Here is a 57,671-nt window from a genome sequence, read left to right as displayed (position 1 = left end):
TCCGGCCCAGCCGCTGGTGTCGGCGTACACGAGCGCGGGATGGGCGGCGGACAAGTGCTCGTGGTCCAGGCCCAGTTCGGCGGCCTTGCCGGGTGCCCAGTTGTGCAGGAAGACATCGGCCCGCGCCGCCATCGCGCGCAGCCGCTCACGGTCCGCCGGGGACTTGATGTCCACCTCGACGGCCTTCTTGCCGCGGTTGAGCGCGAGCCAGCGTGCCGAGACCCCCGAGCAGGTGGGCGGCATGCCGCGCAGCGGATCCCCGCCGGGCGGCTCGATCCGCACCACCTCCGCGCCGAGCAGGCCCAGCAGATGCGCGGTCAGCGGCGCCTGGATCCGGCGGCCGGCCTCCAGGACGGTCAGGCCGGCCAGCGGAGCGTCGACCTCTTCCGCCGCCCGGCCGGAGTACGACGCGTCGCGCGGGGTCAGTTCCCACGGCGGGGCCCCGTCGTGCTCCGCGGCCCGCTCGGCAAGCGAACGCAGCCGGCACACCTCGGCACCGGAGGACCGGGCCGCACCCCGGATCAGCTCCCAGGTGACGGCCCTGGCGGTGTCGTACAGCGGCCGGGGCAGGGGCGCGCAGGCCGTGGCGTAACGGAACTGAAAGGGCTGCCAGCCGCGCCGTACCGCGTCCCCGGGAGCGTCCAGCGCACGCCAGAAGGCGGCCCACGCGCCCGGGTCCAGCGTCTCCAGTTCGAAGACGACCCCGTCGGCGGAGGTGAACGGTGGCCCGCCCGGGGCGACTTCGGCGACCTCGCCGTCCTCCGCACCCGCCGCGGCCAGATACTGCGAGACGGCGAGCAGCCCGGCCCGCTCGGCGCTGACCTCCGCCTCCGTGAGCCGTCCGCCGCGCGCCTGGGCGAGCAGCCCGGCCAGCAGTGCCTGGACGGCGAGGACGCCGGTGGCGGTGGCGGCGTAGTCGACGGCCAGGCCGCGCGGGGTGCCGTCGCGCCGGCCGTGCACGGCCATGACGCCGGTGGCCGCCTGCACGGTCGCCTCGTCGACGGCTTCGTCGCCCCAACTCGTGCGGGTGGTGATCCCGCCGAACTCCGCTCCGGAGAGCCTGACATGGCCACCGGGGTGTCCGGCGCACTCCGCGCCGAGCAGCCGCAGGTGCTCCGCGACGAGTCCGTCCGCCGGTCCCGGCGGGCCCGAGGCGTCCAGGCGCAGCCCGTCGAGCGGCCGGGCCGTCGTCTGCGCGCCGGCCCGTGTGGCTGGTGATGCCATGGCTCTCCTTTCCTGACGCACGGGAACCCGGGAGCGGCCGCCCCCGACCAGTTCCACGAACAGATGGTCGGACCGGCAGGAGCCGGAGTTCCCGAAGGGGTGAGGGACCGGTGTGGGACGTGACGCTCGGTGATCCGCAATGTCCACCGGAAATACAGGAGTTGAGAGACCGGGTGGCGGATTTCGTCCGTGCCCGGGTCGTGCCCTGCGAGCCGGTCCTGGACGGCGGCGGTCCGGACGCGGCGGCGGCGTTGCGACGGCTGCGCAAGGACGCCGAGGCCGCGGGGCTGTGGGCGCTGCCCCTCCCGGCGGAACTGGGCGGCCAGGGGCTGCCGTTGTCGTCGTACGCCCATGTCGCGGAGGCCGAGGGCGAGAGTGACCACGGCCCGGCGGCACTCGGCTCGGCCTCACTCCTGGACGCGCTCATGCTGTGGCGGCACGGCAGCCGACGCGTCCGTGAGCGCCAACTCGCACCGCTGGTCGCCGGGGACCTGCGAGCCTGCTACGCGATGACCGAGCCGGACGTCCCCGGCACCGACCCCTTCCTCACCACCACCCGCGCCGATGCGAGTGAGGGCGGCGGCTGGCACGTGACCGGGCGCAAATGGTTCGTCAGCGGGGCCGCCGACGCCGATCTCGTCACGGTCCTCGCCCGCACGGACGGCCGGGCCGGTGACCGGGAGGGCCTGTCTCTGCTTCTGGTCCCCGCTGCCGCCCCCGGCTTCCGGGTGGTGCGCGAGCTGACCGTACTCGGCGCGGCCGGCCAGGCGGAGATCCAACTCGACGGTGTCGAAGTGGACGGCGACCACCTGATCGGCGAACGCGGCAAGGCTCTCGCCGTGGCCGCCGAACGGCTCCAACTCGGCCGTACCCTGCGCAGCCTGCGCTGGCTCGGTCAGGCCGGCCGTGCCTTCGAGCTGATGCGGGAGCGAGCCGTCACCCGCACCCGCTCCCGTGGCCCGCTCGGCGACCTGCAACTCGTCCAGCGTCACGTCTTCGAGTCCTTGCTCGCCCTGCGGACGGCCCGGCCCCTGGTCCACCAGGCTGTGGCCCGGCTGGACGCGGGCGCCGATGCCCATGTGGAGGTCGGCCTGGCGAAGGTGGCCGCCTCGCGCACGCTCAGCCTGGTGGCGGACGCGGCGATCCAGGTCCACGGCGCGGCGGGCCTCGGCCCGGACACCGCGCTCCCCGCCCTCTTCCGCACGGGCCGCGCCGCCCGCGTCCTCGACGGCCCGGACGAGCTGCACATCACGTCGGTGGCGCGGCGGGTGCTGCGGACGGATCCGGCCTAGCGCACGGGGTTCACGGCCGTGAGGCCGGTGAGCACGGCGAGGGCGTACGCCAGGAAGAAGTCGCCCCAGATCAGTTCCTGCCGCACGGCTGTTCCGGCCGTCAGGTCGTAACAGCCGTCCAGGAGGCGGCCATCGCCGGTCAGGTGGCCTTCGACCAGAGCCTCCAGGACGGTGAGGGCACGGTCCCGGTGGCCGAGGCCGAGCAGTGCCAGCGCGGTGATGGCGGCGGCCGAGGTGTCGCGAGGGCCGTCGGGGTGGGCGGCGTCAGCGGGCGGCACCAGGTGTGGTGCCCGCAACGCGGCGGCGTGAACGGAGAATTCGTCGCCGTCCGTCAGGTGCGCTGCCTCGGCGAGGGCGAGCAGCAGCCACGCCGGGCCCCGGCTCCAGCCCGGTGACGGATCGGTGCACGCGGTCCAGCCCGTGCCCGGGTCGTGCCGCCACGACCAGCGGGGCGGCCACGCCCCGAGGCACAGTTCGGCATGTCGTCGCAGATGGGAGCGAGCTGCCTCCGAGTCGACAGTTGCCAGCAACGGCACCATCCCGGGCACACCGTCCACGCGAGCCGTCAGCGGCGGCCCGCCGAACGCCGAACCCCACGGCACCAGGCCCAGTTCGGGGTCGAAGGCGTCCAGGCAGGCCCGCGCGGCCCGCTCCCGCAGGCCCAGGTCGTCGTCCGCGAATGCGGTGCCGTACCAGAAGATCAGTCCACGGGCCGCGGTGTCCGTCTCGGCCCAGTCGGCCAGGCGGGCCGTGCAGGCCCGCGCGGCCGCACGGTCGGCGTCGTCGCCGGTGGACCGGGCGCGGAGCCACAGCAGCCCCGCCCAGAAACCACCGGTCCAGGAGCCGCGCGCGGTCGTCCGCCACGTGCCGGTGTCCGGGTCCGCGTACAGCGGGAAACGGTCGCCGACTTCGGCACGGGTGACGGCGACCCGGGCCAGGACGGAGGCGAGGGCCGGGGCGGCCCAGGCGGGAGCGGTCACCGGGGCCCGGGGTGCCTGCCGGTCCTCCGGCGAGGGCGTGACCTCATCCGTGCGTGCCCTCATGACCGTACGCCCGTCCCACGCTCCCGCACGGCCCACAGCAACGCCACCGCCCCGGCTCCCGCGAACTCGGCGGCCACCAGCAGCCAACCGCCCCCGTACCGGCCGGCCTCCACCAGCACCCCGAACAGCGGTGGCCCGGCCGCGAATCCGGCGAAGAAGCCCGCCGAGACCAACGCCGAGTCCTGTCCCGCCCGGCCGGGCGCGGCGCGCTGCATCACCAGGACCATCGACACCGCGTTCGCCGCCACGGCGAAGACGCCCACCGCCGCGGCCGCCACCCACGCCAACGGGTGGAAGGAGGACGAGCAGGCAAGCAGCAGGGCCGCGGCCACCGCGCCCACGGCCAGGGAACCCGGGAGCCAGGGTGCCCGTTCGGGCCGCCCCGCGACCTTCGACCAGCCCACCCGCCCCGCGATCCCGGCCACTCCCAGCACGGCCACCAGCGCACCCGCCGTGGTGGGCCCGAGACCGAGCCGCTCGGTGCCGTACAACGCCAGGTAGGTGTTCACCGAGGCGATGCCGCAGCCGAGCAGCAGCGAGAACACCAGCAGCCACGCGATCATGCCGCGCGGCACCAGGACCGCCGGTGTGGACTTCGCCGGCGGGTCGGCGGGCAACGCCCACGCCGCCCACACCGCCGCCGCCACCGCGGCGCCCGCCGCCGTCCACACGGCACCCCGCCATCCGGCGAGCCCGGCCAGCGCCGCGAGCGGCAGTCCGGCCGCGAACGCCCCGAGCTGCACCCCCGACTGCTTCATCCCCGTCACCGAACCGCGCCGTGCGGGCGGTACGGCGGCGAGGATCGCCTTGTTCGTGGCCGGGTTGGCCAGCGCCTGCGGCAGCCCGCCGAGCGCGACGGCCGCCAGCAGGAAGCCGGCACCCGGCGCCGACCCGATCAGGGCCAGCGCCACCGCCGCCATCGCCAGGAGCGCGACCAGACAACGCCTCGGCCCCACCCGGTCCACCACCCGGCCTCCGAGCGGAGAGAGCACGGCCGCCGTACTGAACCCCACGGTGGTCGTCAGCCCCAGCACGGTCGGCGAGACGCCCAACTCGGCCACGAGCCGCGGGCCGAGCGCGCCGAGCAGGAAGAGCTGCAGCATCGAGAAGGCCATGGCACACGTCAGCAGCGCGGTCAGGGCACCCGGTGCCCCTGCCCCCGCCTCCCCGGCCGTCCGCGGGGTCCCACCCTGTCCGGCCCGTCCCGCCTGTTCCGTCGTCACAGACGCACCTCCCGGGACAGCAGTCGGATCCAACTCTTCCTGAGTTCCCGCCCTTTACGGTGACCTGAATTACGGAGACAGTGTTGAGTGTGGGGCCGGGGGAGATCTCGTACCGTCCCGTGACGGCAGAGCCAGCGATGCGAGGATGAGCCGCCATGACGGTCGGGTGGTGTTTGCGCACGGTACGAGCCGCGGTGTTCGCGGCCGTCTGCGTGCTGCTCGCCACCTTGGGGCACGCCCTGATGTCGGACACCGCGGTGCCCTGGTGGGCCCTCGCCGCGGCGGTGGTGGTGACCGGTGGTACGGCGTTATGCCTGGCAGGCCGGGAGCGCGGACTCCTTCTCGTTCTCTCCGTCGCGGTGACCGTCCAGGCGGCACTGCACGTGTGGTTCTCGTACGCGCAGGAACTGTCCACGCCGTCCGCGCCCCCGATGCCGTCCATGCCCATGGACTCCATGGCGATGGACGGCACGGGTGACGGCACTCCCTTCATGGACTACATGGTCTCGATGGCTCATATGGGCCACGCGACGGACCGCATGACCCGGGTGGGCTCCGCCACGGAGTCGCTGAGCGTCCCGCACTGCATGACGGGAACAGGTCACGCCATGGGGGGGACGGCCGCCACCGGAATGCTCGCCGCCCACCTGCTCGCCGCGTTGATGTGCGGCCTGTGGCTCGCCTACGGGGAACGCGCCGCCTTCCGCATTCTGCGCGCCGTGGCCGGATGGCTGGCCGCACCCCTGCGGCTGCCCCTCACCCTGCCCGCACCACCGCACCGACCGAACATCCACGTTCGCCGCGGCCGCTCCGCCCGTCCGCCGCGTGGGCTGCTCGTTGCTCACGCGATCACTTCTCGGGGTCCGCCCATGGGGACCGCTGTCGTCTGAGACAGCCGGTTCCCCGGGCCATCCGTGTGTGCCACGCCCGAACGGGCCCGGGCAACGGGCGTGCGCGGCCATGCGCGCGTACGCCCGCCACACTCCCACGCCATCACCGGATCGGCCGCGCCCAGGGCCGGGCGATCCGGATACCGGATTTTCCGGATTTCCGAGAAGGACATCAGGTGATCAGTCCTGCCCTGCCCGCCGCATCCGACAAGACGCCGTCCAGGACGAGGGCGCATGACCAGAACGCGGCCACCGACGAGTCGATAACGGCCTGGGCGCTCGCCGCTCGCGGCGGTGACCCCGAGGCCGTCGAGAACTTCGTCCGCGCCCTGCACAGAGACGTCCGCCACTACGTCACCTTCCTGAGTGCCGACCCCCAGGCCGCCGACGACCTGGCCCAGGACACCTTTCTGCGCGCTCTGGGCAGCCTGCACCGCTTCGAGGGCCGTTCCTCCGCGCGTACCTGGCTGCTGTCCATCGCCCGCCGCGCGGTGATCGACAGCTTTCGGTACAACTCGGCGCGGCCTCGCCTGTCCGACACCGAGGACTGGCAGACAGCCGCCGAGCGTGCCCAGCCGCGTGGCCTGCCGAGCTTCGACGACGGCATCGCCCTCACCGAACTGCTCGACATGCTGCCCGACGAGCGCCGGGAGGCTTTCGTCCTGACGCAACTCCTCGGCCTGCCCTACGCCGAGGCGGCCCAGCTCAGCGACTGCCCGATCGGTACGGTCCGCTCACGCGTGGCCCGCGCCCGCTCCTCGCTGATCCGTTCCCTGCGCGATGCTGAGTGATGACGTCACCTCGTGGGACGGCTCGCCGCCCCACGAGGGCGGCGAGCCGTCGAGGTGAGGGGCCGAAGGAATTCGCCGGGGGCCCCGCACCGGATCGTGGGAGTTCCCGGGGGACCCCGTAGGACGTGGGGTGCCGTTGGACCCGTCACCCGCGAGGGGCGGTGGTGAGCGGGAATCCTCCGTGGCCGCCGCCCCGGATGTCCTCCATGTCGGGCGGGTTCGCGTCGGCCCGGACGGCGTGGACGGCGAACCCTCCCCGGCCCGCGGGGGCGTCCTTGGCGGCGCTGATCCGGTACTCCACGGTGCGGGTGCCGTGGGCGGGCAGGTCCCGCGCACCGGAAGCGCCGGTCAGCGGCTGGTAGTCGTTGGCCACGACCAGTTCGACGGGGTGCCAGTCGCCCTCGGGGGCCTCGCGCCGCTCCACCGTCAGCTTGGGCGCCCGCTCGCCCGCGTAGTCCGACTCGACCTGCGCGGAGAGCGCGATGTCGCGGAGTGCCTTGCCGGTGGTGTTGCAGAGCTTGACGAGGACCGTCCGCGGTTCGCCGCCGGGGTGGACGGTGACGCCTTCGCGAGGGCCGGCGGCCGTGGTGATCAGGTGGCCGTTGGTCCTGTCGGCGGCGGTGAGCTTCGGACAGGGCTTGCCCTGGAAGGCCGCGAAGCCGGGGTTGCCCTTGTCCCCGTCCGCCGAGGCCGGCGTTCCCTCGCAGGCGGTGGTGAAGAGAACCACCGCTCCTGTGGCGGCGACGGCGGATCTGGCCCAGCGTCTGTCCGCGTGCATGGACGCCCTCTCTCGTGGCTCTCCCCCCGGTTGATGATCATGATGCCTGAGGGCTCTCCGTGGTTGCGCCGCGGGGAAGGTGCTGTGACCGTCGCCTACGCCTACGCCTTCGGCCCGCTGCCCACGGTGTCCGCACCGGAGTCGTCCTGCGGCTCCGCGGGCTCCACGATCGGGACGGCGCCCGTAGCGGTCACGATCGGCGGCGTGAGCACCGAGGCGTAGTCGCGCTCGGCGGAGTAGGTGAGGAAGCCGAGGTGCGCCTCGTAGCGGTCCAGGACGTCGTCGATCACCTGCTGGCGGGACAGGCCCATGAGGTCGTAGCCCTCGGAGCCGGTCTGGGTGAACACCTCGACCCGGTAGTAGACGTCGGTCTGGCGGGACATGCGTCCGCCGAACATCGGCACCGGGGCCTCGACGGCCTGCACCTGGTAGTGGAAGTCGCGGTGCTCGGGGATCGCGACCACCAGCGCGTGGCCGGGGATTCCGGCGTGCTCGTTCGGGACCAGGTCCAGCGTGGCCTGGTAGCCCTGCTTCTCGAATTCGCGGACCACGTCGGCCAGCGCCGGCTGCACGAACACTTCCATGAACTGGGCCACCTGCTTCTTCGAGGGGTAGGAGCGCATCCGCTCCAGCCGCTGGCGCCAGGTGCGCTCGGGCACGTGACCGCCGTGCGCCGCCGTCGACTGCCGGCGCAGGATCCGGCCCTCGCGCTCGGCCCGCTCCATGCGCAGGACCTTGGAGAAGGAGGCCATCACCAGCCAGGCGATGACCGTCACCGGCAGGGCGAAGATGAGCGTCGCGTACTCCATGGTGGTGACCCCGCCGGCCACCAGCATCGCGATGGTCAGCACCGCGGTGAGCACCGCCCAGAAGACACGCAGCCACTTCGCCCCGTCCTGCGACGGGTTGGGGATCGAGGAGGAGAAGTTGGACATCACCATGGCGCCGGAGTTGGCGCTGGTGAGGTAGAACAGCAGTCCGGACAGCGTGCCGAGGCCGATGAGGAAGCTGGCACCGGGAAACATCTTGAGCAGCGCGTACCAGCCCTCCTCCGGGCTGTGCACGGCCAGCTGGGCGAACTTCGTGTTCCCGTGCATGACCTGGTACATGGCGCTGTTGCCGAAGATGCTCACGATCAGGAAGTCGCAGAGCACCGGGGCGGTGATGGCGGCGATGACGAACTCACGCAGCGTCCGGCCGCGGGAGATGCGGGCGAGGAACAGGCCCACGAACGGGCCCCAGGCCAGCCAGAACGCCCAGAAGAACAGGGTCCAGCCGGCCATCCACTTGGAGCCTCCGTCCTGGTAGGCGAAGGTCTGCAGGGTCCGGTCAGGCAGCGAGAAGACGAACCGGCCGATGTTCTCCACCAGTGCGTTGAGCAGGAACGCCGACTTTCCGGTCACCAGGATGTAGAGCACCATGGCCGCCGCGCTCCAGATGTTCAGCTCGGAGATCAGCCGGATCCCCTTGTTCACACCCGAGGTGCAGGCGGCGACGGTCATGATCACGGCCACGACCACCAGCGCGATCTGCAGGGACAGGCCCTGCCGCAGGCCGAACAGCGAGGCGAAGCCGACGTCCAGCAGCACGACGCCGATGCCCATGGAGGTGGCGACGCCGAAGACGGTGCCGACCAGGGTGACGATGTCGATCGTGTCGCCGATCCCGCCGCGGACGCGCTTGCCGAGCAGGGGGTACAGGGCGGCCCGGATGGACAGGGGCATGCCCCAGCGGTAGGCGAAGTAGCCCATGGCCATGCCGAGCAGCGAGTACATGGACCAGCCGGCCACGCCGTAATGGAACATGGTCCAGACCACGGCGTCCTGGGCGGCCGCGCCTGTCCGGCCCGCGCCCGTCGGTGGCGCCATGTACTGGCTGATGGGCCCGGTGACGGAGTAGAAGAGCATGTCGATGCCCACGCCGGCGGCGAACAGCATGGCCACCCAGGTGAAGAGCTTGTACTGCGGCCGGGAGTGGTCGGGGCCGAGCCGGACGGAGCCCTCCTTGGACAGCGCGACCCAGAGGACGAACACGATCACCACGGTGACGGTCAGGACGTAGAACCAGCCGAGGTTCTCCGCGATCCAGCCCACCATGGTCTGCATGGTGCCGGCGGCGTGCGCGGGCACGAGCATCGCCCAGAGGGAGAAGGCGACGATGACGGCCGAGGCGATGACGAAGACGCGCCAGTTGACCCTGGGGCCGGGTTCCTCGATGAGTTCCGCGGGGGCCTTGCTGAGTTCCTGACTGGAGACGGGAGGACGGTTCTCCGCCTCCTGGCCGTGGCGCCGCCGTTCGGTGCCGCCGAGGTGGCGGCGTTCGATCGGGGCCTTCGGCGCCTCGCCCCCGGGGTGGGACGTTTCTGCGGCTTCGGGCATACGGTCCTCCTTCTGTCGGAGACGAGTTCGAGCGGGCGTCGGCGTGGGCAGTCGCCCGCGGCCTCGATCCGAAGAGGTGGGAGAGGCCGTGCACAGTGGGCGCCCTGTCGTGGGGCCTATCCAGAAATGTTAGGACACCTAACAAAACGATCTCCGTGAACCGCCCTCGGGTTCGTAGAGATCTCAGATGGCTGTGACCTGGGCATTCGTGGTGCTGGTCGGCTTCGTGCCGGCGGGCGGGGTGTGCCCTTTCTCACCGCGGAGCCGGGCGTGGTGGGTGCTCGCGGGCCGCCGGGCCAACACGCCCGCACGTTCTCCTGCTGGACCTCGGCGGTTACCGGGCGGCCGGGACTCGCTGCCTCGATCGCTGCGAGTGGCGATCCGAAAGAAAGAGCGGACGACGTCGGCAACCACTCCACCGGGTGGGGGCAGCAGTCGGCCCAAATCGGCTTGTCCCGTCAAACCGAATCACCCTAGGGTGAGATCACTTCGACGAGACGTTCCCCAGAAGCACGCCGCAGAGCGGGAACGTCCCACCTCGCTGAGGTGCCGGAGGAGCGGCAGCAGTCTTTGTCGACCCTTCCCTTCGGAGGTCTCCTTCATGAACGTCGGTATCGGCCTGCCCATCGCCGACCCCGCCACCTTGCTCACCTGGGCCCAGCGCGCCGACGACGGGCCCTTCAGCACCCTCGGCCTGCTCGACCGGCTCGTCTACCACAACCCCGAACCCCTGGTCGCCCTCGCCGTTCTCGCGGGCGCCACGTCCCGCATTCGCGTGCAGACCGAGGTGCTGCTCGCTCCTCTGCGCGACACCGCTCTCCTCGCCAAGCAGACCGCCACCTTGGACCGGATGACCGGTGGCCGCCTGGTCCTCGGCCTGGGCATCGGTGGCCGGGACGACGACCACCAGGCCGCAGGCACCGACAAGCGCACCCGAGGCCGACGCCTCGACGAGCAGATGGCGGTAATGCGCCGTCTGTGGTCCGGCGAGCCGTATGGAGACGGCGTCGGCCCGATCGGTCCTGCGCCCGCCCGTCCCGGCGGCCCCGAGGTGCTCTTCGGCGGCTTCAAGCCCGCCGCAATCGAACGCGTCGCACGCTGGGGTGACGGCTTCCTCGCTGCCGCGGCGCCCTCCTGGGCAGGCAGCCTGTTCGACACCGCCCGCAGATTCTGGAAGGAGTACGACCGCGACGGCGAACCGCGCATCGTCGCGCAGGTCAACGTCGCGCTCGGTCCTGAGGACGTGGTCCACGACGCCCAGGCCAACATGCACGCGTACTACGCGTTCACCGGCATGGCCGACCGGATGGTGGCCGGAATGCTCACCACGCCGACCGAGATCCGCCATGCGATCACCGACTTCGCGAACCTCGGCGCCGACGAGGTCATGCTCTACTGCTACGGCCTTGACCCGAACCAGGTGGGCCGCCTCGCCGATGTCTTGTGACAAACATCCTTCAGAACACGATCAAGTGCCGTTCGACCTGCAGGTCCCCAGTTCGGCTTGCCGCCGGGTAGACCCCGATCTCCGTTCTGCCCCATGAGCATCTGTCCATCGCGGACAGGGCCGTGCCGGCATCGAACGTCCGCAGCAGCACGATGGTATGGCCGCTCAGGGCGCCCAGCAGGAAGGCGCCGTGGCCGCTGGTGTGCGTCACCAGCGTGCATATCAGCAGCGCGCCTTCAGCCGAGGCGTCGGCGGCGTACGCGCTCGAAGCCTGCACATAGAGGTCGTAGTAGCCGCTGCGGTGGACGACGAACTTGGGCAGTCCGGTGGTACCGCCTGTGTAGAGCAGCGTCGCGATGTGGCGGCCGTCGGCAGCCTCGCCGAGCGAGCAGCCTGTGGTGCCGGACGCCGCCACAAGGAAGTCGGTCGCACTCGAGGATGCGCCGACACTGAACACATTCGGAATGTCGATCCGGCCGGCGATCCACTGGGTCCGCTCCTCGAAGACCGGGTCGAACAGGAGCAACTTGACGTCGGCGCGCTGGATCAACGCTTCAAGTTCGCCGTTGCCGGGCTCCGGCGGGACGAAGACCAGTCGACAGCCTGAGAAGTGAACGGCCAGCTGGAGCAGCAGCGCTTCCGGAGTGTTCTCCACGAACAGCGCGACTCCGTCTCCCTCCACCAGACCGCTGCCCCGTAAGGCCGCGAAGAAGCGCAGGACCGTGCTGACGGCCTCGTCGCCGCTGATCCGCCACTTCCCCGCGACGATCGCGTCACGATCGCCTCTCTCCGAGAGCCGTTGCAAGACCGAGACGGTGTAGTTCTCGCCGGCAGTGACCGTGTTCATGAGCCTTCTTCGTGCTTGAGTCTGTCTCCCGGGGGGCGACCCCAGGCGCCTTCTGATTACGCATAGTCAACGATGCGGGGGCGGTGAAAGGTTCACCCCTGGTACGGCCGGCACATCTCCACGTGCTCCCCGGTCTCCGTCGTGCTGCCGGCGGGCCGTGGCCGGATGCCTGCGCAGTGGATCCGCGTGACTCGCTCGGTCAACGGCCGTCTGGAAGAGGTGCCAGCTGTCGGCTGAGCTTGAGCACGGCGGCTACGGTCCGGGGGTCGGTGCTTGCGCGGAACGCGGGAACGGGGCGGGCCTGAGGACCGATGATCAGACCGGTCTGCCCGTCGAGTGCGGGGTCGGTGGCCGCGACGATGGACGGCTTGGCGGCCTCGGACGCGGGGCCGGTGGTGGAGCGTTCGAAGGTGCGGCGGACCAGCGGCCACAGCAGCCGCAAGGGCGGGGAGACGATCCGGGGTGAGGTCATGGTGCCGTTGGTCATGTCGGTCGCGGCACCGCCGGGGTCGGCGGCGAAGACGGTGACGCCGCTGCCGCGCAAGCGCTCGGCCAGGTCCAGGGTGTAGGCGAGGTTGGCGAGCTTGGCCCGGCCGTACCAGTGGAAGCCGTAGTAGCCGCCCGGCGGCTCGACCGCGTCGAAGGAGCGTTTGGCGACGCGGATCGCACCGGAGCTGACGTTCACGATCCGGCTCGGAGCGCCGGCTCGGAGCCGGTCGAGCAGCAGCTCGGTCAGCAGATACGGCGAGAGGTGGTTGACCGCGAACGACGCCTCGATCCCGTCGACGGTCTGCCGCCGCTGCGCGAACATCGCGCCGACGTTGTTGACGAGGACCTTCAGCGGCCCCTCGGCTGCCAGTCGGGCAGCGAGCGACCGGACGTCGTCCAGCGATGCGAGGTCGCCTGCCATGAACCGCGGCCTGCCTCCGGTGGTGACCGCGGCGATCCGCTCGACCGCGCGGGCACCCCGCTCGGCATCGCGGCCGACCACGGTGACGGCGAACCCGCGCTCCGCCAGCCCCAACGCGGTCTCCAGGCCGATGCCTCCCGTCCCTGCCGTCACAACTGCCCGCTGCTCCATGGCGTCCGCCCTCCACTGTCTCGCCGGCATGAAACGGATAGATATCCGATTTGATGGGGGCACGCTAACACAACCGGATGGTCATCCGGTTGATGGGAAGGTGGCGAGTGGCGACCAGAGCCCCTCGTGCCGATTGCCGAGCGGCAGTCAGCGCGGCGGACGCAGGCCCTCCATGAGGACATCGAGGTAGACCTCGGTGCGTGCGGGATCGCTGTCACAGGCACGCACGGCGTGCTCGATGCCGCAGAGCAGGCGACGCACGTCATCGGCCTCGACGTCGCGCCGGATGGCGCCCGTCACGCGGGCACGGTCGAGCAGGTGAGCGACAGCCTGGTCGAGTTCGGCCTTCAGCTCCGAGGTGTGGGCCTCGGCGTCGGCGGCGGATTCGAGAACGGCGGCGAACCCGGTGTCCTCCAACGTGCACGCGAGGGTGAACCGCAGCAGCTGGTGCAGGCCCGCGAGGGCGTCTTCGGCGTCCGCCGCGGCCTGTGCCTCGCCGACCAGTTCCCTGAACCGCTCGGCCGACAGCGCCTCCCGCAGCGCATGCTGATTGGGGAAATGCCGGTACACGGTACCCACACCTACGCCGGCCAGCCGGGCGATGGCGTTCAACTGGAGCGAGTCATCACCGGCAGCCAGTTGCTCGCGGGCGACCTGCAACACCCGGGCGCGGTTGCGAGCCGCGTCCGCCCGCAGTCTCGGCCCCTGATCGGCTTTCGGTGTCACGGGCCCCAGCATACGACCACGGCCATCAGACGGACGGCGGCGGAAAGGCGTAGCGCGAGGCCGGGCCCGCCGCGCCAGCAACCGGAACGCCATTGCGGGGAGAGCCCCGCCCGCTGGGCCGACGTTACTCACCGTCCGTGGCCGGTGTTCACCCGGCGCCCGCGGCCGGGCAGATATCTGTCCGAGCGCCTATCCAGCATGTCGTCCGGAGAGCGGTGGGGTCAATTGCCTACCAGGTGATCGCTACTCTCAGTTCGCCCGCGTCGACCGGCCCGGACGGAGGGGAATCGGCGGGTGTGCTCAGCCGGTTACCAAGCCCGGATCAGCATCGCATCAGATTTCCCATGTCGTCAGATTGATTGTTTTTCCGAAGGGTCCGCAAGATGAAACTCGGGAAAGCGCTCCACGGCTATGGGCTGTTTATCGGGGGAAAGACGTCGAGGGTGATGGCTGGATTTACACCATGAGCGCCGAATTGCACCTTGAGGATGTCTTCACCAGCGTCAGCCTCAAGCGCACCATGGAGCGACGCCTGCGGCTCGGCACCCTCTTCCGCGAGGAACTCCTGTGCCGCAAGGAGGAGTTCGTGGAGACAGCAGTGTCCGGTTCTCGCCAGTCCGCGGTAAATGCCTGGACTGAGAACCGCCCGGGGCGGGAGACTTCCGACCTCCGAACCTCCGGGAGTGCGATGGGGACAGAAGAGACGCGAGGGCCGACACCGGGCAGGAGCGCGGTCGTTCTGGTACTTCGCCGCTACGTCCGGGAACTGCTGCGACTACGACTGCTGGCCCTGCCCGCGCTGCTGTTGCCGGCCGTGGGCAACATCGGCATCCGCTACGTCGCCCCGCTGCTGATCGCCAAACTGGCGGGACAGGCCGCCGCCGACGACGGTCTCACCCTCGGCTCGGCGCTGCCGTACGTGCTGGGTTTCGGGGTGACGCTGCTGCTCGCCGAGGTCGTGTGGCGGGTCGGGCAGCACTGCCTGAACCGGGTGGAAGCCTTCGGCATGGAACACCTGTACGTGAGCGGCATGGACGAACTCCTCGCCAAGGACGCGGCGTTCTTCCACGACAACTTCGCCGGCTCCCTGACCAAACGGGTACTCAGCTTCGGCAAGCGCTTCGAGGACTTCGTCGACACCTTGACGTACCGGATCGTGGGCAGTCTCGTCCCCCTGGTGTTCGGTGCCGTGGTGCTGTGGAGCTACGAACCGATGCTGGTCGCCGGGCTGTTTGTGATGATCGGACTGACCGTGGTGGCCGCGACGCCCCTGATTCGTCGCCGGCAGAGGATGGTCAACGACCGTGAGGCGGCGGTCGCCCTGGTCTCCGGCCACGTCGCCGACAGTCTCATGAACATGGAGACCATCCGGGCGTTCGCGGCCGAGAGGCGGGAGGCCGAGGAACACCGCAGTCGTGTCGCGGACTCCCGGCGTCTGACGCTGAGGTCGTGGGACTACGGCAATCTGCGGGTCGACACCCTGGTAGCCCCCATGTCCGTGCTGACCAACGTGCTGGGTCTGGCGGTCGCCATCGCCTTCGGTGGCTCGGGCCAGGGAGTGGAGGAGATCGTCGTCGCCTTCACCTACTACTCCAACGCCACGCAGATCATGTTCGAGTTCAACCAGATCTACCGGCGCCTGGAAAGCTCCATGACCGAGGCCGCGCAGTTCACGGAGTTGCTGCTGGATCCGCCCACCGTGCTCGACCCGACGAGCCCCGAACCGCTCTCACCGCGGGACACCGGCATCCGCTTCGAGACGGTGACCTTCGCCCACAGGGCCGCGAAGCCGATTTTCCAGGGACTCGACCTGGACGTGCCCGCAGGCGCGCGGATCGGTCTGGTCGGCAGGTCCGGCGGCGGCAAGACCACGCTCACCCGGCTCCTGCTGCGGATGTCGGACATCGACGACGGACGCATCCTGATCGGTGGTCAGGACATCTGCCGGTTACGCCAGACCGATCTGCGCTCACTGATCGCCTACGTCCCGCAGGAACCCGCCATGTTCCACCGCAGTCTGCGGGACAACATCGCCTTCGCCCGGCCCGGCGCCACCGACGAGGAGGTTCACGCGGCGGCCGCGGCCGCGCACGTCACGGAGTTCGCCGACCAACTCCCCGACGGCTTCGCCACTCTGGTGGGGGAGCGGGGAGTCAAACTCTCGGGCGGCCAGCGCCAGCGCGTCGCCCTCGCCAGAGCCATCCTGCGCGACGCCCCGATCCTGCTGCTCGACGAGGCGACCAGTGCGCTGGACTCGGAGAGCGAACTCCTCGTCCAGGACGCCCTGTGGCGGTTGATGGACGGACGTACGGCCCTCGTGGTCGCCCACCGCCTGAGCACCGTCGCCGGCATGGACCGTCTCGTCGTCCTCGACCGCGGAAGCGTCGTCGAGCAGGGCACCCACGAGGAACTGCTCGCGGCGGCCGGTGCCTACGCCAAGCTGTGGCGGCACCAGTCGGGCGGCTTCCTCGGCGAGAGCACCGAGTCGTCCCTCGGACATCCGGCGCCGGAAGCCGGTCCCGGCGGGCTCCCCGGACCGGCCGACCCGGCGCCGAACGGGGACCGCACCACGTCGTCGCACGCTCGTACGAGCACAGGGTCCGCATGACCCAGCCGGTTCCCGGACATCCTCGACCGTGATCTCCCACCTGGGCTGCGCCCAGAGAGAATGGCTGATCCTCAGCGGCAGCCATCGCGGGACGATCTGGTCCGACTGCCGGGTGGACGACGTAGACCTCGCCCCGCTGCTCGGCGACGACGGTACGCCGGTGACGTTCGTACGCTGGTACACCGACTGGCTGGAGAGAGCGGAGCGCACAGCCCTGTCGGCACCGTAGACCCGTCGGTCAGTGCTGCACCGTCGCCGCTATCCGTCCTGGACACGACGGGTCACCCTGGCCATGCTCGCTCTCGCACCAGTCATTACCGGCGACAAGCCGCATCCCAGACATGAGGATCGCGGTCTACAGATGGAGTGTTAGGGGTACACCTAGACTCTTATTCCAGTACTTCTCCCCGACGCATTTCTCCGTTTACGGTTTTGGCCTAGCCGGGCTGTATGGAATGGATGGGTGCCATGGGTAATGATCAGAACGGTTGCGAAATGTCCCAGCCGGTCGGTGGCTGGGTTCCCAGCTCGGTTCAGGCCAAAATCCTGGAGGGCGTTGCGGCCGGCTTCTCCAGCGGGCGACTTTCGCGAGAGTTGTACCTCAGCTCGAAGACCATCGACTATCACGTCCGCGTCATGTCCGAAAAGCTGCAGGCGCCGAATCGCGTCGCGTTAGTTTCGAGGGCGTTCGTCCTCCAGATTCTGCGAACAGATTCGTGGCCCCCGCGCATTGCCTGCGAAGCTGTGGATTAATGCTTGGAGGTTCGCGAGAACCCAGTGGTCTCAGTCACGCCGAGGTGCAGCGGGCAGTCGCTCCGACCGCTTGCGCTACGCCTCGAACATCACCACCGGGTCGTGGTGCTTCACCCTCCGATCCGGATCGGGATCCCCGCGTCCTCGGCCGCACGGGCGATCGCGCCGGGTGGTCGTCAATGTTCCTCCCCCGAGCGAACCGGCCAGGTGCCGGGGTCGTCGATGTCCGCCGGCGCCGGTGCGGCGTCGAGGCCGGTCAGCAGCTCCACCACGACCCTGGTGATGTTCTGCGCGGTCAGCCCGCAGGCGGCGAGCACCTCGGCCCTGGAGCCGTGGCTGAGGAACCGCCTCGGAATGCCGAACTCGCGCAGCGGGGTGTGCACGTCGGCGTCCCGCAGCGCCTGCGCGATCGCGGAACCGATTCCACCCGCACGGCTGTTGTCCTCGACCGTGAACGCGAGCCGGTGGCGGCGGACCAGGTCGGCCAGCGCGGGGTTGACCGGGGTGACCCACCTCGGGTCCACCACCGTCACCCCGATGCCCTGGGCCCGCACACCGTCGGCGACGGCGAGCGCGAGCCCGGCCAGCGAACCCACCGCGATGATCAGCACGTCCAACCGGCCGGAACGGCGCAGCACGTCGATCCCGTTGAACGTGGCGGTGGCGGGCAGGTCATCGCCGGCGGGGCCTTTGGGGAACCGCAGCAGTGTCGGACCTTCGTGCCACGCCACCGCCTCGGCCAGCAGTTCGGCCAGCCGGGTGCCGTCCCGCGGCGCCGCGATCCGCAGCCCCGGCACCACCTGAAGCACCGACAGGTCCCACATGCCGTTGTGGCTCGGCCCGTCGTCGCCGGTCACCCCGGACCGGTCGAGGACGAACGTCACCGGGCGGCGGTGCAGCGCGACGTCCATGAGCAGTTGGTCGAGCGCGCGGTTGACGAACGTGGAGTAGATGGCCACCACCGGGTGCACGCCGCCCATGGACAACCCGGCGGCCATCGTGACCGCGTGCTGTTCGGCGATGCCGACGTCGATCACCCGGTGCGGAAACCTGCGCTGCAGCGGCAGGAGCCCGGTCGGCTCGGTCATCGCGGCCGTGATCGCCACGAGGTCGTCGCGCTGCTCGGCCAGTTCGACCAGCTTCTCGCCGAACACCGACGTGAACGACGGGGGCGACGCCTTCAGCGCCTGCCCGGTGTGCGGGTCCATCGGCTTGACGGCATGGCCGAGGTCGAGGTCGTTGCTCTCGGTGTGCCGGTATCCCTTGCCCTTGGCGGTGATCACATGCACCACCACCGGCCCGCCCAGTGCGACCGCGTGGCGCAGGGAGTCCTGGACGGCGCGGAGGTCGTGACCGTCGACGGGGCCGACGTAACAGAGCCCCAGTTGGTCGAACACGCTCGGCCCGCGCCCGGCGCGTAGGTCGGCCAGGTGCTCGGCCAGCCCGCCGACGGTCGGCGCGTAGGAGCGTTGGTTGTCGTTGAGCACGATGACGAGCGGCCGCTCCGGCCCGCCCGCGATGTTGTTGAGCGCCTCCCAGGCCATGCCGCCGGTCATCGCGCCGTCGCCGATGACCGCGACGGTCGCCCGGTCGCGTCGGCCGAGGTGGGCGTCCGCCCTGGCCAGCCCGTCCGCATAGGACAGCGCGGTGGACGCGTGCGAGTTCTCCACCAGGTCGTGCTCGGACTCCTCCCGGCTCGGGTAGCCGGAGACCCCGCCCGACTTGCGCAGCCGGTCGAACCCGGCCTGACGGCCCGTGAGGATCTTGTGCACGTAGGACTGGTGCCCGGTGTCCCACAGCAATCGGTCCCGCGGGGACTCGAACACCGTGTGCAACGCGAGGGTCAGCTCGACCACACCGAGGTTGGGCCCGAGGTGTCCCCCGGTCGCGGAGACCCGCTCGATCAGGAACGCGCGGATCTCCCCGGCGAGGTCACGGAGCTCCCCGGCGGTCAGCTCACGCAGCCGCGCCGGGTGGCGCACGGTTTCCAGCAGCGCCATGTCGGACAGTGCTCCTCACTGGGTGTGGTGGGCGGCCGCGGCCGGCCTCTCGGTCACTTCGGGCCGACTGCCCTACGCGGTCGCTCGGTCTCGATCGGTCACGGCACGTCCGCCACTCCGGTCAGCCGCGTGGGCGGGGAGAACACGATGTCCTCGGTCGCCACCCGCTCCACGGACGTGTCCGCGTAACCCAGTTCGGCGAGCCGGTCGAGCAGCTGGTCGACGAGGATCTCCGGCGCGCTCGCCCCGGCGCTCACGCCGACCGTGCTCACGCCGGCCAGCCACATGGGGTCGAAGTGGGTCACGTCCGGCACCAGTTCGGCCCTGCCGCCGAGCCTGCGCGCCACCTCGACCATCCGGATCGAGTTGCTGGAGTTGGTCGAACCGACCACCAGCACCAGGTCGCACCGGTCCACAATGGCCCTGATGCCGTCCTGCCGGTTCTGGCTGGCGTAGCAGATGTCGTCGGTGGCGGGCCCGCGCAGGTCGGTGAACCTGCGCTGGAGCACGGCGATGATGTCCCTGGTCTCGTCCACCGAGAGCGTGGTCTGGGTGAGGTAGGCGAGAGGTGCGTCGGAGGGAAGGTCCAGTGCCTCCGCCTCGGCAACCGTCTCGACGATGACGGTCCGGTCGGGGGCGTGTCCGTAGGTGCCCTCGACCTCCTCGTGGTCCGCGTGCCCGACCAGCAGCAACGTCCGTCCGTCGCGGGCGAACCGGAGGGCTTCCTGGTGCACCTTGGCCACCAGGGGGCAGGTCGCGTCGAGCACGTCCAGTCCGCGTGCGTCCGCGTTCTGCCGCACCTGCGGGGAGACGCCGTGCGCGGAGAAGACACACACCGCGCCCTCCGGTACCTCCTGCTCGGAGTCGACGAACCGGACACCCCGGCGCTGGAACTCGCGCACCACATAGTGGTTGTGCACGATCTCCTTGCGGACGTAGATCGGCGCGCCGTGCTGTTCCAGCGCGAGGTCGATGATGGCTATCGCCCGGCGTACACCGGCACAAAAACTGCGTGGCTCGGCCAGCAGGACCTGCTTACCGCCACTCATTCCCACTCCGTTCCGTGCCATGACGTCCGCGTCGGAGCGCCTGGCTTGCGTTGCCGAACAGGGCATCCACATCGGTCGGTAGAAACCGAGCCCTTCTCAGGAAGTCTTGTCTGCCGTTGGGTGCCGGCTTGATAACCGGACTCGAAGTGCGGCCTTGGGTGCCGCCCAGCAGCTACCGTTCCGCAGGATAGTCCAATCCAGGCCCTACGCCGTCTTCTTTGGGGTTTTTCCTAAAGTCGAAGACGGTCACGCTGTGTCGTTGACACGACCAGGGTTGCCCTCCAGGATGGAATCCAATAGCTGCCACTCAATTTCGGGACGACTCAAGATTCCGGATCGTGAGGGCGGCTCTGCATTTCGAACGAGGCGCTGCTCGAACCGCAAACCACTTCTCCATGGAATCCGGTCCAGCGATCCTTGTTGAATGCCATTCGCCAACGTCGTCGGCATCCGAGCTCTGGAGGAGTGGCCGTGTCAAATCTGGATGAACTTTCAAGTTCGCCTCAAGCAGTGCTGGAGCCTCAGGACGAGGTGAGAATAGTTGGCCAGTACTACGACGACAAAACAGCCAGGCTCGTTCGCAAATACGGGCCTGGACCCAGGATTCACTACCATGTAGGTCACTACCCCTCCTCTGAAGCGCCGCTGCACCCTCACGACGCGACGCCGGATGCCATTCGCCACAGCATTCGGAGTCATCAAGAGGGTCTGCTGCGGTACGGGGCCAAGATCTGGGGCGCCGAACACCGGCTGTCGGGGAGGATCCTGGACGTCGGCTGCGGTCTTGGCGGCGGCTCGCTCTTCTGGGCACAGGAGTACGGCGCCGACGTCACGGCGGTCACCAACGCGCAGGAACACGCGCCGATCATCGACGGGTTCGCCCGGGAATGCGGCGTGGACGGGAAGGTCCGAACGCTGGTCTGCGATGCCATGCATCTCCCCCTGGACGGCCCCTACGACGCGGCAGTGGCAATCGAGAGCAGCGGGTACTTCAACCGTCCCCAGTGGTTCGAGCGTCTGGCGCGCGTGCTTCGTCCCGGCGGGAGTGTGTGCATCGAGGAAGTGTTCCTCACGCGCCCTCACGGGGCCGATGTGTGGGCCGAATACTTCTACACGAAGCCGGCCACGGTGCTCGACTACGCGGAAGCTGCGAAGGCTGCGGGTTTCGAGTTGGTCGATGACGTCGACGCCACGTCAGAAACCTTGCCGTTCTGGGAGGAGAGTACCGCCTGGACGAAGGCGGTACTGGACAGTGACAGCAGCCTTTCGCCGGTCGACCGCAGGAATCTGCGGATATCCCTGATGGCGAACCAGGCGCTCGGCGCCGAATGGCAGGCAGGGGGCTTGAAGCTGGGCTTCTTGCGCTTCGAGCTGAAGAAGTAGCGAGGAAACGGGATCACGCAGGCGCTGGGCTGGGACTGCCCAGCCCAGCGCAGCGGGTTTCCGGCCGCATTTCACCCCTTCAGCTGCCAAGGTCCCAAGGGCTACGTCAGCTGTATCCACGTCACCCCCTTCGCAACGATATGGAATTCCTCATGACGCTCGAAAAGGCTCCCGATCACGGCGACGTCCGCAACGTGTACGACGGGTTCGGCCGGATCTACGGTTCCGCGTGGGGCCGCAATATCCACTACGGCTACTGGGAGAACGACGCCGACGACAGCTCCGTCGAGGTGGCCACCGACCGCCTGACCGACCTGATGATCTCGGGTCTCGCCGCGAAGGCCGGCCAGCGGGTCCTGGACATCGGCTGCGGCGTCGGTCATCCCGCGCGGCGACTCGTCCGCGCTTCCGACGTGAACGTGGTCGGCATCACCGTCAGCCACATCCAGGTGGCAGAGGCCACGGAACTCACGGCCGAGGCCGGGCTCGCGGACCGGGCCACGTTCCAGTTCGCGGACGCGATGGACCTGCCCTTCCCCGACGGCTCGTTCGACGCGGCCTGGGCGTTCGAGTCGATGTGGCACATGCCCGACCGCGGCCAGGTGCTCTCCGAGGCCGCCCGCGTCCTGCGTCCCGGCGGCCGCCTCGTCGTCGCCGACGTCATCCAGCGCGGCCCGGTCAGCCCTGAGGGACGCGTGGTCCTGGACCACATCTGCGAGAACTACGCGGTGCGTTCCTTGGGCACCGTGGACGAATACCGGACGGCGTTGGCCGCCAACGGCTTCGTCGACGTGGAGATCCGCGACATCACCGACAACGTCATCCGCACCCTCGGGCTCATGGCCGACGCCTTCGAGACCGTCCGCGACAAGCTGTCCGATCTGGTCGGCAAGGAACAGGCCGACTCGCTCATCGACTTCGTGCGCAGGTTCGGGTCCATCCCGGAGAGCGGCTACCTCTACCTGACCGCGGTCCGCGCATGACGGCAGGTGCCGTCCCCGGTTTCCAACTCGGCGTCTGACGGCACCCGCACGAAGGTATCGATCCGCTCGCCGCGCAACCGCAACACTCGGTCCGCTGCGCGCCACTGGGCGAGGCCGGCGAGCCCGGTGAGCGGTTGCCGACGGTCCCGCCGACAACCGCTCACCGGAAAACAGCCGTATCCCCAGCTCAATCCGCCAATTCGCGGACTACGAAGCCGGCATACTGATCCGCGGAACCCGGGGGCTCGCCCCGGCCCCCGCCCGGATGCCCGTCCTCACTGCCGTACCCGCAACTCGGTCAACGCCCGAAGCGGAAACACCGGCCGGTGATGCGGCGGCCGCCCTGGCGCCAGAGTCAGTCCCGGCATCCCGGTGGCGAGGGCCTCTACCGCGATCTCCAGTTCCGCGCGGGCGAATCCGGCTCCGAGGCAGAAATGGATGCCGTGCCCGAACGCGAGATGCGTTGCGGATTGGCTGTTCGGACTGAACGCGGCCGGACATGCGTGAGCGCGACTGTCCCGGCCGGCCGCCCCGTACAGCAGAAGTAGCCGGCTCCCCGCGGCCAGGTGGACGTCACCGACCACCACGTCACGGACCGCGGTCCGGTACATGCCCGCCAGCGGGCTGTCGAACCGCAACCCCTCCTCGACGAGGTCCCGTGTGGCGACTGTTCCGTCGACGACCTCGGCCCAGCCGCCGGGTGACCGGAGCTGCTGGTAGAGGATCGTGCCGAGCGCCTCGGCGCAGGTCATGTGTCCCGCGAAGATCAGTGTGGGGACCTGGACGGAAACCTCGTCGGCGGTGAGCGTGCGGCCCGCCTTGCCGTCGTGGAGCAGCTCACTGATCAGGTCGTCCTGCGGTGACGCCAACCGCTCCTGCACGAGTGAACGGGCGAACGCTCCGAAGTCCATCAGCCCGCGGGCGTATTCACGCAGCTGTTCAGGATCGGCGTTGCGCTGCGACATCATGAGTTCGATGCGTTGCTCGGACCAGGTGCGGCAGCGGTCGACGTACTCGTCCGGGACCCCGAGGCGCCGGCAGATCACCTCGAGGGCGTACGGAACGGCGAACGCCGAGATGAAATCGAACTCCGTCAAGTCCGCGGTGCGTTCGACGAGATCGGTGGCGATCGCACGGATCGTGGGTTCGAACGCCCTGACCCTGGCCGGCGTGAACCCGGCGTTGAGCACTTCCCTGACCCTGGCGTGCTCGGGCGGGTCGAGTGAGCCGACGGCCACCGCGTCGGCGCCGCGCCAGGTGCGGAACATCCGACTCACGTCCTCGGGCAGAGCGACCGCGGGACGAGGGTTGTGGTCACGCGCCGAGAAGCTTCGGTCGTCCCGCAGCACCGCGATCATGTCCTCGCGTCGGGTGACGCACCACGCGTCTAGCAGAGGGGCGTAGAAGACCGGCTCCGCATCTCCGACGTCGGCCAGAAAGGAATACGGGTCGTCGCGATGTGCGCCATACGGGTCGAACGACCTGTCTTCATGTAATTGAGCAGAACCAACTGACATAGCCATTCCGTCTCTCAAGCTTTCAGTAAACCATTCCCGGTAATGATCAGTGACGTTGTGTGATACTGCTCGGCAGTCGCGGGTGATCCGGCGGGCTTCCTGGTGCACCTTGGCCACCAGGGGGCAGGTCGCGTCGAGCGCCGAACAGGGCATCCGCGCCGTCGGTGGAAACCGAGTCCTTCACCGGAAGGGTAGTCTAATCCAGGTCTTACGCCGTCTTCTTTGGGGTTTTTCCTAAAGTCGAAGATGCTCCCGCCGCATCGTTGACACGGCGGGAGGGGTCGTTCAGGATGGCGGCTGGAACGATCACGAAAATTCCGGTGCATCACTCCAGTTCAGATTGCGCGTAGACGCGGGAGCAACTGCCTATCGACAGTTCACCGGGATTTACGCAGCACATCCAGCACAGTGATTTTCGGTGGTGCAATTCGCGAACCCCATGCGCGCAGGTTCTGACCAGGAATTGGAAAGGCGCGCGACCGGAGGAGAATCCCGATGAGCGCACTCGACACCTCGTCGACCGGGCTCCAGGCCTTCCTGTCGCCGAGGATGGTGCAGTCCACGGTATTGCCCGTTGTGCGGCAGCAGGTTTCCGCACTGGAGCCGACCCTGGCCCGGATCTGCTCCTACCACCTCGGCTTCGTCGGCGAACACGGTGACCCCAGCAGTGCGGAGGGCGGCAAGCTGACCCGCGCCGCCCTCATGATGGCGGCGGCCGATGGAGTCGGCCTGCGGCCGGAGGACGTGCGATGCCAGGCGGCGGCACTGGAGTTGCTGCACAACTCGACGCTGATCCACGACGACATCATCGACGCGGACGAGCTGCGTCGCGGCCGCCCCGCCGCGTGGAAGGTGTTCGGCGCCGGTCCGGCCATCCTGGCCGGGGACGCGTTGCAGGCTCTTGCGCTGCGGATGGTCGTCGACGACCCCGGCCCCGGCCGTGCGGAAATCTCCAGCGTGTTCGCCGAAGCCCTCGGTCTGGTTCTCGCGGGCCAGGCCCGCGAGCTCACCGTCCGGCTGGGTTCGGACACCGGCATCGCGGAGTACGACCGGATCGTGGAGGAGAAGACGTCCGCGCTGCTGGAGTGCGCACTGGTGACGCCCGCGCTGCGGGCGGGTGGACCGGAGTACGTCCTGGCTGCCCTGCGCGGCGCAGGCAGGCATCTGGGCCTCGCTTTCCAGATCTTCAACGATGTCGAGGACATCTGGGGCGACCCCGCAGTGACCGGCAAGCCCGTCCGGAGCGACATCCTGCGGCGCAACCCGAGTTTCCCGGTGCTGGCGGCCCTGTCCGTCGACAGCCCGGCCGGCGAACGACTGCGCCGGCTGTGGCACTCCGACGGCACCACGGCAGCGCACCTGCAGGAGATGGCCGACCTCGTCGAGGAATCCGGCGGTCGGCACACGGCCGAGCGACTGTCCCGCAGCCATCTGGACTCGGCTCTGGAGCACCTCGGACGAGCGGAGCTGTCGCCGGCCGCGTCCACCGAACTGATCGCCTTGTTCGACCGCATCGTCAATCGCACGCCATGACCCACAACTCCCGACAGGGACGGCATCTGGATCGGATCACATGATCACGGCTGGCACCCACGACGGCCCGGCCCCGCCCGTCAGGCGCGGCGAGTTCGGGCACTGGGAGCAGACCCACCATCCGAACCTAGATTCCGGCGGAGGCCGTCAGTGAGTACCCCAGCTCAATTGCCTTTCGAGCAGACGAACGTGCTGCAACTCGCGCCAAGGCTGCGCACACTCCAGTCCCAGGGCCCGGTCCATCGGGTTCGTACCGCCGAGGGCGACGAGGCGTGGCTGGTCACCGGTCATGCCCAGGTGGCGCGGTTGCTCGACGACGACCGGCTCGGCCGCTCGAATCCCGATCCGGAGGCCGCGGCGAAGGACGGCGGGTCGGCGCTTCTCGCCGGCCTGCTGGGCGACTTCGCCACCGACCACGCTCGGTTGCGTGCGCTGCTGGAGCCGCACTTCTCGCCCGAGCGGATGCTGGCGCTGCGGCCCTACGTCGAAAAACTGACCGGGCGGCTCCTGGACGGACTGGCCGGGCAGAAGCCGCCGGTGGACCTGCGCCAGGCGCTGGCACTGCCGCTGCCGATTCGGGTGATGTGCGAGTGGTTGGGCGTGCCCCAGGAGGACAAGGACCGGTTCGGCAGCTGGACCCAGGACGCCGCCAACGTCGGGGACCCGGTCAGGTCCAAGCAGGGACTGGGCGAGTTGTTCGGCTACTGCAGGCAACTCGTCGCGGACAAGCGGCGGAATCCGGGCGATGACGTGATCTCCAGGATCTGCGCGACCGAGGGGATCAACGACAACGAGGTCCTCGGGCTGACGGCGTTGCTGCTGTTCGGTGGCTATGAGACCACGGTGGCCCGGATCGGCACCTGTGTGTCGCTGTTGTTGGCCGACCCCGAGCAGTGGCAGGCGTTGCTCGACGACCCGGGCCTCGTCCCCGGAGCGGTCGAGGAAACCCTGCGGATGTCGATGCCGAACCCGCACAACGGCGGCATGCCCCGTTATGCGCTGACGGACTTCGAGATCGACGGAGTCACCATCCGGACCGGCGACTTCGTGCTGCTGAACATCATCGCGGCCAACCACGACGAGACGGTCTTCGCCGACCCCGGCCGGATCGATGTCGCTCGCGACACCACGGGCAGCCTCGTGTTCGGGCGCGGCGCGTACTCCTGCGTCGGCGCGATGCTGGCCCGGATGCAGCTGCAGGTGGTGCTCACCCAGCTCGTCGCGCGCTTCCCCACCATGCGTCTGGCTGTCGGGGTGGAGGAGCTGGGGCTGCGCCACAACACGCTGATCGGCGGGTTGATCCAACTTCCGGTGACATGGTGATCAGATCCTGATGCTGCACAAGATATCTACAGACGTAGTCGCGAAGAGTCCGGATTCGGCCCGCGCGTATCTCCTGTTGATGCGACTGGACAGGCCTACGGGGTACGTGCTCTACCTGCTTCCAGGGCTGTGGGCCGTCATCCTCGCCTCCGGGCAACGACCGGACCTGCCGGCGGTGGTGGTTGTCGCAATCGCCGCGGTGCTGGTGCGCGGCGCGGCCTGCGCGGTCAACGATGTGGTCGACAGGGACGTCGACGCCCGAGTCGCCCGCACCGTGACCCGTCCTGTCGCGTCGGGGGCGATCAGCGTCGGGAACGCACTCCTGTTCGCCACCGCACAGGCCGTGGTCGCACTGCTGGTCCTGGCGGTGGCGAACGTGGAGACAGCCCTGGTCGCCGGGGCCTCGTATCCGTTGATCGTCGCGTACCCCTTCATGAAGCGCATCTTCTTCTGGCCCTCGGCGTTCCTGGCGCTGGTGATGAGCGTCTATGTGCTGATCGGCTGGACGGCGGTGACCGGGAGCTTCCACTACCCGCTCGCGGTGTACGGCCTGTACGCCTGCGGGGCCTTCTGGACCCTGATTCACGACGCGATCTACTCCCATCAGGACAAGGAGTACGACCGGAACATCGGTGTCAGGTCCTCCGCTCTGCTGTTCGGCAAGGCCACCAAGGCGTGGCTGGCGATGTTCGTCGCGATCAGCGTCGCCGGCGTGCTGTGGGCCGGCTCCCGGACGTCGATGGGGTGGGCGTTCTACCTGATCGTCGTGCTCGCGGGGATCTTCTTGTCCTATCTGCTCGCACGCGTGGACCTTGATGATCCGAAATCGTGCTGGGACGCCTTCGTCGCCAACACCTACTTCGGCTGGATCATTCTCGCGGCCGTGATCGCCGGGCAGTTCACATGAAGGATGAGCTACGGGTGACAGATTCGATGTGGCAGGGCAGCGGCGTCGACCTGGACGCCTACCTGACCCGCGTGGGCTACGAGGGCGACGTGGCTCCGGACCTCTCCACACTGCGCGGCCTGCACGCCGCCCATGTCGACGCGATCGCCTTCGACAACCTCGACGCGGTGCTCGGGCGCACGGCGGTGCCGCTGGACCTGGACAGCGTCCAGGAGAAGATCGTGCGACAGGGCCGCGGCGGCTGGTGCCTGGAACAGGTCGTCCTGGTGGCGGCAGTGCTGGACCGGATCGGCTTCACGTTCTCTGCGTTCGCGGGCAGAACACGGATCCGCACCGGGAACAAATTCGGTCCCGCACTCCACGTCGCCCTGTGCGTGCAGCTCGACGACGAACGCTGGCTCTTCGACGTGAGTTTCGGTGCGTACGGGCCGCACGTCCCCATCCGCCTCGCCGAGAACTCGCGGCTGGACGGCGATTGGCCCTTCGACCTGGTGCGGGAACCGAATGGTGAACACGTACTGCGGTTCCTGCGACCCGAGGGCCCGGCAGAGCTCTACGGTTTCACCACGGACGTGCGCTATCCGTCGGACTTCGAGCTCCTCAACCATTTCTGCCTGACTCACCCGCGCTCGCCGTTCAACCACCGGATGGTCCTGCAGCGCACACAGCCCGAAGTGAGGCACCTCCTCGCCGGCAGCACTCTCACGGAAATACGTCCCGCGGAGCCGGCGACCTTCCGGGAACTCGACAAGGACGAGATGCTCTCCGCTCCCGAGGAGATCTTCGGGATCACCTTGGCACCGGGTGACGTCCAGGCGCTCCGGAAAATCTTGGACGGTCCGTGATGCGTACCTTGCTACTGGACAACTACGACTCGTACACCTTCAACCTGTACCAGTTGATCGCCGAAATCAACGGCCAGGAGCCCGTCGTCATGGTCAACGACGATCCGATGTTGTCCAGCCTGCGGCTGGAGGACTTCGACAACATCGTCGTCTCACCCGGCCCCGGACGGCCGCAGAACCCCCGCGACGTCGGCCTCGTCAGCGACCTGCTGCGCCGCACCACGCTGCCCGTGCTGGGCGTCTGCCTCGGCCATCAGATGATCGCGCACCTGGCCGGAGCGTCGGTGGTCGCCGCGCCCGAACCGAAACATGGGCACCTCGCCAAGGTTTCCCACGACGGAGATCCGCTGTTCGCCGGCATTCCGCGTGAATTCGTCGCGGTCCGCTACCACTCGCTGTGCGTGCAGGAGCCTCTGCCCGAGGAACTCGTCGCCACCGCGTGGGCGGACGACGGTGTGCTCATGGCGCTGCGTCACCGCGATCTGCCGCAGTGGGGCGTGCAGTTCCACCCCGAGTCGATCGCTTCTCAGCACGGGCGTGAGATCCTGCAGAACTTCGCCGAACTGACCCGCCGGACGCAGCACGGACAACGGCCGTCCGTCACCGACACCACCGCCGTCACCGCACGGTCCGACGACACGCCCGGCGCGGTCGAAGGACTGGGAATCATCAGCACGGTCGTGTCGACCGCTGCCGATTCCGAGGCCGTCTTTCTCAAGTTCTTCGACAACATCCCGTACTGCTTCTGGCTGGACAGCAGCCGGGTGGAGAAAGGCCTGTCCCGGTTCTCGTTCCTCGGCGACACGTCAGGTCCGCTCAGCGAGGTCCTGACCTACCGCACCGGCAGCGGGACAGTGGAAGTGCGCGATGCGAACGGCGTCCGCCTCGTCACCGGCAACCTGTTCGACATCCTCGAGCAGCGGCTGTGTGAACGGCGCATCCCCGACTCGGACCTGCCGTTCGACCTGACCGGCGGCTACGTCGGCTACTTCGGCTACGAACTCAAGGCCGAATGCGGGGCCACGGCCCGCCACACCGCCGAAACGCCGGACGCCGTCTGGATGTTCGCCGATCGTGTCATCGCGGTCGACCACCAGGAGGGACTGACCTACCTGGTGGCCGTCCACGACGAGAAGACCCGGCGCGACGCGCGGGAGTGGGTGGAACGTACGTCCGCACTCCTGATGGGCCTGAGCCCGACCGCCGCCGAGCCGCCCCGCGAACCTGCCGCCGGCCCGCCCCCGAATGCCGAGGAGTACCTCGGCCGCGGCCGGAGCCAGTACCTGGCGGACATCACGGAGAGCCGACGGCAACTGAACCGGGGCGAGAGCTACGAGATCTGCCTGACCAACACATTGCACATGCCGTTCCACGACGACGACACGTCCTTCTACCTGAGGCTGCGCCGGGCGAATCCGGCACCGTACGCCGCGCTCCTGCGCCTCGGCGACGTCACGGTCTTCAGCTCCTCGCCGGAGCGGTTCCTGCGCATCGAGAGAGACCGCACGGTCACCAGCAAGCCGATCAAGGGCACAGCGCCCCGCGACGCCGACCCGGTGCGCGACGCCGAACTGGCCGCCACCCTCGCCTCCAGCGCCAAGACCCAGGCCGAGAACCTGATGATCGTCGACCTGTTGCGCAACGACCTGGGCCGGGTGTGTGAGGTGGGCAGCATCGAGGTCGACCCGTACCTGGCCGTCGAGAGCTACGAGACCGTGCACCAACTGGTCTCCACTGTTCGTGGACGGCTCAATGACGGGGTCAGCGCGATGGACTGCGTCCGGCAGTGCTTCCCGGGCGGGTCGATGACCGGGGCGCCGAAGCTGCGCACCATGGAGATCATCGACCGCTTGGAGACGGAGGCCCGGGGTGTCTACTCCGGCGCCCTCGGCTACTTCGGCCTCTCCGGCGGCACGGACCTGAACATCGTGATCCGCACCGCGGTCCGCGTCGGTGACCGGTTGACCATCGGAGCCGGCGGGGCGATCGTGCTCGACTCCGACCCGCATGAAGAGTACGAGGAAATGCTCCTCAAGGCGGCGGCGTCGCTCCGCGCCTGGCGTGCGCCGACGGTGTCGGACGTGGGCGGCTCCGCACGATGAACACAGCGATGAACACAGCGATGAACACAGCGAGGGACCAGGGCGTCCGCCGGTGGTGGGACGCCGATGGCGGATGGTTGACGGCCGACGCCGCCGGGACGGTGCGGGTCATCGACTCCTGGCTCGTGGACGAGGGGCGGGTGCGGGGACTCGACCGGCACGCCGAGCGCTTCGGAACGGCCTGCGACCAGCTCTCCGGACCGGGAGCGGAACAGACGAACCGGTTCATGCGGGCGGTCGCCGAGTCGCTGCCCGCGCGAGGCCGATGGTTTCCTCGCGTCGAACTCGTGGAGATCGGGTCGGAAACGCGGCTGCGGATGTGGCTGCGCCCCGCGCCGCCACGCACCGCGACCGTCCGGTTGTGGACCGCGGCGGGACCCGACCGCCGGCGAGTGCCGGCCGTCAAGGGCGCCGACCTGGACCACCTGGTTTCCCTGCGCGCTGCCGCGGCTGCGGCGGGAGCCGACGAGGCGCTGTTGGTCTCGCCGGAGGGGCACGTGCTCGAAGGGGCGTCCACGAGCATCGTCTGGTGGCGGGGCGACACGCTGTGCGGGCCACCACCCGGCCCCGGCCTGCTTTCCGGGGTCACCCGCGCCCTGCTCGGTGAGCTCGCCGATACGGCGGGGCACCAGGTCGTCACCGAACAGGCCACCGCGCCGGATCTCGCCGACGTACCCGTCTGGACGCTGAACGCCCTGCACGGCATCCGGCCGGTCACCGAGGGGCTGGGCCGGTTCCAGGACACGGACGCCGCAGCGGCCGAGCGCTGGCAGTCGCGCCTGGCTGCGCTCGCCGTTGCGGTCGGCGCCTCCCCGATTCCCGTGGAGAACCCATGAAGGAGGTCTCCCGATGACCGCGGCACGCGAAGAGCCCGAGTACGAGCGCGACTTGCTGGTGCAGCTGACGCGACGCTGGGGGAAGCGAGTGGCCGTCAAGAAGGACGAGCTCGACCTCGACGGTCACTTCGACACGGCGATGCCGGACTTCCCCGAACACCTCGTCCCGGTGCTGGGACTTCCGGGTGCCGACCGGCTCGACCGGGACGCTCGCGAGCGCATCCTGTCCGCGGCGTGGATCGCCTACAACGCCAAGACCGCGGCCATCGAGATCGAGATCATCCTGCCGGCCTGCCGGTTGATGCTCCAGGAACGGATCCCCGTCCGCCGCGACGACGTCGCCGTCGACGCGCTGCACCAGACGATCATCGATGAGCACTACCACATCCTGATGTGCCACAACGCCGTCGGCGTCACCCGCAGGCGGCGCGACCTGACGGACGTGCGGTTCGCGCCGGGCGTCTGGTCGGTCGTCCAGGAACTGGAGGCGACCCGCGCCGGGCTGTCCGGGTTCGACCGCGACATCGTCGACATCGCGTTCTCCCTGGCCGCCGAGACGACGATCAGCGGGTTCCTCTCCGCACTCGCCACCGCCCAGGAGATCCAGCCGATGAACCGGATCACCACCGATCTGCACCGGCGGGACGAGAGCGGACACGCGGTGGTGTTCCGCGAGTTGTGCGGCTCGCTCTACCGGAACCTGGACGGCGCACTGCAGCGGACGTTCCGCGAAGCGCTCGTCACCGGGCTGACCGCGTTCCGTTCCGCGGACCTGGACCCCTGGGTGACCGTGGCGGCCCAGGGCGGCTTCGAGATCGACACCGGTCAGCTGAGCGAGTGGGCCGCGTCCCGTCCCGTGCCCGCGCGGGACACCGGACCGTTGCAGTTGCTGCTCGACGACCTGGGCATCAGCCACGATCTCGTCGAGATGGTCCACCGCCGACCGCCCCGCGCCGTAGAGCCATGAGAAGCGGACGGAGATCCCGTTGACCCTCACCGGCGAAGCCTCCGCGCACTGGCGGACACTCGTCGCCCATCAGCGGCCGGAGTGGCCCAGCCCGGCCGAGCTCGGCGACGTGACGGAACGCCTGGCAGCCCTGCCCCCGTTGGTCACGCCACAGGAGTGCGACACGCTCGCCGCGCAACTCGCCAAGGCGGCAGAGGGCAAGGCGTTCCTGCTGCAGGGTGGCGACTGCGCCGAACGTTTCGACCTCCTCTCGACGCGGGCGATTCACGGCAAACTGCGCCTCCTGCAGCAGATGGCCGTGATCCTGACGTACGCGTCGGCGGTGCCGGTGGTCAAGGTGGGCCGGATGGCCGGGCAGTACGCGAAGCCCCGATCCCGGCCGACCGAGACCGTCGACGGGCGCACCCTGCCGGTCTACCGGGGCGACGCGGTGAACGGCATCGGCTTCAGCCAGGCCGAACGACGGCCGGACCCGGCCCGGCTGCTTCGGATGTACGACGCTTCGCGCAAAACCCTGGACGTCATGCGCGCATTCGCCCGCGGCGGCACCGACCTGCGCCAACTGCACAAGGAGAACCAGGACTTCGTCTCACGCTCGCCCGCCGGTGAACGCTACGGCGAACTCGCCGGTCGAATCGACCGGGCACTGTCCTTCAGGGACGCGTGCGGCGACGGTCCGTTGCACACCACGGAGTTGTTCGCCAGCCACGAGGGACTGCTGCTCGACTACGAGGCCGCGCTGACCCGCCACGACCCGCGTTCCGGCCGAAGGTATGCGGGCAGCGGCCACATGCTGTGGATCGGTGACCGCACCAGACAGCTCGACGGCGCCCACGTCGCCTACTTCGCGAGCATCGACAACCCGATCGCGGTGAAGCTGGGCCCTGCCACCACGCCCGCGCAGGCGCTGGCCCTGATCGACCGCCTCGACCCCGACCGGCGGCCGGGCCGGCTGACGTTCATCGTGCGCATGGGGGCACACCGCGTGCGGTACCTGCTCCCGGAGCTAGTGGAGAAGGTCACGGCTTCCGGCGCGCCGGTGGTGTGGGTGTGCGATCCGATGCACGGCAACACCTTCGAGGCGCCCAGCGGGCACAAGACCAGGCGGTTCGACGACATCCTCGCCGAGGTCGCCGGCTTCTTCGAGGTGCACCAGGCGCTCGGCACCCACGCCGGCGGACTGCACGTGGAGCTGACCGGCGAGGACGTGACCGAGTGCGTCGGCGGCAGCGCCGATCTGGGTTTCGACGACCTGCACCGCAGATACGAGTCGGCATGCGACCCACGCCTCAACGGAGACCAGGCACTTGACCTGGCCTTCCTGGTAGCCGAGCTGTTCAACGCGAGAGTAACCGGCGTTGCTGCGCCGGACGCAGCGGCGAATACCGCGGCCCGGGGCGCAAGCGCCTAGACGAAGCCGAGCTTCTTCGGGGAGTACGACACCAGGAGGTTCTTCGTCTGCTGGTGGTACAGCGGTCGCACCGATCCTGACCATCGAAAACGGCAGTTGGTGCGGCTTCTGCGGCCTCCAACGGATCCTGGATGGCCTCGAGACTCGCATCCCTCCACGTCTGACACCGCCCTGTGCCCGGCCATGATCGGCCGGACTCGACCTGGTCTAGTACTGCAACGGTGCTTGCCCTGACTGCTGACCAGGTCAGGGGCTGTGTCCGCGGCGTTTGTAGTGGCTGGTGCGGGCCCGGTGTTGTCGTCGTCGGCGCCAGGTCGACCAGTGCAGGATGTGCTCGACGGGTGTGGGGCGGCGGTCGGTGACCGGACCCGGCCAGTAGCCTGACCGCCCGCCTCACTGCACGGATTCCGAAGAGCTGAGCGCCCTTACGCTCCCAGTAGCTACATACGGTGACAGCGAGCCCTCACAGGCTGAGGAATACGCGACTCTCGATTATGCGAGGTCACCAGTTTCACACCCCCAACTCCTGGCCAACGAGCGGCCGCGGGGGTTTCTGCGTGGGTGATCTCGAGATACTGCCCGCGCAGCGGGGCGTCGCTGGGCCTCTAGGCTGTGGCGGTGCGGTAGAACTCGGCTGCCGTGACGGTGGCGGGGACATCGAGTTCGGCGGCGACCTCGATGATCGCGCTGTCGCCGACCGCGAGGTCGGCTTGGCCGTCGGTGGTGAAGTATGGCGCGATGAACGTCTCGTAGTGGGCTCGGACTTCGTCCTCGGTCTGTCCGCCCAGGAACGTCCGCATGTGCCGCACGGTGGTGTCGGGTTCGTTGTGGATCACCTGCAGGGCGCGCCGGTGGGCTCGTACGACGGCCTGGACCGCGGGGTCGTCCGGGTCGATGTAGGTGGGGTCGACGGCCACACCCACGGTAGGGATCTGGAAGTGGTCGCCAACCCAGGCCGGCACCTGCCAGCCCTGTTCGGCGGCGACTGCCTCGGGCGCCATGGTGCTGCCGACGTAGGCGGCGTCGATCTTGCCCTCGCGGAGTCGGCGCAGGTCCATGCCGTAGTTGCCGGGGGAGCGGACGACGGTGTCGACGTCGCGGTCGGGGTCGAGGCCGGCCTTGCGCAGCACGATCCGGGCGAAGCACCCGGGAGGGGTGTGGGGGGCGTGTACCGCCAGTCGTTGGCCGGCCAGGTCGGTCAGGGAGGTCAGGCCGGGGCGGGCGAGGAACCAGAACAGCGGGTGGTGGGTGTTGACGTTGAGGGCGACCCACGGGATGCCGTCGGTCAGGCGGGAGAGCAGTGCCCGGCCCAGTCCGATGGTGGCGCAGCGGCGCAGCCGTTCGATGTCCCAGGTGCAGCCGTCGCGCAGTGCGACGTGGACGCCCTCGTCGGCGTAGTAGTCCTGCTGGTCGGCGATGTAGGCGGCCAGTTCCTCGTGCAGGCCCCGCCCGACGTAGGCGAGATCGATCCTGTACATGAAGCTGTTCCTCGATCCTGTCATCGCCGCGCCGTCCTGTACGGGCGCGGGACGGCGCGGCGTATGGTGCTGAGGTGACGGTGCGGCGGATATGGGTCGGGCCTGTCAGTCCATCGACATTCCGCCGTCGACCGCGGCTGTGGTGCCGGTCATGAAGGAGTTGTCCTCGTCGGCGTAGAAGGCGACCGCCTGGGCGACGTCGGCCGGGCGTGCCAGGCGGCCCACAGGGGTGAGGGCCATTTGCCGCTGCTTGATCTCCTCGTCGAGCGCGGACCCCATGCGGGTGTCCTCCACCGGGCCGCCTGCGACGATATTGACCGTGATGCCCTGCGGGCCCAGTTCCTGGGCGAGGTAACGGGCGAACTGCTCCAGGGCGGCCTTGGCCGCGCCCAGCGCGATCATGCCCGCCCGGGGTCGGCGGCTGAGGCCGGTGCTGATGTAGACGATGCGTCCCCAGCCCTGTTCGCTCATGGCGGGCAGGACGGCCTTGGTGACCGCGAACGCCGCGTGCATTTCGGCGTCGATCTTGCCGCCCAGCTCCTCCCACGTCATGTCCTGGAACGACTTGACCGCATACGGGATCAGCGCGTTGTGCACGAGCACGTCGATGCCGCCCCATGCCGCCTGGACTTGTTCGATCATGCTCTCGACGGCCGCTGCCTCGCGCACGTCGGCCTGCACGGCCATGGCCTGCCCGCCTGCGGCCTCGATGTCGGCCACGACCTCGTCGGCCGCCTTGGTGTTGCGCAGGTAGTTGACCACCACGCGCATCCCTCGCGCGGCAAGGAGACCCGCGGTGGCCGCACCGATTCCGCTGCTGGCCCCTGTCACCAATGCCACCCGGCCGTCTGCCTCAGTCACGAGCCCACCTCCTGATCATCATCGTGACCGTCGGAATGACCGCCCGGAGTCCTGCGCCGCCGGTGCCGGGGTCGGCAGAGCGGATCGCCCCGTAGCACGGTGTCGACGGTCGCCCGCAGCAGATCCACTGCAGGTCGCCCCTCGCGGCGTAGGGGCTCCAGGACATCCTCGGCGAACCGGAGTGTGGCGGCCTCCTCACACCCACCGACCGGCGCGGCCTGACCCCGCTCTTCTGGTCCCTGGTGCACCCATACGGGGAGGTCAACCTCGGTATGGACGCCGGCCTTGACCTTGCAGCGGTCAAAATTCCAGGCCCCTGGGCGCCGACGGACGCCGTCACCAGCTGGCCGGGCGCGCGTGAGGCATTGCCGACGCCTGTCGGAGCGGTGGCAGAGGGGATGCAACCAGATGCTTCCCGCTTCTCCGTAATCGTTATGTCGTGAGATTCGCACTGGCCGGCTGAACGGCTTCCTCGGATTGCCGATCCTGGGCGTGCCGCTCACCCGCGCGGTCCATCTCGCGCCATTCCGGCCGCAGCCCAGTCAGGTTCGTGGTGAGGAAGTACGCAGCCCCGCCGGCGAGCAGCGCGGGCGCAAGTCCGACGGAGGCCACCCGGCCCCAGCGATCAGGCCGCCGAGAGGGATACCGGCCCAGGCCAGAGAGGCACCGAGCGCGCTGACTCGGCCCAGCATCCGGCGCGGCACTCGCTCGAAGAGTACGGCCCCCAGCACCGGGTTCAGGAATCCCGCCCCGAATCCACTGACGGCGAACACGGCCAATACCGCTCCCATCGGCGCACCGGAGGCGAGAATCAGGAATCTCGGCGCCCCAGCCAGCAGGAATCCGGTGAAGAAAACCACCCGGCGTCGCAGCCGGTGTGCAGCAAACGCAGCAACCAGACTCCCCGCGACCGCCGCGGCTCCCAGCGCGCTGCCCATCAGGCCGATCACAGCCGGACCGTTGCCGGATTCTTGGGCCCAGACGGGCATGAGCACCGTGGTGAACCCCGCATCCAGCAGGTTGGTGATCCCGACCATGACGATGACGGTCAGCAACAACAGTTCGCCACGCAGGAAGGTGAAGCCCTCGCCGAATCGTCGCCAGTAACCCGCTCCCGTCTCCCCGGCCTGGGAGGGGGTTTCTTCGGCTGCACGCCCCATCCCGCGAGGCAGCGCCAGTCCGATGATTACTGATCCGAGAGCGAAGCAACCTGCGTTTACGACAAGCCCCGTCAGGGGGCCGAGCAACGCGACCAGCGCGCCGCCGGCCGCTGGGCCAATGGTGGATGCGAGCCGCTCGGTTACACCGGACAGACCGGCGGCCCTCTCCAACGGCACGCCGCCGCGCTCGGCCGCCTCCGGGACCATGACCTCTTTGGCCAGGTCGCCGGGGCCGCGCACAGCGCCGATCAGCGCGACCAGGGCCAGCAGAAGTGGAAGGGACAGTAGATCCAAGGCGTGAAACAGGGGGACTGCAGCCGCGGCGGTTGCGCTGGCCAGATCAGTGGTCCAGGAAACGGCCCGCGGGCCGATCCGGTCTACCAGCGGCCCGGTGAACGCCTTGACCGTCACGTAGGGGGCCATCTCGCAGAAGGCGACCAGTCCGGTCTGGGTGGCGCTGCCGGTCGTGACGAGCACGAACCAGGGCAGCGCGACGGCAGAGACCCGAGTACCGGTCAGCGACACGGCCATAGCCGCCAAGACGTCGCTCAGTGGTCGTGAGGACCGTTGGCCGGGTATGCCGTCGGCGCCAGCGACGTCTTCCGTCATGACGTCTCCGTCCCTGTCGCTTTCCGAGGGCCGGAAGGAGCCGCCGACGTGGCGGGCACATCCAGCTCAGGCAGAACGTGCGTGATAACGCCGACCCGCTCAGCTCCCTTGGGGGCACTTGCTGCCGCCTCCGGGGTATCCGGCCGGCAGCGGGCGACGACGTCCCTCAAATCCTGGTGCAGGGCGGCCGTCTCCTCGGGCGTGAGCCGCAGAGCCCAGTCGTTCATGTCGAGGCTGTCCCGCCACGTGCCGGGCATCGTCTGAAGCTCATTGAGCGTCTGCTGCACGCGAAGTGTGTAGGTGGCGGCGACCGAGTGCAGGTAGGCCAGCGCGGCCTCGGGTTCCTGGAGGGCCAGATCCGGGTCGTTGAACCACGTCGATTGATGCAACGAACGCCACCAGCGCTCTTGCGCGTTGCCGCGTTTGGTGCGCCTCCTCGGCCTCCGACCTCGTCAGGGGCATGTCGAGACGGCGCCGCTCCTCCGTCTGCGCCTCGTGCACGGCCTCCGGCTCGCGCGACGCCCAGAGGCGCGGCCGCTCCTGCTGCGGGCGCGGTGCGTACCGGTCCAGCCCCAAGGGCCGGTAAGGTCGGCGCGCTTGGCTTCCCGTGCCAGCTCGGCCTCCGCCGCGATCCGCGCGGCCTCGCGGCGCCGCTCCTGCTCGTGCAGCTCGGCCTGGCGGTCGTGCAGGACCGCCGGGGGCGGCGGGGGTGGCCATGCTGCGGGTCCGCTCGGATACCGCGATCGGGACGTGGTCCCACCTCGTGACGTGGTCGGCCTGGGCGACGGCCCTCCGGCGCCCGCCGTGGGCGTTCCGCCGGGCGTTGAAAAGGCGCCAAAGCCTCCACGCGGTCAGGCGGCCCGCGTCGTCCACCCCGGCCACGCTGCTGGACAGCAGCTCGACCAACTCGTACTCGGTGGCGCGGCGCAGCGCGATCCGGACCGTGCGCTGCGGGTCAGTCCACGCGGAAGCCGCCTGCCAGCGTCCGAGCTCGTCCCAATGCCCGGAGGACAAAAGAACCTTTCCGTAGCCTAGTTGAGCCCACCAGGCGTGCCACGCGCGCCGCAAGACCCTGTCTGCCACGGCGCTGGGGACGTCACCGGACAGGACCGCGGGCTTCTTTCCAGGCGCCGCGTCAGTAATCCCGCCCGGCTGATACCCGAGGCAGGCCTGACACGCGCATTCCCCCCGCTTCGCACAGCCGCCTGCCCGGGCCGCTGCCTCGCATCGGCAACGCGGTGGCCCGGGCAGGAGTGCCGCGCTACTTGCGGAGGCTCTTCGTGTCGATGCGGAAGACCTGATGGCCGCGGTTCACATCGACGAAGAGCTTCACCTTCCCCGAGCCGAAGGTCAAAGTGACGACGGCCTCGGTGTTGCGGCCGATGCTGCCGTTGTCGGCGACCTTCCAGGCGAGCGGCACGTTCTGGGCGCGCAGGACGCCGTTGGCGTGGTTCTTCGCCTCCCAGGCGTTCAGCTTCTTCTGGAAGTCGGCGGTGAGGTAGTGGCTGCGCAGGGCCTTCCCGAGGTGGCCGCTGTCCTCGTCGATCAGCGCGTCGATGTAGGCGCCGTAGAAGTCGGCGACGCGGGTGAGGTTGTCGGACGGCTTGCCGCTGACGCTGCGCGGGGTCCCGGCGGAGGCCTGGACGGCGGTGCCAAGACCGAGGGCGACGGTGAGGCCGCCGGCGACGAGAGCGGTGCGGGTCTTACTGTTCATGTCTGTTCTCCGTTTCCGAATGGTCGAATGGCCGAATGGCCCAATGGCGGGGCGCTGCTGCGGAGGTCGGTTCCGGGCCGCCCCCCCCCGGCCCCGTGACGGGAGGAGGGCTCGTACGAGACCCTGACAACGCATGAGTGCAGTGCACGCGTCTCGGACGCCGCCTGCCGCCAGTTGGCCGGTCCGGCTCTGGTCGGTGCGACACCCAGAGCATCGGCGGTCACCGCAGCGCCGCGCAACGACTGACGCCCTCTTGGCGACGGTGGAACCATCCCAGCCCATCTGACGTGCAGGTATGTGAGTGCCTGGAATGCGGGATCGCAGACGGACAGCGGGGGAACAGTGCCGATTCGAGACGATGCTGAGGAGTTCGCGGCGCTGCTGCGCCGGCTGAAGGACCGCACGGACCGCAGCTACGGTTCCCTGGCCCGCCGCCTGGCCATGAACACCTCCACACTGCACCGGTACTGCGCGGGCGAGGCGGTGCCTCAGGACTTCGCGCCCGTGGAGCGGCTCGCGGCCTTCTGCGGGGCGACACCGCAGGAGCGGCTCGAACTGCACCGGCTGTGGCTGTCGGCGGTGGCGGCTCGGCAGCGGGCGCGTACGGCCGCTTCGGCACCGTCACCCGCAGCGGTCCCGGACCGGGCGCTCGCCGAGGAGAGCAGCCCCGCGGAGCAGCCCGGGAACGATCCCGACCCGGACAGGCCCGTCCCCTCACCCCCTCCGCGCCCCCGGTACCGCCGCCGGCGGATCCTGGCGTCCACCGCTGCCGCCTGCGCACTGCTCGCCGCAGCGGGCAGCGTGTCCACCCTGTCGGGCGGCCACTTACTTGAGGCGGACGCCTCCGGCTCCGCCGACCGGAGGACGACCGCCCCCGCACCCCAACCTCCGGCGAAACCGTCAGCCACCGCCTCCCCCTCCGCCTCCCGGAGGTCCGCGCCGCCCGACCCCCCGCAGAAGGCCCCCGCCCCGTCCGCCACCGGCAGCGGTCCCGCCTCGGCCGCGAAGCCGGCCACCGGCCTGCCCCTCACCTGGAGCGCCGACTCCCAGGTCTGGGACATGGGCTGCAGCTACGACTACGTCATCGACAAGCCGCCCGCACAGGTGCCTGCACCGCCGGTGCAGCAGGACGCCGGGGCGTGGGCGGCGAGGCAGGGCGCGGTACCCGGGCGGCAGACATTGGTGCAGGTCACGGTGCAGGGGCGGTCGTCCACGGCCGTGGTACTGGAGGCGCTGCGCGTCCGCATCGCCGACCGCGGTGACCCGGCCGTCGGGAACGCGTACGCCATGGACCAGGGCTGCGGCAGCGATCTGACACCCCGCCACTTCACCGTGGACCTCGATGCCGACCGCCCTGTCATCCGTGCGAGGAGCGGCAGCGACACAGGACACGCCATCGCGGCCGTGGACTTCCCGTACCGCGTCTCCGCCGAGGACGCGGAGGTGCTGCTGGTCGTCGCGGCGACACAGCTCTACGACGCCCGCTGGTACCTCGAACTCGACTGGTCCTCCCAGGGCCGCACCGGCACGATCCGCATCGACGACCACGGCCACCCGTTCCGCACCACCAGCATCAAGGGAGCACCGCACTACTGGTACGGCAACCGCGCAGGCAAGCGTGCCTGGGTCCCGTACGACGGCTGAAGACCTTCGTTCGGATCGCCCGGTGGACCAGAGGAAGATGGCGGCGACGTGAAGCCCATCTCCCACGCCTACGACGGGCCGGCGAAGATCCTGGCGGGGTTGCGCTCACACGACGCTCAGGCGGTCGATCGGCCGGCCGCTGCCCAGGTTCAGAACCGCAGCCCCAAGGACCACCCCGAGTTGGAGGGGGACCGCGAGAACGCCGACGGCTGCGCCCCGGGCATCGAACTCGCCCAACACAGCACAAGATCGCCGGATCGACAGGCAGAGTCGGGGCGGCAGGCGACAACGCGGCCATGGAGTCCTTCTTCAGCCTGCTGCAGAAGAACGTCCTCGACCGCCGCACGTGGGCCACCCGCCAGGAACTGCGGATCGCCATCGTGACCTGGATCGAGAGGACCTACCACCGACGCCGCAGACAAGCCTCACTCGGCCGGCTGACCCCCGTCGAATTCGAAACCGTCATGACCGTCCCGGCCCTCCGCGCCGCGTGACCGAACCTGTCACCCAACCCTGCATCAGACCCTTGAGTCGGTTGCTGAGAGTGTGTCTGGTGTTGGGTTGCCTGGAGGGTAACGGTGCCTCCAGGCAACCCCTTGAGGCTCTAGAAGAAACCGAGTTTCTGAGGGCTGTAGGAACAAAGAATGTTCTTCGTCTGCTGGTAGTGGTCCAGCATCATCTTGTGGGTCTCGCGGCCGATTCCGGACTGCTTGTAGCCGCCGAAGGCGGAGTGCGCGGGGTAGGCGTGGTAGCAGTTGGTCCAGACGCGGCCCGCCTGGATGGCGCGGCCAGCGCGGTACGCGGTACCGGTGTCCCGGGTCCACACGCCCGCGCCGAGCCCGTACAGCGTGTCGTTCGCGATCTTGATGGCGTCGTCGAAGTCGTCGAAGGACGTCACCGAGACCACCGGGCCGAAGATCTCCTCCTGGAAGATCCGCATCCGGTTGTCGCCCTCGAAGATGGTCGGCTGGACGTAGTAGCCGCCCTTCAACTCGCCCTCGTGCTCGATGCGTTCCCCGCCCGTCAGGACGCGCGCACCCTCCTGCCGCCCGATGTCCAGATAGGAGAGGATCTTCTCCAACTGGTCGTTCGAGGCCTGGGCCCCGATCATGGTGTCCGTGTCGAGGGGGTGGCCCGTCGTGATGAGCTCGGTGCGGGCGACCGCCGCCTCGACGAACTCGGCGTAGTGACCGCGCTGGATCAGCGCCCGGGACGGACAGGTGCACACCTCGCCCTGGTTGAGCGCGAACATCGTGAAGCCCTCGAGCGCCTTGTCACGGAAGTCGTCGTCCGCCGCCGAGACGTCGTCGAAGAAGATGTTCGGCGATTTGCCGCCGAGCTCCAGCGTGACCGGCTTGATGTTCTCGGCGGCGTACTGCATGATCAGCCGCCCCGTCGTCGTCTCGCCCGTGAACGCCACCTTCGCCACTCGCGGGCTGGAGGCGAGTGGCTTGCCCGCCTCCACACCGAAGCCGTTGACGATGTTCAGCACCCCGGGCGGCAGCAGGTCGGAGACGAGGCTCAGCCAGTAGTGGATCGAGGCCGGGGTCTGCTCGGCGGGCTTGAGCACCACCGCGTTGCCCGCGGCGAGCGCGGGCGCCAGCTTCCAGGTCGCCATCAGGATCGGGAAGTTCCACGGGATGATCTGCGCGACCACCCCGAGCGGCTCGTGGAAGTGGTACGCCACCGTGTCGTTGTCGATCTCCCCGAGCGACCCCTCCTGCGCCCTGATCGCGCCCGCGAAGTAGCGGAAGTGGTCGATGGCCAGCGGGATGTCGGCCGCCAGCGTCTCGCGGACCGGCTTGCCGTTCTCCCAGCTCTCGGCGACCGCCAGGGATTCGAGGTTGGCCTCCATGCGGTCGGCGATCTTCAGCAGGATGCCGGAACGTTCGGTCACGGAGGCGCGCCCCCAGCCCGGGGCGGCCGCGTGCGCCGCGTCCAGCGCCCGCTCGACGTCCTCCGCCGTTCCGCGCGCGACCTCCGTGAACGGCTGCCCGTTCACCGGCGAGGGGTTCTCGAAGTACTGCCCGCGGGCCGGCGGCACGTACTCGCCGCCGATGAAGTGGTCGTAGCGCGTCTGGTAGGAGACGATCGCGCCCTCGGTGCCGGGCGCCGCGTAACGGGTCATCCTGGTCTGCCTCCCTCAGCAGCGCTGTCCACCGTTGGACAGCTCTCGGCGCGAGACTAGACACGGCGACGTTGCAAGGACGTTGCGGAACGGGCCACCGATGGGTGGTGGGGGCCCGAAGCGGTCAGCGGGGTGCCGGACCGTGCCAGCCGGGCGGCGCCGCCAACTCCGCCTCGAGCGCGGCGAGCCGGGCCCGGGCCGTCGCGGTCGGCTGCACGGCGACGAGGGCCCGCCACACGTCCAGGTCGTCCTCGCCCCACGGCGTGTGCACCCAGTCGGCCAGCAGGTCGGGGGCGCGACGGGCGATCAGCGCGCTCCGCATTCCGTCGGCGAGACGCCGGCGCAGCCGCACCACCGCCGGCGCCTGTGAGCCGGGCAGCAGTGGACCGGAGTAGGCCGCGGCGGCCGCCGCGACCGCCCCTGTCTCCAACCGGTGCTGGACGGCCGCCGCGTCCGAGCCGACCGGAACGGTCAGCCGGTACGGTCGTGAGGCGAGCACCCCCGTACCGAGCACCCTGCGCAGCCGGGCCAGTTCGGCCCGCAGCGTCACCGGCGTCACCGACTCGTCCTCGTACAGCGCGCACAGCAACTGGTCCCCGGTCAGCCCCTCCGGATGACCGGCCAGCAGCACCATGATCTCGCTGTGCCGACGGCTCAGCCGAACACCGCGGCCACCGACCACCAGCCGGGCCTCGTCCCTGCCGAGCGCGGTCAACTCCGCCGCGTCGGCGGCGGGCCGACGCGGGGCGAGCAGCGCCAGCTCGGACTCGGCGGCCCGCGCCACCGCCCGCACGAAACCGAGGCTGTGCGGGTGCGCGAGCCCGTGCCCACCGGTGATGTCCACCGCGCCGAGCACCTCTCCCGTGCGCGGATCGTGGACCGGGGCCGCCGCGCACGTCCAGGGCTGGACGCGCCGGATGAAGTGCTCGGCCGCGAACACCTGCACCGGGCGGTCCAGCGCGACCGCCGTGCCCGGCGCGTTCGTCCCGACCGAGGTCTCCGACCAGCGCGCGCCTGGCACGAAGTTCATCCGGTCCGCCTTGCGCCGCGTTCCCGGATGCCCCTCCACCCACAGCAGCCTGCCGTGAGCGTCGCACACCGCGAGCAGATGCTCCCCGTCGGCGGCGTACGTGCCCAGCAGCTCCCGGAACAGGGGCATCACCGGCGCCAGCGGATGCTCCGCCCTGTAGGTGCCGAGGTCACCGTCGCCGAGTTCCACACTCGCGGTGCCGTCCGGCCCGACACCCGCCCGCGCGGAACGCCGCCACGAGTCGGCCACCACCGGACGCACCGGACGCGGCACCGTGCCCACCGCGGTGAACGTCTCGTGCGCCCGGCGCAGGGCCCGGACACGCTCGGCAGGGTCGGCTCCCGGTTCCAGGGCCACCCACGGATCGGTCAATGCGGCCTCCCCGGACGGCGATGCGGCTGTGGACATCGTCACTCCCGGTGCGCGACGGGACAACCTTTTCGCCCGGGCTCTCCGTCAGGCGAAGTTCACGAGTCTGATGTAGCGCACCCAGTCCCAGTTGGGCCCCGGATCGGTATGGTCCGTGCCCGGAACCTCATAGTGCCCGATGATGTGCGCGCGGTCCTTGGGGATGCGGTATCGGTCGCAGATCGCCGCGGTGAGCCTGGCCGACTCCTCGTACAGCGCGTTGGTGAAGAAGGCGGGCTTGTCCACCCAGCCCTCGTGCTCGATGCCGATGCTGCGGGTGTTGTAGTCCCAGTTCCCGGCGTGCCAGGCGACGTCCGACTCGCGGACGCACTGCGCGACCTGCCCGTCGGCGGACCGGACGACATAGTGAGCGGACACCTCCTTCTTCGGGTTCTGGAAGATCGCCAGGGTGCTGGCGTACGTCTCCTGGGTGACGTGGATGACCACCCGGTCCACCGAGTAGCTCGTGGGCCGGCTGGACGCCGTGTAGTTGGAGCTGCTGGCCGGCTGCCACTCGGCCTCCGGGTAGTCGACTGCCTGGGGCTGAGCGTCGACCCGCGTGGCGGGAAGCAAGGCATAGGGGACGACGGCCAGGGCGGCACCCTTGAGCAGATGGCGTCGGCTGGGGAGGAGCGGTCGTGCCCGGTCCATGGGCGGTGGCCTTTCTGTTGTGTGTGGGGGAGTGGTGCGGGTGTCGTGGGGAGGGGCGGGAGGCCGCTGGGCCGTCCGTGAGGAGGTGGGTGGTTCGGTCGGTGAGTGGGGGAGTTCGTACGGCCCGCGGCGAGTCTCGCTCACCGACGGCCGCTCCTCGTGGAGCGTGGCCATGCACGCGGAGTCGGTGTCACACGGATCGGTCAACGGGCGCTGGTCGGCCCGGGTGGCAGACCGGCCGGCAGCCCGCCTGCCGAACAGTGGTCAGGCGCGGGTCACTTCACCGGGTCGAGCCGGGCTATTCGGAAGGCGGCAAGCGCCCGACGTGTCGAACCGGTGGGCCTGACGTGCCTGTCCGGGACAGCTGGTGTTTCCCCCGTCATGAGAACCCCTTCATCACCCGAGATCCGCCGGCGACCCGACTCGACGGCGGCACCTCGTGTGAATCACGGTACGGGGCTCGCGTGTTGGGCAGAAGAGACTGGCGGGGTTCGGTGGACGCCCGGGGAATTGTGGAAAACTTCGCCACTCGATCGAGTGAAGTGGGCCTGAGATCAGACGCGTTCGGCCACGGCCGCCGGGTCGTCGAGGACGGACCGCACCACCGCGTGCGCGGCGCCCAGCAGCGGTCCCTCGGGGCCCAGCCGGGACACGGACACCGGACAGGCGGCACCCGCGGTCCGGCTCGCCAACTCGGCCTCCAGGGAGGGCAGGAGCCAGGGCGCGAGTGCGGACAGGGCACCGCCCAGCACGACGCTCCGAGGGTCGAGCAGGTTGACGGCGCCGGTCAGCGCGACGCCCAGCGCCCTGCCGGCATCCCGCAGCGCCCGCCGTACGTCCTCGTCGCCCGCGGCGGCGCGGGTCGCCAGCAGTCCGACCCGGCCTTCGCCCGGCTCAAGGCCGGCCGCCCGCAGCACGGCTTCCTCTCCCGCGTACTGCTCCAGGCAGCCGCGCCCGCCGCACGGGCACGCGGGCCCCTCCGGTTCGACCGGCACATGCCCCAGCTCGCCCGCGAAACCGCGCGTTCCGCGCAGCAGCCGCCCGTCGACCACCACGGCGGCACCGATGCCGATCTCCGCCGACACATGCAGGAAGTCACGCGGTGTGTCCTCGCCGAGCCAGAGTTCCGCGAGTCCGCCGAAGTTCGCCTCGTTGTCCACCGTCAGGGGCAGTCCGGGCGGCAGCAGGACGCCGAGATCGGTGTCGTTCCAGTCGAGGTTCGGGGCACGCACGACCGTACGACCGTCCCGTGCGACCAGTCCCGGCACCGCGACCGAGAGCCCCGCGGCCCACAGGTCCTGCCGCTCCGCCTCGGCGACGACCTGGCGTATCAGTGCGGTGAGTTCGCTCGCCACCGGTTCGGGGGAGCGGCCCCGGTTCGTTCCATGACGTACCGCCCGCGCCCGCACCTGGCCGCGCAGATCGACCACGCAGGCCGCGAGGTGGTCGACCCCGACCTCCGCGCCGACCCCGGCGGGGCCGTGCCCGCTGACGGCCAGCGCCGAACCGGGGCGGCCCACCCGGCCGGGCCGCTCGGGTCCCAGCTCATCCAGCAGTCCGGCCCGGACGAGTTCGTCGACGAGGGTGGACACCGCGGCACGGGTCAGTCCGATGCGTGAGGCGACCGCCGCCCGTGACAGCGGCCCCTCGTCGCGGACGGTGTGCATGACCCGGGCGAGGTTGCGGCGGCGCATGCCCTGCTGGGTGTCGGGCAGCGTGCGCCCCGGACCGGCGGAGTGGGCCTCGTGCAGCGGTGCGGTCATGCCTCCGTCGTCCTCGGTGTCGTTCTTGGTCGGTGTCCGCCGGCGCTCCGCGCCGAACGGTGCGGTGCGGGCGGACGGCCGCGGGACGGCCGTCCGCCCGTCGGCGGCCGTCAGGGGGTCCGCGTCCCGCGCTCCAGCAGCGGTGCCGCATCGGAGAGTACCCCGGAGATCCTGTTCAAGGTCGCCTCGTCGCGCTCCACCGCCTCGAGCACCGGGCCGTCGGCCGTGCGCCAGCGGCGGGCGACCGCGGCCGGATCCTCGCCGGTGAGCAGCCCCGCGGCCTGCGCCGCGGCGCCCAGCGCGACCAGCTCTCGGGCCTCGGGGATCTGTACCGGCCGCCCGGACAGGCGCCGCACGGTCTGCTGCCAGGCCGCGCCCCGGGCGCCGCCGCCGATCAGCAGCAGCGGGGTGGTGCGGTCGGCGTCCTGGTCGAGCACCAGGTCCAGCGCGCCGAGCAGGGCGTGCACGGCGCCGTCGTAGGCGGCCTGAAGCAACTGTCCGGGCGTGGTGTCGTGGCGCAGCCCGTGCAGCAGCCCGGAGGCGTTCGGCAGGTTCGGGGTGCGTTCGCCGTCCAGGTAGGGGAGCAGTGTGACGGACGTACCGGGTTCCACGGCCTCGCGGTCCAGACCGAGCAGAGCGGCGACCCGGTCCACGGCGAGCGTGCAGTTGAGAGTGCAGGCCAGCGGCAGCCAGTCACCGCGCGCGTCGGCGAAACCCGCCACCGTGCCCGTCGGGTCGGCCGACCGGTGGCGGGACACCGCGTACACCGTGCCGGAGGTGCCGAGACTCAGCACCGGTGTGCCCGGTCGCAGCCCCAGGCCCAGCGCGGCGGCGGCGTTGTCACCGGTGCCGGCCGCCACCAGCGTGCCCTTGGAGAACGGCAGGCCATGGCTGTCGCGCACGGTCCCCGCCACCTCGCCCGGGCGCACCACCCGGGGCAGCAGCGCCGGATCGAGCCCCACATGGGCCAGGGTCTCCTCGTCGTACGCCTCGGTCGTGGACGCCCACCAGCCGGTGCCCGAGGCGTCCCCCCGGTCGGTCGTGCCCTCACCCGTCAGATGCTGGGTGAGGTAGTCGTGCGGCAGGCGCACCGCCGCCGTCGACCGCGCCGCATCCGGCTCGTGCTCGGCGAGCCAGGCCCACTTCGTGACCGTGAAGGAGGCTCCCGGCACGCTGCCCGTGCGCTCCGCCCAGGCCTTCGGGCCGCCCAGTTCCTCGACGAGACGGCGGGCCTGCGGCGCCGAGCGTACGTCGTTCCACAGCAGCGCCGGCCGCACCGGGGCGCCCTGCGCGTCCAGAGTCACGAGGCCGTGCTGCTGGCCGGCGATCGACACGGCGGCGGCCTCGTGCGCCGCCTCCCCGCACTGCTGGAGCGCCGCGCACAAGGCGTTCCACCACTGGCGCGGGTCGCTCTCGCGGCCGTCGCCGGACGAGACGGTGTGCGGCGCCTGCCCGCTCGCCACGACCTGCCCGGTGGCCGCGTCGACGACGAGCACCTTGGTGGACTGCGTGGACGAATCCACACCGACGACGAGCGGACCCTCGGCTGCTGACATCGGCTCTCCCTCTTTCCGCGGCTCGCGGTATCTGACCTGCGGTTCTTTTGGTGTACACGGCCCGGCGACGCGGGTGTCGTCCCGGTCGGGGCCCTTGTTCCCTTCCCAGGGACGCGTCGGCATACTAATTTGTAAATCGCCATGACGAAATAGTCGCAAGCGAGCAAGGAGCCGCGGCATGAGCTACCAGCCCACCCCCGAGGACAGGTTCACCTTCGGCCTGTGGACCGTCGGCTGGCAGGGACGGGACCCGTTCGGCGATGCCACGCGCCGTGCCCTCGACCCGGTCGAGACGGTGCAGCGCCTGGCCGAACTCGGCGCACACGGCGTGACCTTCCACGACGACGACCTGATCCCCTTCGGCGCCTCCGACACCGAGCGCGAGTCGCACATCAAGCGCTTCCGGCAGGCGCTCGACGCGACCGGCATGACCGTGCCGATGGCCACCACGAACCTCTTCACCCACCCCGTCTTCAAGGACGGCGCGTTCACGGCGAACGACCGCGACGTGCGCCGCTACGCGCTGCGCAAGACGATCCGCAACATCGACCTGGCCGTCGAACTCGGCGCGAAGACGTACGTGGCCTGGGGCGGCCGCGAGGGTGCCGAGTCCGGCGGGGCCAAGGACGTGCGGGCAGCGCTGGACCGGATGAAGGAGGCGTTCGACCTCCTCGGCGAGTACGTCACCTCCCAGGGCTACGACATCCGCTTCGCCATCGAGCCCAAGCCGAACGAGCCGCGCGGCGACATCCTGCTGCCCACCGTCGGCCACGCGCTCGCGTTCATCGAGCGCCTGGAGCGCCCGGAGCTGTACGGCGTCAACCCCGAGGTCGGCCACGAGCAGATGGCCGGGCTCAACTTCCCGCACGGCATCGCCCAGGCGCTGTGGGCGGACAAGCTCTTCCACATCGACCTCAACGGCCAGTCCGGCATCAAGTACGACCAGGACCTGCGCTTCGGCGCCGGTGACCTGCGCGCCGCCTTCTGGCTGGTCGACCTGCTGGAGAGCGCCGGCTACGAGGGCCCGCGCCACTTCGACTTCAAGCCGCCGCGGACCGAGGACCTGGACGGCGTGTGGGCCTCGGCCGCCGGCTGCATGCGCAACTACCTCATCCTCAGGGAGCGTTCGGCCGCCTTCCGGGCCGACCCGGAGGTCCAGGAGGCCCTGCGCGCTTCCCGGCTCGACGAGCTGGTGCAGCCCACGGCGGCGGACGGCCTCGAGGCGCTCCTGGCCGACCGCTCGGCCTTCGAGGACTTCGACGTCGAGGCGGCCGCCGCGCGCGGGATGGCCTTCGAGCGGCTCGACCAGCTCGCGATGGACCACCTGCTGGGTGCGCGCGGCTGACGCGGAGGCCTCCGGCTTCTGGGCACACACACGCGCGTGTGTGCCCAGAAGAGTCCGCACGCGTGTGAGTGAGCCTCGCTCGTCCGGCGCTCGCTCCTCCTTCAGAATGGAGAGCGGCCACGGCGCGACCAGTAGGGGTGCGCCTCAGGGGCGTCTCAGGGTCGCGGTCCGGAACCGCCGGGAGCACGGGCCCGTTCTCACAGCAGAGAGCGGCAGTGGCCGCGAAGGAGGCGACAGATGTCGAAGAACGCGAAGATCGCCGCTGGTGGAGTGGCGGTCGGGCTCATTCTGCTGATCTGGCTGCCCTGGTGGGTCGCCGTCCTGATAGTGCTCGGAGTCCCGGCCGCCGCATACCTGGCCCTGGACCCCTCGCAGCGACGCCGGCTGCGCCGTGTCACCCGCAAGGAGCTCGGCCGCTGAAGCGCTCCCGTCCCCGCCGGCTCCTACCAGGGGCGCAGGAGCCGGCCACATCGCCGCTCGCAGGCCGACGGTCCGGTCCACGGGCGTCCGGACATCGCGCTGAACCCACGCCACCAGCGTCGGACTCCGGCGGTCGTCCCCTCTGAGGACAGGGGCTCAGAGGGGACGTACCGCCAGCTTGTCGAGGGCTTCCAGCAGGCCCGGAAGCTCCGGCCCACGACCGATCGGCAGGACTTCGCCGGGCTCGTCGTCGAGGAGCACGAAGGCGATGTCGTCGGTGCGGGCCACCATCGACCAGCCCGGACCGTCGGCCCGCAGGGTACGCGCGTCGCCGGGCGCGAAGGACGACCGGACCCGGCCCAGCGGCGGCGGCGCGTCCACGTACGCGCGTGCCTCCGCCAGCACGCGCCGGATGCCGCTGTGGCTCGGAGAGGCACTGCCACCCGTTCCGTCCGCCGGTTCGCCGGTCCCGTGGGCCGACGCGCTCGACGGATCGTCGCCGTCCGCGGCGCGGGCGCTGTCTGCGGGAGCGAGGAACTCCACGTCGTCGAGCTGCTCGCGCCACACCGCCCACTGCAGCGCGATCTCGTCGGCGCCCAGACGGCGCTGGGCAGGTCCCCAGACACCGGTGTCGGGCGGGGACAGCGGGGTCCCGCCGGAGGACTCCGGGTCCGGGTCGTGCGGCGCGGGCACGCCGGGAGCCGCCACGGCAAGGGCCAGGGGCCAGCCCGGCAGGGCGGCGACGACGCTGTGCTCGTCGGGCGACAGGTCGTACTCCATTCCGCAGTCCCAGGACGCGATGGCCACGGCGACCAGCGACACGTCGTCGACGGCGACCGTCCACCGCGCCCCGTCACCGTCCTGGCCGAGCACCAGGCCGTACCCGTCGGCGAGCGGTGCCAGGCCGAGCGCCGCACAGGCCTCCGGGTAGTCGTCCCCCAGGACGCTCGGAAACTGCGCAGGCGTCAGCAGTACCGCCGTGAGCACATACAGAGCGTCGTCCGCGGTGGCGACCTCCTCTTCCGTCCCGGCCATCCCAGCCTCCCCATCGGTTCGTCCAACGGCGCGCACCCTAGTGCGAGGGCAAGGCCGTTGTCACGACTCCCGTGCACACTCGGACCTGCGGTTCCTCACCCGGAGACCGTGGGGCCGGTGAGGCCGGACGGCGGTCAGTCCTCGCGTACGGCCAATGCCATGAAGCGGGCGTCCTCGTCGACGTAGGAGGTCATGCGCCATCCCGAACCGGCGAGGAGCGGGCGGAGGGTGGGTTCCGCACGCAGGTCGTCCGGCGTGATCCGCCGGCCCTGACGCGCGGCGAGCGCCGCACGGCCGATCGGATGGAAGAGCGCCAGCGTGCCGCCGGGACGTACAACGCGCCGCAACTCGCGAAGGTTCTCCGCGGGGCGAGGCAGGTGAGCGATGAGGCCCGCCGCGAACACGGCGTCGAAAGACCCCGACACGAGTGGCAGCGCGCCCACATCCGCGAGTAGCAGCAGTCCTTCCCTGTCCCGCCCGGCCCTCACGGCGGCCTCCACCATGGCCCACGTCAGATCGGCGCCTACGACGACGCCGGAAGCGCCCACGGCCGCGCGCAGAGGGGGCATGGCGCGCCCCGTGCCGCAGCCGGCGTCGAGGACGCGGTCGCCCTCGTGCAGGCCGAGCTCGGCGACCGCGGCCGCATAGGCGGGACCATCGTCCGGGAACCGGTTGTCCCAGTCGGCGGCGCGGGCGGTGAAGAACTCCTGGACACGTGTGTGGTCGTCGCTCATGTTCCGCATGATCCCCCACCGGGGCGGACGGATCCCGGGGATGCGGATGCTCGTCGGGCTGGTCGAGTGCACCGGGCGGATCGCGGGATCGCACCACCCGGCTCCTCGACTCCACGTGCCGAAGGCGACCGGCCGCATACGACCCGACCCGCGGGAGCCCCTCCGCCGCCGTCCGGTCAGTCGGCGATATCCCTCATCGCCATCACCTTGTCGACCCTGACCCTGACCAGGACTTCGCCCGGCACGCCGTTGCGGGCTCCGAACTCCTCGCCGCGCTCCTCGCCCATGTACCGGCTGCCGATGCGGGTGGCCCACTGCCGGAGTTCGTCGAGGTCCTCCGAGAGCCGGGCGCGGCCCTGCAGCACCACGAACGTGAACGGCGGCCGTTCGTCGTCCACGCACAGGGCGACCCGGTCGTCACGGGCCAGATTTCGCCCCTTCACGGTCTCCTTGCCGGTGTTGAACACCACGTCGTCGCCGTCGAGCAGGAACCAGATCGGCGCGACATGAGGGCTCCCATCGGCCCGTACGGTCGACAGCTTGCCGGTGCGGGTGCCGTAAGAGACGAAAGCCCGCCATTCCTCATCGGTCATCTTTTGTGCCATGGCGCCCATCCTCCTTGCCGGGACAGTGGCGGTGGGGAAGGCTGGCGGCAGATCCTCCGGTCTGGGGGGAAGAGATCACACGGGGAGACCGCATCATGGCGCAGAACCAGACATTGAGCTGGCTGCTCGACGATCTGACTCAACGCGTGGAGCACGTACACCACGCCTTAGTACTGTCCACCGACGGACTGGTGACGGGGACGAGTACGGGGCTGCGACGCGAGGACGCGGAACATCTCGCGGCTGTCTCGTCCGGCCTGCACAGCCTGGCCAAGGGCTCGGGACGCCACTTCGGGGCGGGCGGGGTACGCCAGACGATGGTCGAGTTCGACGACGCGGTGCTGTTCGTCACCGCCGCAGGAGGGGGCAGCTGCCTGTGCGTCCTCAGCGGAGCGGAGGTCGACATCGGCCAGATCGCCTACGAGATGACCCTGCTCGTCAACCGGGTCGGCGAGCACCTCGACGTCGTGGACGCCCGCCGGCCTGAACGGACGTCGTCGCCAGACCTCTGACCTGCTCTTTCGCTGTTCCCTCGCGGAGTTATCCACAGGCTCGTGCCGTCGATCCCGTCACCGGCTACCGTTTTTCGCAGGTGATCGCAAACGGCGCGATCCCGACACTCCACGGGGGAGACCAGTATGTCCGGCAACACCGTCACGCATGAGGTCACGTCAACTGTTCCGACGGCTGCCACCATGGGCCGAGCACCTTTCTCACAGAGCCGGGCGGCTCGCGAACTGGGCCTCAAACGCGGCGAGTTCGACTTGGCCGTGCACCTCGGCCACATCCGCACCCGTGTCGCTGAGGGAGGAAACAGCCGGCAGGTCGACCGCTCCGAGGTCGAACGGCTGCGTGGGGAGGAGGACTTTCCGGAGGCGCTGCGCAAGAGGGTGGCGACCGTGGGGACCAGGGAGGGCTCGGCGATCATGGAGGTGACCGTCGCCCGGTTCACCCGTCTGGCCAGGCTGGGCCTCCTGGTTCCGGTGGCCTTCCACCTCAACCGCTACCGGGCCGTGGTCTGGCGGTACCTGGCCGACGAACTGTGCGAGTTCGCCGGCGACGCGAAGAACGCCCCGCTGCTGAGTCGACCCCTGCCGGAAAGGCTGCGGGGCCAGTTGGACACCGGCCTGGACCTGCGCCCCCGCAACTGGCGCGGACGGCACCTGGGCTTCCTGCTGGGTCAGGCCGGTGATCCGTGGGAGCGGGCGGGCGCCCTGGCCTCGTTGCTCGACCTGATCCAGATCTCCGAGATCGTCACCGACCCCTACGAGCGTTCCCATCTGAGCCGCTTCCGGCCTCCACCACCCGCCCATGGCACTCCCGGTTCGCCGGCCGCCCACCTGACCGAGCGGATCACGACGGCGCAGGACCCCGACGAGATCGGCCTGCTCCGAGCAGACCTGGAGCGGGCGGTGCGGGAGGCACGCATCCAGCGGGCCGCGCCACGCCCGGCCTCACGACACCCCGACCCGCATCCGCACCACGACGACTCACACCGGCATCCGGACATGCACCGGCATCCGGACACCCACCGACATCGGGACGCACATCGGGACACGGACGCACACCCGCGCTCGGCACGGCACCGGTGTCCGCCCGCGGCCGAGCATTGCGAACGGCGCCGTCCCGTCGAAATCTCCCGGCCGGCACGCGGCCTGCTCGGCAGGCTCTTCCGCAGAGCCACCTGAGTCGCGCCCGCCGGCCCCTGACCGTCCGACGGACCGATGCGGCGAGAGCGCGCCCGTCCGCCTGCACCGCGCGGAACAGGTCTCGGGCCCGAGCCCGGAAGTACGCGAGTCCGTGGACCGACAGATGCAGGGAGTCCGGGACCGGCTGGTCCACGATCGCCGCCGCCTCCACGTGCTTGCCCATCTCGGTTCGGGCGCGCAGCAGCGTGGCGACGGGCGCGTAGGCGAAATGGCTCCGCCGTGGATCGGGCAGCCCCTCCAGAGCATCGAGTGCATGCTCCTCGGCACCTTCGAGGTCTCCCAGCCGCAGCAGTCCCTGCGCCTTCATCGCCGAGAACAGCGCTTGCCAGCCCGGAGCTTGCAGGCGCAGCGACTGGTCCAGGAACACCCGGCACCAGTGCACACTCCGGGCTGCCTTCTCCGAGCAGGTCAGGGCGATGAGCGCCTGCACGATCGGCGGGATCGTCGCGGGCGTCAGCGTGGTTGCCTGCAGAAATCGCTCGAGGTCCATGGTGTTGGCGTCGAAGGACACATAGGAGTGTGCCTCGCCCAGCTCGTCGAGTTGCGTGGAGTGGTCGGACCGCGGTACGAGCGGAGCGCCCGCCGTGGGCTCGGGAGAGGCGCCCCACGCGGTGCGCGCATGCCCGGACCCGAGGCCGGCCGTGGAGAGCCGTTTCCGCATCTCTGCGGCGTCGGCGATGCGTCCCTGTGCCGTGAGCAGGTGGAGCAGGGGCAGGATCTGCGCGGCCGGCACCGGATGGGCGCGTACCGCTTCCGTCGCTTCGCAGAGGTACCGCTCGGACAGCCCCGGGTCGACGCGCCACAGGATGGTGGACAGCCGAAGCTTGATGGCCACTTGCTTCTGCGCGTCGGCACACAGGTCGTGCGCCAGCTCGAGCAGGGCGGAGGCACGGCAGATGTCCTCCTCCCTCACGGCGTTCTCCGCTCCGGCTCGCAAGACGCCCTCGGCCCAAGGCGGTGCGTCCTCGAGAAGCCCGTTCTCGTAGGAGTCGAGGAGGTGCTGGGCCACCTCGTTCGCGTCGGCGTCACTCTCGTACCGGAGCTCGGCCGCGGTCCGGCCGACGTGCTGGACGCGGCCCTGCGGCCGGTGCGGGACGGAGGCGGCGGCGAACTGTACATCGCGGGTGCGCAGTTGGCCCGCGGCTACCACGACCGTCCGGGGCTGACCGCCGAGCAGTTCACCGCCGACCCGTTCGAGCCACCCGGCTCCCGCGTGTACCGCACCGGTGACCTGGTGCGCTGGAACCGCGAGAGCCTCGCACAACCGGGCCACAGGAATGGCATACGATGCGCGCGGACCTCAAGATCACATAAGAGGATGTGCACGTCATGGCAATCCGCGCCCCGCATCGTTCCCTTCGCGGCATATCCGCCGTCGCTGCCCTGCTCGCGATCGGCGCGGTGGGATGCTCGGACGTCTCCGACGCCGTCGACAGCGTCAAGGACGGCGCGAAGAAGGCGGCTCGCCAGCGCTCGGTGTTCTCGCTGGACATCGGTGACTGCTACAACCCGACAGGCAAGGCCGAGGGGACGGCGTACGCCGTCGAGATCGTGCCCTGCGGCGAGGCGCACAAGGGCCAGGTCGTCGGCGAGTTCGCGATCGACAAGGGCAAGGAGTACCCCGGCGACGACGGGGTCTCGACGATCGCGGACAACCGCTGCCCGGTCGAGGCGCAGAAGTACGCCCCGGACACCTGGGCGCTCCCCAAGGGCGTCGCCCTCTTCTACTACACCCCGACCAAGGAGAGCTGGGCGACGGGTGACCGCGCGGTGAGCTGCACCTACACCGCGGAGAAGGGCACGTTCAGCGGCTCGCTGGACACCGCGAAGTCCCTCAAGCCCGAGCAGACCACGTACCTCAAGGGTTCGAACGCGGTCTATGAGGCCCTGTGGGCGAACCAGCCCGAGAAGGACACCGTCGAGGACGACCTGGTCGGCTACAAGGTGCAGGCCAAGGCCGTCGCGGCCGCCCTCGACGCACACGTCAAGGGCCTGGGCGGCATCGAGGGCACCGAGGTCGGCAAGCTCCGCGCGACGCTGACGAAGGCGGCCGGGAACTGGAAGAAGGCCGCGAACGCCGCCGACGCCGACGCGTTCTACATCGCCTACAGCCCGGCGTTCACCGACATCGACCCGAACAAGTCGGTCGCCGCCCGCAAGGAACTGGGCCTGGCCACCTCCGTCCCGGCCGACGATGCCGAGGTCTGGGCGGACTGAGGCTCCGTCGGGTGGCGGGGCCGTGTCCGTCAAGGGCCCGGCCCCCTCTTCCCGGTGCCGCATCAGGTTCGGCGGGTCGGTGGACGAGGAGGGGGCCTTGGCGGACACGAGGAACGAGGTTTTGTATCGAACCGGGCATGGCTGACCGGCGAGCAGCCGGCCTCCCTCATGGACGCGCTCGGCCATCCCCTACGAGGTGTACAGCGACTGCAACCTGGTCACCCGGCCCTTCCCGTCGAAGCTGAGGTCGTACCCCAGCCCCGAGCGGGAGGAGCTCGGCTCGGCCATCAGCCGGTTGACGAACTCGGTCTGGGAGTAGGGGTAGGGGTGGGAGCTGTCGCCCAGCGGGACCGACAGCAGCACCCGGGCGTCTGTGGCCATGAGCACTGTGGTGTAGGGCCCTTCACCGGGGACGATCAGCCACGCCTCGTGCGGGTCTGTGACGGCCACCTTCCGGGCCGTCCGCACTGACAGGTAGGTCCGCCCGCCGCTGATCCAGCCCTCACGTATCTGCATGAACTGCTTGGTACCGGCCCAGCGTGTCGTGCCGGCCGAGGCGGTGTCGCCGCTGGGCGCGGTGGGCGCGGTCGTCGCGGTGGGCGGGGTCGTCGTAGTAGCCGGGACCGTCGCGGTGGGCGGGGTCGTCGCGGCGGCCTGTCCGGACGCC

At 70.0% G+C, this 57,671-nt stretch carries 44 protein-coding genes and 6 pseudogenes (2 of these 50 running past the window's edge); 25 read left to right on the top strand and 25 right to left on the bottom strand.

The genetic code is table 11. The features are described from left to right. A protein-coding gene (locus ACIP4X_RS13350) for a CoA transferase (RefSeq protein WP_401348247.1) crosses the window boundary here: on the bottom strand, positions 1-1,224 show its 5' portion. It extends 519 nt beyond the left edge of the window; 1,224 of the gene's 1,743 nt are visible here — the first part of the coding sequence; its start codon is at positions 1,222-1,224; its stop codon lies beyond the left edge, outside the window. A gap of 110 nt (positions 1,225-1,334) precedes the next feature. On the opposite strand from ACIP4X_RS13350, the gene ACIP4X_RS13345 reads away from it, so the two are divergent. After that, a complete protein-coding gene (locus ACIP4X_RS13345; RefSeq protein ID WP_401348244.1) occupies positions 1,335-2,516 on the top strand; it encodes an acyl-CoA dehydrogenase family protein in 1,182 nt (393 codons plus the stop codon). Here the strand turns inward: ACIP4X_RS13345 and ACIP4X_RS13340 are convergent. Next, positions 2,513-3,559, bottom strand: a complete 1,047-nt coding sequence (locus ACIP4X_RS13340; protein WP_391454841.1) for a sugar ABC transporter permease — start codon at positions 3,557-3,559, stop codon at positions 2,513-2,515. The two genes, ACIP4X_RS13345 and ACIP4X_RS13340, sit on opposite strands and share 4 nt — an antisense overlap. Continuing rightward, a complete protein-coding gene (locus tag ACIP4X_RS13335) occupies positions 3,556-4,674 on the bottom strand; it encodes an MFS transporter (RefSeq protein WP_391454917.1) in 1,119 nt (372 codons plus the stop codon). Before ACIP4X_RS13335 ends, ACIP4X_RS13340 begins: the two co-directional genes overlap by 4 nt. A gap of 263 nt (positions 4,675-4,937) precedes the next feature. On the opposite strand from ACIP4X_RS13335, the gene ACIP4X_RS13330 reads away from it, so the two are divergent. Next, entirely contained in the window at positions 4,938-5,672 is a 735-nt protein-coding gene (locus ACIP4X_RS13330; RefSeq protein WP_401348241.1) for a hypothetical protein, read from the top strand. 176 nt (positions 5,673-5,848) lie between these two features. Then, complete coding sequence (locus ACIP4X_RS13325; protein ID WP_358731454.1) at positions 5,849-6,463, top strand: sigma-70 family RNA polymerase sigma factor; 615 nt, start codon at positions 5,849-5,851, stop codon at positions 6,461-6,463. A 145-nt stretch (positions 6,464-6,608) separates the two neighbouring features. On the opposite strand, the gene ACIP4X_RS13320 is transcribed toward ACIP4X_RS13325, so the two are convergent. Together ACIP4X_RS13320 and betT are read right to left on the bottom strand one after the other, a co-directional pair. Then, positions 6,609-7,241, bottom strand: coding sequence for a hypothetical protein (locus tag ACIP4X_RS13320; protein ID WP_401348238.1), 633 nt, complete (start codon positions 7,239-7,241; stop codon positions 6,609-6,611). Between the two features lie 101 nt (positions 7,242-7,342). After that, a complete protein-coding gene (gene betT / locus ACIP4X_RS13315) occupies positions 7,343-9,619 on the bottom strand; it encodes a choline BCCT transporter BetT (protein WP_401348236.1) in 2,277 nt (758 codons plus the stop codon). Between the two features lie 601 nt (positions 9,620-10,220). On the opposite strand from betT, the gene ACIP4X_RS13310 reads away from it, so the two are divergent. Continuing rightward, on the top strand, positions 10,221-11,066 hold the full coding sequence (locus ACIP4X_RS13310; protein WP_391454839.1) for an LLM class flavin-dependent oxidoreductase: 846 nt from the start codon (positions 10,221-10,223) through the stop codon (positions 11,064-11,066). A gap of 187 nt (positions 11,067-11,253) precedes the next feature. Here ACIP4X_RS13310 and ACIP4X_RS13305 read toward each other — a convergent pair. From ACIP4X_RS13305 to ACIP4X_RS13295, 3 genes and pseudogenes are all read right to left on the bottom strand, one after another. Further along, positions 11,254-11,913: pseudogene (locus tag ACIP4X_RS13305) on the bottom strand (AMP-binding protein); the annotation flags it as partial. Between the two features lie 199 nt (positions 11,914-12,112). After that, complete coding sequence (locus ACIP4X_RS13300) at positions 12,113-12,994, bottom strand: SDR family NAD(P)-dependent oxidoreductase (RefSeq protein ID WP_391454838.1); 882 nt, start codon at positions 12,992-12,994, stop codon at positions 12,113-12,115. Positions 12,995-13,141: 147 nt separating this feature from the next. Beyond that, complete coding sequence (locus ACIP4X_RS13295; RefSeq protein WP_391454837.1) at positions 13,142-13,720, bottom strand: TetR family transcriptional regulator; 579 nt, start codon at positions 13,718-13,720, stop codon at positions 13,142-13,144. A 688-nt stretch (positions 13,721-14,408) separates the two neighbouring features. On the opposite strand from ACIP4X_RS13295, the gene ACIP4X_RS13290 reads away from it, so the two are divergent. From ACIP4X_RS13290 to ACIP4X_RS13280, 3 genes and pseudogenes are all read left to right on the top strand, one after another. Beyond that, positions 14,409-16,328: an ABC transporter ATP-binding protein gene (locus ACIP4X_RS13290; protein ID WP_401348524.1), complete on the top strand. Its 1,920-nt coding sequence runs from the start codon at positions 14,409-14,411 to the stop codon at positions 16,326-16,328. A gap of 28 nt (positions 16,329-16,356) precedes the next feature. Further along, positions 16,357-16,557 (top strand): annotated as a pseudogene (locus tag ACIP4X_RS13285) (SMI1/KNR4 family protein); the annotation flags it as partial. Positions 16,558-16,778: 221 nt separating this feature from the next. Next, positions 16,779-17,081, top strand: a complete 303-nt coding sequence (locus ACIP4X_RS13280; RefSeq protein ID WP_358731445.1) for a LuxR C-terminal-related transcriptional regulator — start codon at positions 16,779-16,781, stop codon at positions 17,079-17,081. A gap of 176 nt (positions 17,082-17,257) precedes the next feature. On the opposite strand, the gene ACIP4X_RS13275 is transcribed toward ACIP4X_RS13280, so the two are convergent. Both ACIP4X_RS13275 and ispH read right to left on the bottom strand, forming a co-directional pair. Continuing rightward, a complete protein-coding gene (locus ACIP4X_RS13275; RefSeq protein WP_391454836.1) occupies positions 17,258-19,081 on the bottom strand; it encodes a 1-deoxy-D-xylulose-5-phosphate synthase in 1,824 nt (607 codons plus the stop codon). Between the two features lie 98 nt (positions 19,082-19,179). Beyond that, positions 19,180-20,130, bottom strand: a complete 951-nt coding sequence (ispH, locus tag ACIP4X_RS13270; protein ID WP_358731442.1) for a 4-hydroxy-3-methylbut-2-enyl diphosphate reductase — start codon at positions 20,128-20,130, stop codon at positions 19,180-19,182. 471 nt (positions 20,131-20,601) lie between these two features. Between ispH and ACIP4X_RS13265 the strand changes: the two genes are divergently transcribed. Both ACIP4X_RS13265 and ACIP4X_RS13260 read left to right on the top strand, forming a co-directional pair. Continuing rightward, a complete protein-coding gene (locus ACIP4X_RS13265; protein ID WP_358731440.1) occupies positions 20,602-21,513 on the top strand; it encodes a methyltransferase domain-containing protein in 912 nt (303 codons plus the stop codon). Positions 21,514-21,665: 152 nt separating this feature from the next. Next, on the top strand, positions 21,666-22,496 hold the full coding sequence (locus ACIP4X_RS13260; RefSeq protein WP_391454835.1) for a methyltransferase domain-containing protein: 831 nt from the start codon (positions 21,666-21,668) through the stop codon (positions 22,494-22,496). Between the two features lie 275 nt (positions 22,497-22,771). Here ACIP4X_RS13260 and ACIP4X_RS13255 read toward each other — a convergent pair whose 3' ends face one another. Continuing rightward, the gene (locus tag ACIP4X_RS13255) at positions 22,772-24,130 is read right to left on the bottom strand and encodes a cytochrome P450 (RefSeq protein WP_391454834.1); all 1,359 of its coding nucleotides are present in this window, start codon (positions 24,128-24,130) and stop codon (positions 22,772-22,774) included. Between the two features lie 378 nt (positions 24,131-24,508). Here ACIP4X_RS13255 and ACIP4X_RS13250 point away from each other — a divergent pair, with 378 nt between their 5' ends. The 8 genes from ACIP4X_RS13250 to ACIP4X_RS13215 all read left to right on the top strand — a co-directional run bounded on the left by ACIP4X_RS13250 (position 24,509) and on the right by ACIP4X_RS13215 (position 33,937). Then, positions 24,509-25,546 (top strand): polyprenyl synthetase family protein, encoded by a 1,038-nt coding sequence (locus tag ACIP4X_RS13250; protein ID WP_358731435.1) that lies wholly within the window; start codon positions 24,509-24,511, stop codon positions 25,544-25,546. Between the two features lie 168 nt (positions 25,547-25,714). After that, positions 25,715-26,869: a cytochrome P450 gene (locus ACIP4X_RS13245; protein WP_391454833.1), complete on the top strand. Its 1,155-nt coding sequence runs from the start codon at positions 25,715-25,717 to the stop codon at positions 26,867-26,869. 10 nt (positions 26,870-26,879) lie between these two features. Continuing rightward, on the top strand, positions 26,880-27,776 hold the full coding sequence (locus ACIP4X_RS13240; protein ID WP_391454832.1) for a UbiA family prenyltransferase: 897 nt from the start codon (positions 26,880-26,882) through the stop codon (positions 27,774-27,776). Positions 27,777-27,790: 14 nt separating this feature from the next. Continuing rightward, the gene (locus ACIP4X_RS13235) at positions 27,791-28,621 is read left to right on the top strand and encodes an arylamine N-acetyltransferase (protein WP_358731432.1); all 831 of its coding nucleotides are present in this window, start codon (positions 27,791-27,793) and stop codon (positions 28,619-28,621) included. Then, positions 28,621-30,723: an aminodeoxychorismate synthase component I gene (gene pabB, locus ACIP4X_RS13230; protein WP_391454831.1), complete on the top strand. Its 2,103-nt coding sequence runs from the start codon at positions 28,621-28,623 to the stop codon at positions 30,721-30,723. The genes ACIP4X_RS13235 and pabB overlap by 1 nt, the downstream gene beginning before the upstream one ends. Before the next feature lie 20 nt (positions 30,724-30,743). Further along, positions 30,744-31,559, top strand: coding sequence for an aminotransferase class IV (locus ACIP4X_RS13225; protein WP_391454830.1), 816 nt, complete (start codon positions 30,744-30,746; stop codon positions 31,557-31,559). 13 nt (positions 31,560-31,572) lie between these two features. Continuing rightward, complete coding sequence (locus ACIP4X_RS13220) at positions 31,573-32,526, top strand: diiron oxygenase (protein WP_391454829.1); 954 nt, start codon at positions 31,573-31,575, stop codon at positions 32,524-32,526. Positions 32,527-32,545: 19 nt separating this feature from the next. After that, positions 32,546-33,937, top strand: a complete 1,392-nt coding sequence (locus tag ACIP4X_RS13215) for a class II 3-deoxy-7-phosphoheptulonate synthase (RefSeq protein ID WP_401348224.1) — start codon at positions 32,546-32,548, stop codon at positions 33,935-33,937. Between the two features lie 605 nt (positions 33,938-34,542). Here the strand turns inward: ACIP4X_RS13215 and ACIP4X_RS13210 are convergent. From ACIP4X_RS13210 to ACIP4X_RS13190, 5 genes and pseudogenes are all read right to left on the bottom strand, one after another. Beyond that, positions 34,543-35,415, bottom strand: coding sequence for an ABC transporter substrate-binding protein (locus ACIP4X_RS13210; RefSeq protein WP_391454827.1), 873 nt, complete (start codon positions 35,413-35,415; stop codon positions 34,543-34,545). A gap of 105 nt (positions 35,416-35,520) precedes the next feature. Then, positions 35,521-36,276 (bottom strand): SDR family oxidoreductase, encoded by a 756-nt coding sequence (locus ACIP4X_RS13205; RefSeq protein ID WP_391454826.1) that lies wholly within the window; start codon positions 36,274-36,276, stop codon positions 35,521-35,523. A gap of 432 nt (positions 36,277-36,708) precedes the next feature. Further along, a pseudogene (locus tag ACIP4X_RS13200) lies at positions 36,709-38,045 on the bottom strand (MFS transporter). After that, positions 38,042-38,473, bottom strand: a pseudogene (locus tag ACIP4X_RS13195) (ArsR family transcriptional regulator); the annotation flags it as partial. The pseudogenes ACIP4X_RS13200 and ACIP4X_RS13195, both read right to left, overlap by 4 nt. Before the next feature lie 833 nt (positions 38,474-39,306). Beyond that, a complete protein-coding gene (locus ACIP4X_RS13190) occupies positions 39,307-39,759 on the bottom strand; it encodes a hypothetical protein (protein ID WP_358731419.1) in 453 nt (150 codons plus the stop codon). Between the two features lie 342 nt (positions 39,760-40,101). Between ACIP4X_RS13190 and ACIP4X_RS13185 the strand changes: the two genes are divergently transcribed. Further along, positions 40,102-41,403, top strand: a complete 1,302-nt coding sequence (locus ACIP4X_RS13185) for a helix-turn-helix transcriptional regulator (RefSeq protein WP_358731416.1) — start codon at positions 40,102-40,104, stop codon at positions 41,401-41,403. A gap of 239 nt (positions 41,404-41,642) precedes the next feature. Next, positions 41,643-41,897, top strand: a pseudogene (locus tag ACIP4X_RS13180) (integrase core domain-containing protein); the annotation flags it as partial. 110 nt (positions 41,898-42,007) lie between these two features. On the opposite strand, the gene ACIP4X_RS13175 reads toward ACIP4X_RS13180, so the two are convergent. From ACIP4X_RS13175 to xylB, 5 genes are all read right to left on the bottom strand, one after another. Continuing rightward, a complete protein-coding gene (locus ACIP4X_RS13175; protein ID WP_358731415.1) occupies positions 42,008-43,531 on the bottom strand; it encodes an aldehyde dehydrogenase family protein in 1,524 nt (507 codons plus the stop codon). Positions 43,532-43,655: 124 nt separating this feature from the next. Continuing rightward, the gene (locus tag ACIP4X_RS13170; RefSeq protein ID WP_391454825.1) at positions 43,656-44,969 is read right to left on the bottom strand and encodes a GAF domain-containing protein; all 1,314 of its coding nucleotides are present in this window, start codon (positions 44,967-44,969) and stop codon (positions 43,656-43,658) included. Positions 44,970-45,017: 48 nt separating this feature from the next. Further along, a complete protein-coding gene (locus tag ACIP4X_RS13165) occupies positions 45,018-45,620 on the bottom strand; it encodes a peptidoglycan recognition family protein (protein WP_358731411.1) in 603 nt (200 codons plus the stop codon). Positions 45,621-46,174: 554 nt separating this feature from the next. Then, positions 46,175-47,383 (bottom strand): ROK family protein, encoded by a 1,209-nt coding sequence (locus ACIP4X_RS13160; protein ID WP_391454824.1) that lies wholly within the window; start codon positions 47,381-47,383, stop codon positions 46,175-46,177. 110 nt (positions 47,384-47,493) lie between these two features. After that, complete coding sequence (gene xylB, locus ACIP4X_RS13155; RefSeq protein WP_358731407.1) at positions 47,494-48,939, bottom strand: xylulokinase; 1,446 nt, start codon at positions 48,937-48,939, stop codon at positions 47,494-47,496. Between the two features lie 178 nt (positions 48,940-49,117). On the opposite strand from xylB, the gene xylA reads away from it, so the two are divergent. Together xylA and ACIP4X_RS13145 are read left to right on the top strand one after the other, a co-directional pair. Further along, positions 49,118-50,284 (top strand): xylose isomerase, encoded by a 1,167-nt coding sequence (gene xylA / locus ACIP4X_RS13150; protein ID WP_391454823.1) that lies wholly within the window; start codon positions 49,118-49,120, stop codon positions 50,282-50,284. A 237-nt stretch (positions 50,285-50,521) separates the two neighbouring features. Further along, positions 50,522-50,704, top strand: a complete 183-nt coding sequence (locus ACIP4X_RS13145) for a hypothetical protein (RefSeq protein WP_100567433.1) — start codon at positions 50,522-50,524, stop codon at positions 50,702-50,704. 156 nt (positions 50,705-50,860) lie between these two features. On the opposite strand, the gene ACIP4X_RS13140 is transcribed toward ACIP4X_RS13145, so the two are convergent. From ACIP4X_RS13140 to ACIP4X_RS13130, 3 genes are all read right to left on the bottom strand, one after another. Next, complete coding sequence (locus ACIP4X_RS13140; protein ID WP_358731404.1) at positions 50,861-51,739, bottom strand: hypothetical protein; 879 nt, start codon at positions 51,737-51,739, stop codon at positions 50,861-50,863. A gap of 134 nt (positions 51,740-51,873) precedes the next feature. Further along, positions 51,874-52,473 (bottom strand): methyltransferase domain-containing protein, encoded by a 600-nt coding sequence (locus ACIP4X_RS13135; RefSeq protein ID WP_391454822.1) that lies wholly within the window; start codon positions 52,471-52,473, stop codon positions 51,874-51,876. Between the two features lie 176 nt (positions 52,474-52,649). Further along, positions 52,650-53,078 (bottom strand): TIGR03618 family F420-dependent PPOX class oxidoreductase, encoded by a 429-nt coding sequence (locus tag ACIP4X_RS13130; protein WP_391454821.1) that lies wholly within the window; start codon positions 53,076-53,078, stop codon positions 52,650-52,652. A gap of 95 nt (positions 53,079-53,173) precedes the next feature. On the opposite strand from ACIP4X_RS13130, the gene ACIP4X_RS13125 reads away from it, so the two are divergent. From ACIP4X_RS13125 to ACIP4X_RS13110, 4 genes and pseudogenes are all read left to right on the top strand, one after another. After that, complete coding sequence (locus tag ACIP4X_RS13125; protein ID WP_358731399.1) at positions 53,174-53,590, top strand: roadblock/LC7 domain-containing protein; 417 nt, start codon at positions 53,174-53,176, stop codon at positions 53,588-53,590. Between the two features lie 126 nt (positions 53,591-53,716). Next, a complete protein-coding gene (locus ACIP4X_RS13120; RefSeq protein ID WP_391454820.1) occupies positions 53,717-54,766 on the top strand; it encodes a DUF6397 family protein in 1,050 nt (349 codons plus the stop codon). Positions 54,767-55,844: 1,078 nt separating this feature from the next. Then, positions 55,845-56,039 (top strand): annotated as a pseudogene (locus ACIP4X_RS13115) (hypothetical protein); the annotation flags it as partial. Between the two features lie 77 nt (positions 56,040-56,116). After that, entirely contained in the window at positions 56,117-57,004 is an 888-nt protein-coding gene (locus ACIP4X_RS13110) for a septum formation family protein (RefSeq protein WP_358731395.1), read from the top strand. Positions 57,005-57,193: 189 nt separating this feature from the next. On the opposite strand, the gene ACIP4X_RS13105 is transcribed toward ACIP4X_RS13110, so the two are convergent. Continuing rightward, positions 57,194-57,671, bottom strand: the 3' portion of a protein-coding gene (locus tag ACIP4X_RS13105) for a hypothetical protein (RefSeq protein ID WP_401348212.1). The gene runs 146 nt beyond the window's last position; the window shows 478 of its 624 coding nt (coding positions 147-624); the start codon falls outside the window, past its right edge; its stop codon occupies positions 57,194-57,196.

Origin of the sequence: Streptomyces sp. NPDC088817, assembly GCF_044750345.1 — a bacterium.
GTDB lineage: Bacteria > Actinomycetota > Actinomycetes > Streptomycetales > Streptomycetaceae > Streptomyces.
Note: the sequence above shows the minus strand (reverse complement) of the source record. Positions and strands in the feature narration are given on the sequence as shown.

Excerpts from the sequence above, each read along its gene's own strand:
- ACIP4X_RS13140 (WP_358731404.1), bottom strand. The coding sequence starts at position 51,739 with ATGGCCGGGACGGAAGAGGAGGTCGCCACCGCGGACGACGCTCTGTAT.
- ACIP4X_RS13335 (WP_391454917.1), bottom strand. The coding sequence starts at position 4,674 with ATGGCCTTCTCGATGCTGCAGCTCTTCCTGCTCGGCGCGCTCGGCCCG.
- ACIP4X_RS13220 (WP_391454829.1), top strand. The coding sequence starts at position 31,573 with ATGACCGCGGCACGCGAAGAGCCCGAGTACGAGCGCGACTTGCTGGTG.
- ACIP4X_RS13320 (WP_401348238.1), bottom strand. The coding sequence starts at position 7,241 with ATGCACGCGGACAGACGCTGGGCCAGATCCGCCGTCGCCGCCACAGGA.
- ACIP4X_RS13175 (WP_358731415.1), bottom strand. The coding sequence starts at position 43,531 with ATGACCCGTTACGCGGCGCCCGGCACCGAGGGCGCGATCGTCTCCTAC.
- ACIP4X_RS13135 (WP_391454822.1), bottom strand. The coding sequence starts at position 52,473 with ATGAGCGACGACCACACACGTGTCCAGGAGTTCTTCACCGCCCGCGCC.
- ACIP4X_RS13275 (WP_391454836.1), bottom strand. The coding sequence starts at position 19,081 with ATGGCGCTGCTGGAAACCGTGCGCCACCCGGCGCGGCTGCGTGAGCTG.
- ACIP4X_RS13170 (WP_391454825.1), bottom strand. The coding sequence starts at position 44,969 with ATGTCCACAGCCGCATCGCCGTCCGGGGAGGCCGCATTGACCGATCCG.
- ispH (WP_358731442.1), bottom strand. The coding sequence starts at position 20,130 with ATGAGTGGCGGTAAGCAGGTCCTGCTGGCCGAGCCACGCAGTTTTTGT.
- ACIP4X_RS13330 (WP_401348241.1), top strand. The coding sequence starts at position 4,938 with ATGACGGTCGGGTGGTGTTTGCGCACGGTACGAGCCGCGGTGTTCGCG.
- ACIP4X_RS13110 (WP_358731395.1), top strand. The coding sequence starts at position 56,117 with ATGGCAATCCGCGCCCCGCATCGTTCCCTTCGCGGCATATCCGCCGTC.
- ACIP4X_RS13145 (WP_100567433.1), top strand. The coding sequence starts at position 50,522 with ATGTCGAAGAACGCGAAGATCGCCGCTGGTGGAGTGGCGGTCGGGCTC.
- ACIP4X_RS13250 (WP_358731435.1), top strand. The coding sequence starts at position 24,509 with ATGAGCGCACTCGACACCTCGTCGACCGGGCTCCAGGCCTTCCTGTCG.
- ACIP4X_RS13225 (WP_391454830.1), top strand. The coding sequence starts at position 30,744 with ATGAACACAGCGAGGGACCAGGGCGTCCGCCGGTGGTGGGACGCCGAT.
- pabB (WP_391454831.1), top strand. The coding sequence starts at position 28,621 with ATGCGTACCTTGCTACTGGACAACTACGACTCGTACACCTTCAACCTG.
- ACIP4X_RS13280 (WP_358731445.1), top strand. The coding sequence starts at position 16,779 with ATGGAATGGATGGGTGCCATGGGTAATGATCAGAACGGTTGCGAAATG.
- betT (WP_401348236.1), bottom strand. The coding sequence starts at position 9,619 with ATGCCCGAAGCCGCAGAAACGTCCCACCCCGGGGGCGAGGCGCCGAAG.
- ACIP4X_RS13190 (WP_358731419.1), bottom strand. The coding sequence starts at position 39,759 with ATGAACAGTAAGACCCGCACCGCTCTCGTCGCCGGCGGCCTCACCGTC.
- ACIP4X_RS13310 (WP_391454839.1), top strand. The coding sequence starts at position 10,221 with ATGAACGTCGGTATCGGCCTGCCCATCGCCGACCCCGCCACCTTGCTC.
- ACIP4X_RS13130 (WP_391454821.1), bottom strand. The coding sequence starts at position 53,078 with ATGGCACAAAAGATGACCGATGAGGAATGGCGGGCTTTCGTCTCTTAC.
- ACIP4X_RS13125 (WP_358731399.1), top strand. The coding sequence starts at position 53,174 with ATGGCGCAGAACCAGACATTGAGCTGGCTGCTCGACGATCTGACTCAA.
- ACIP4X_RS13340 (WP_391454841.1), bottom strand. The coding sequence starts at position 3,559 with ATGAGGGCACGCACGGATGAGGTCACGCCCTCGCCGGAGGACCGGCAG.
- ACIP4X_RS13120 (WP_391454820.1), top strand. The coding sequence starts at position 53,717 with ATGTCCGGCAACACCGTCACGCATGAGGTCACGTCAACTGTTCCGACG.
- ACIP4X_RS13300 (WP_391454838.1), bottom strand. The coding sequence starts at position 12,994 with ATGGAGCAGCGGGCAGTTGTGACGGCAGGGACGGGAGGCATCGGCCTG.
- xylA (WP_391454823.1), top strand. The coding sequence starts at position 49,118 with ATGAGCTACCAGCCCACCCCCGAGGACAGGTTCACCTTCGGCCTGTGG.
- ACIP4X_RS13210 (WP_391454827.1), bottom strand. The coding sequence starts at position 35,415 with ATGTACAGGATCGATCTCGCCTACGTCGGGCGGGGCCTGCACGAGGAA.
- ACIP4X_RS13260 (WP_391454835.1), top strand. The coding sequence starts at position 21,666 with ATGACGCTCGAAAAGGCTCCCGATCACGGCGACGTCCGCAACGTGTAC.
- xylB (WP_358731407.1), bottom strand. The coding sequence starts at position 48,939 with ATGTCAGCAGCCGAGGGTCCGCTCGTCGTCGGTGTGGATTCGTCCACG.
- ACIP4X_RS13160 (WP_391454824.1), bottom strand. The coding sequence starts at position 47,383 with ATGACCGCACCGCTGCACGAGGCCCACTCCGCCGGTCCGGGGCGCACG.
- ACIP4X_RS13240 (WP_391454832.1), top strand. The coding sequence starts at position 26,880 with ATGCTGCACAAGATATCTACAGACGTAGTCGCGAAGAGTCCGGATTCG.
- ACIP4X_RS13165 (WP_358731411.1), bottom strand. The coding sequence starts at position 45,620 with ATGGACCGGGCACGACCGCTCCTCCCCAGCCGACGCCATCTGCTCAAG.
- ACIP4X_RS13290 (WP_401348524.1), top strand. The coding sequence starts at position 14,409 with ATGGGGACAGAAGAGACGCGAGGGCCGACACCGGGCAGGAGCGCGGTC.